Source organism: Streptomyces sp. B5E4, assembly GCF_039871555.1.
Lineage (GTDB): Bacteria > Actinomycetota > Actinomycetes > Streptomycetales > Streptomycetaceae > Streptomyces.
In genome coordinates this window covers 56531-114201 of record NZ_JBDPMI010000017.1, presented here as the reverse complement: position 1 = coordinate 114201, position 57671 = coordinate 56531, and the positions used below count along the sequence as shown (strand labels likewise).

The window sequence follows — 57671 nt, the reverse complement described above, 5'->3', positions numbered from 1 at the left end:
ACAACCTGTTCGAGGAAAAGCACCAACTGGGAAACTTCATCACCGTCGACGGATCCGAAACCCAGCAGTCGCAACACGACCGCATCGACCACAACCACTTCCGCGACATCGGCCCCCGTGCGACGAACGAGATGGAAGCCATCCGGGTCGGCTGGAGCGGGATCTCCCGGTCGAACGGATTCACCGTCGTCGAGTCGAACCTCTTCGAGAACTGCGACGGTGATCCGGAGATCGTTTCCGTGAAGAGCAACGACAACGTCGTCCGCTACAACACGTTCCGCACCTCGCAGGGCGTGCTGTCGCAGCGGCACGGGAACCGCGGCGCCTTCTACGGCAACTTCTTCCTCGGCGAAGGGAAGGCGGGAACCGGGGGAATCCGGATCTACGGCCAGGACCACAAGATCTACAACAACTACTTCGAGGGCCTGACCGGCACCGGCTTCGACGCCGCGCTGCAGATCGACGGCGGCGACGTCGACACCTCGGGCGCCCTGAGCGCGCACTGGCGCGTCTACCGGGCGACCGTCGTGCACAACACCTTCGTGGACAACGTGTCGAACATCGAGGTCGGCGCCAACTACGACCTCGCGCCGGTCGACTCGGTCATCGCCGGCAACGTCGTCACGGGAAGCCGGGGCAAGCTGTTCAACGAGCTGATGGCACCGGTGGACATGACCTACGCCGGCAACATCGCGTGGCCGACCGGATCGGCGACCGTCGGCGTCACCGAGCCCTCCGGCGCCGTCAGGGCGATCGACCCGCTGCTGGCCCCCGACGGGCCGGTGCACCGGATCGGCGCGGGCAGCCCGGCGATCGATGCCGGCGGCGACGACTTCGCGTTCGTGACCGACGACATGGACGGTCAGGCCCGCACCGGCGCCGCCGACGCCGGAGCCGACGAGCGGTCGTCGGCCGCCGGCACGCGAGCCCCCCTCACCGCGGCCGACGTCGGCCCCGGCTCCGCGTAGGACGCGCCACACGACCGGTGGCGGCTCCAGCCGCCACCGGTCGTGCCCGTCGTGCCGGACCCCCGCTCCGGCGCGGCCGGCCGTCCCTTCCCCCGTACTCCGAGGAGACGCACGTGAACGATCTGAACGCCCCGACGGATCACCCGCGCAAAGGCGCGTCGCTGAGACGCCTTCTGACCGCCGCGCTGTGCGCGTGCACGGCGCTCGGCTCGGTGGCCCTGCTCGGCCCGACGGCATCGGCGGCGACACTGCCCATCACCGCGGCGACCGCCAGCTCCCACGACGGCAACGTGCCGGCCAACGCGATCGACGGCGACCTGTCCACCCGGTGGTCCGGGGCCGGTGACGGGGTCTGGATCCGCTTCGACCTCGGCTCGGTCACCACCGTCGACTCGGTAGCGCTGGCCTGGTACGTCGGGGACAGCCGCAGGACGACGTTCGACGTCGAGCTCTCCCAGGACGGCTCGGCCTGGTCGACCGTGCTGTCCCGGGAAACCAGCAGCGGCACCACGCGCAGCCTGGAGACCTACGACTTCGCCGGCGGGCCCGCCCGCTACGTACGGATCGTCGGGCACGGCAACGACTCCTCCGACTCGTCCAAGTGGACGAGCATCACGGAGGCGGCCGTGTCCGGGGAGCCCGGTGGTGAGCCGCAGCCACCCGGGCAGTCCCTCGGCGTCGGCGGGGTGGCGACGCCGCCGGGTGCGGTTCTGGTGCCGGACCAGGATTCCCGGTTCGAGATCGAATCCGGCGGCACCGCCGCCGCGCCCAAGGTCTACGACTGCCAGGGCGACACGATCCGCGGCGGCGTCCTGATCGACGCCGACCACGTGGTGATACAGAACTGCCGGGTGGACGCCGAGCAGCAGTACGGCATCTACTCGGACGACAACACCGACGTGACCATCCAGAACAACGACATCAAGGGCGTCGAGGGCCCCGGCGACCTGAACGCCATCACGTTCTTCGGCAACCGTCACAAGATCCTTTACAACACCGCCGTCAACTTCGTGACCGGCGATCCGGGTGACAGCCACACCGACTTCATCCAGACGTGGGTGTCCAGCTCGCACCCCATCGCGAGCGACGACGTGCAGATCCGCGGCAACAAGGCCGTCGGCCCGGCCAACCCGGACCGGGAGGACAGCATCCCGAGCATCCACCAGTGGCTGATGGTCGAGGACTACGGCCGCGGCGGGAACTCGGGCGGCAACACCGACGGCATGAAGAACTGGATCGTCGCCGACAACGAGATGGGCGACAGCTGGAACCAGGCCGTCAAGCTGGACGGGCCGGACGACATCTCGGTCACCCGCAACGATTTCGTGGGTTCCTCGACCCGGGTCATGGAAGTCACCTCGGCCTCGACCGGCGTGAAGTTCTACAGCGACAACCGGGTCGGCCCCGACTACGGCTCGGTCGGCATGACCGTCACCCCGGGCGAAGGGCCCGCCTGACGGATCACGGCTCACGCGGCGACGCGCCCGTCCGGTCCTCCTCGGCCGCGAGGGCGGTGAGGAGGGCCAGGGGGGCCGCCGCCGACCAGGACTGGGGGGAGCAGGCGTGCGGGAAGGGGACCGGGGTGGGCTGGGCGGCGCGGGGGTAGCCGGCGACGGCTTCCGGGAGCCGGCCCGCGGTGTGGGCGGCCAGGTCGGTGAGGGCCCTCGCCAGCGTGCGGGCCTCCTCGTGGAGGCCGTAACGGGCCAGGCCCAGGGCCAGGAGCGCGTTGTCGTGCGGCCAGACGCTGCCGCGGTGGTACGCCATCGGGTGGTACGCCCCCTGCCCTGCGGCCACGGTCCGTACCCCCCAGCCCGAGAAGAAGTCAGGCTCCAGCAGCCGCCGTCCCACCCGCCTCGCCCGGTCGGGGTCCAGGAGCCCTGACCACAGCAGGTGCCCGGCGTCGGAGGCCAGCGCGTCGGCGGGGCGGCCCGTGCCGTCGAGTGCCAGGGCGGGGAAGTCCGGGCCGGAGAGCCAGAAGTCGGTGAGGAAGCGGGAGCGCAGATCGCCGGCGGCGGCGGTGAGGCGGTCGGCCAACCGCGGGTCGGCCCAGGCGGTGGCGGCGAGGCGGGCGGTGTGGGTGAGGGCCGCGTAGGCGTAGCCCTGGGGTGCGGCGGGCGCGAGGGCGCCGGTGGCGCGGGTGCCGTCGGCGGCGCAGAGGGCGCCGGGGGAGTCGCGCCAGCTCTGGTTCGCCGGGGCGGCGCCGCCGTCGTCGGCGCGGTGGCGCAGATAGCCCGAGTCGCCGAGGCCGCCGTCGCGGAACATCCACTCCACCGCGGCGCGGGCCTGCGGCTCCAGGCGGCGGGCCGGCTTGTCGTCGCCGGTGTGCTCGGTGAGCGCCCCGAGAAGGACGAGGAACAGCGGGGTGGTGTCCACGGCCCCGTAGTAGCGCCCGTACGGCACCTGCCCGAAGTGGGCCAACTCGCCGTGGCGCACCTCGTGCACGATCTTCCCCGGTTCGCCGTCCGCGTCGCCGGCCTGCGTCGCGGCGAGCGCGAGGAGCGTGGCCCGGGCGAGCGCGGGGCGGTGGCGCAGGGCGAACAGCGACGTCACGAGCGCGTGCCGGCCCACTATGGCGAGGAACCACGGCACCCCGGCCGCCGGCACCTCCACCTCCTCACCGCCGGGTCCTGCGGCGGGGATGAGCAGCCCGTCGAGGTCGGCGAGGCCCTGCTCGGCGGCTATGGTGAGGCCGGGCCAGGGGGCGGCTTCCGTGCGGGGCGGGATCGAGCGGGTGCCCGGCCGGTGCGTTGCGGCCGTGGCGGCCGTACGGGCCGCGCGGACCGGCGCGTGTGCGGCCTCCGCTGCCGGGGCCGGGATACCGGCGCCGGTGGCCGCCCGGAGGGCCGGCGGCTGCGCGGCCCCGTCCTTCGCCGCCGTTCCCGCCGTCCCCGTCCTCGTCGTCCCTGCCTCCGCCGCCGGTCCCGCTCCCGGTGCGGCTGCGGCACGGAGTGTCAGTTCCATGGTCTCGTATGGCTCCAGCTTCAGGTGCCACACCAGGCGTCGTGCGCCACTCCCCGTCTCCTCCACCGCGTCCGGCGGCGGGTCCGCGGTGATCGTCGTACGGGCCTGCCAGCCGCCGCGGCGGTAGCGGAACTCCACCCCCGCGGGCAGCACCTCCCGGGCCCGTACCGCGTGCGGTTTGCCGTAGACGCGGTGGTCGGCTCGTAACTCGAACTGGTCCGCGAAGTCCGCGTCCACCGTCAGCGCGAGCCACAGCTTCTCCGGCTCCGCGCGGTTGCAGGTCACGCGCAGGACGTCGACCAGCGCGCCGCCCTCGACGCGCTGCTCGCGGAAGACCGTGTGCGGCGGCGGCTCGTCGCGGCCCGTGGGGGGTACGAGGACGGCCCCGGCCGGCTCGGCGACCAGCAGGGTCGGGACCGCGCCGTCCACCGTCAGCTGCCAGCGGCTCAGGTGCCGGGTGTCCCCCAGGAAGAAGCCGTCCGGCTGCGTTCCCCTGGTGCCGGTGATGTCCCCGGCGTGGGTCACCGCGGCGAACGCTCCGCCGTGGAAGAGAAGCCGGTGTTCCGCCACGCTCATGCGAGCGCCTCCCTCAGCGAGGTCCGCGTCATTACGTCTGGTTGGCACGCAAAACTAGCGCGCTGCTGTCGGGTCGACAAGCAGAACCGGGGGCGCATGCACGCACGTTGCGGGAGCATGGCCCGCCTGCCTCCCGCTCCGCCGGAGGCGTCCCGCGCTTCGAGCCGCCCCGGTGTCCACATCGTGAGATTTCCCGCGCCCGATCGCGTGATTCTCCCCACGTCTGATAAGGCTTTCGCTCAAATGAGCGCTCACATGTGGACGTTATCTCTCGTATGCGCGGCACTGAGTGCCATCCGCATGCCTTCACGCCTCGAAGCCACCACTGCGTCCCGTCACGCGGATGACCCTTCCCGGCTTGCCGATGCCCGCCCGTCCGGGATCGTCGTTAAAAGAAGTGAAGAAGGGGCGCGGCTCCCGGTCGCCTACAGGATCCCAGGTGTGAGGGCCGAACCCCCTCGTGATCGTCAACGCCTCATCCCCGGGAGCCTTCGATCTGGGTATGTTCCTCGCCGTCAGGGCAGCTCCCCGCCAGGGGTCCCACACGAGGAGTCGATCCCGTGCCGGAAACGAAGCCGGATAAGAAGAAGGCAGCGAAGAGGTCCCCGGGGAAAGGGGCCGCCTCCGCCAAGGCCGCGGTCAAGTTCGTCTACGACTTCCACGAGGGCAACAAGGACCTCAAGGACCTCCTCGGCGGCAAAGGCGCCAACCTCGCCGAGATGACCAACCTCGGCCTGCCCGTCCCGCCGGGCTTCACCATCACCACCGACGCCTGCAAGGTCTACCTCGCCGGCGGCGCCGAGCCCCCGGCCCTGCGCGACGAGGTCAGCGCCCACCTCGACGCCCTCGAACGGCGCATGGGCAAGAAGCTCGGCCAGGCCGACGACCCGCTGCTGGTCTCCGTACGCTCTGGCGCCAAGTTCTCCATGCCCGGCATGATGGACACCGTCCTCAACATCGGCCTCTCCGACGCCTGCCTGCCGGGACTCGCCGCCCAGGCCGGCGACGAGCGGTTCGCCTGGGACTCCTACCGCCGTCTCATCCAGATGTTCGGCAACACCGTGCAGGGCATCGACGGCGAGCTGTTCGAGAGCGCCTTCGAGGACGCCCGGCGCGCCAAGGGCGTCGCCACCGACGTCGAGCTGGACGCCGCCGACCTCGAAGCCCTCGTCGGCACGTTCAAGGACATCGTCGCCCGGGAGACCGGCCGGCCCTTCCCGCAGGACCCGCGCGAGCAGATGGACCTGGCCGTACGGGCCGTCTTCGAGAGCTGGAACGGCGAGCGCGCCAAGCTCTACCGCCGCCAGGAGCGCATCGCCGGCGACCTCGGCACCGCCGTCAACATCTGCTCCATGGTCTTCGGCAACCTCGGCCGCGACTCCGGCACCGGCGTCGCCTTCACCCGCGACCCCGCCAGCGGCCAGCAGGGCGTCTACGGCGACTACCTGCAGAACGCGCAGGGCGAGGACGTCGTCGCCGGCATCCGCAACACCGTGCCGCTCGCCAAGCTCCAGGACCTCGACGAGAAGTCCTACGACGAGCTGATGCGGATCATGGAGACGCTGGAGACGCACTACCGCGACCTGTGCGACATCGAGTTCACCATCGAGCGCGGCAAGCTGTGGATGCTGCAGACGCGGGTCGGCAAGCGCACCGCGGCGGCGGCGTTCCGTATCGCCGTGCAGCTCGTCGACCAGGGGCTGATCACCGAGGCCGAGGCGCTGCAGCGCGTCACCGGGGCGCAGTTGGCGCAGCTCATGTTCCCGAGGTTCGACAACGGCCACAAGGGCGACCTGCTCGCCCGCGGCATCGCCGCCTCGCCGGGCGCCGCCGTCGGCAAGGCGGTCTTCGACTCCTACACGGCCGTGAAGTGGTCGCGCTCCGGCGAGAAGGTCATCCTCATCCGCCGCGAGACCAACCCCGACGACCTCGACGGCATGATCGCCGCCGAGGGCATCCTCACCTCCCGCGGCGGCAAGACCTCGCACGCGGCCGTCGTCGCCCGCGGCATGGGCAAGACGTGCGTGTGCGGCGCGGAGGCGCTGGAGGTCGACACCAAGCGGCGGCAACTGACCGCGCCCGGCGGCGAGGTCATCGACGAGGGCGACGTCGTGTCCATCGACGGCTCCAGCGGCAAGGTCTACCGCGGCCGGGTGCCGGTCGTGCCGTCGCCGGTCGTGGAGTACTTCGAGGGCCGCATGCACGCCGGCGCCGAGGACGCCGACGAACTCGTCGTCGCCGTGCACCGCCTCATGTCGTACGCCGACCGCATCCGCCGGCTGCGTGTCCGGGCCAACGCCGACAACTTCGACGACGCCGCCCGCGCCCGCCGCTTCGGCGCGCAGGGCATCGGGCTGTGCCGCACCGAGCACATGTTCCTCGGCGAGCGGCGCGAGCTGGTCGAGCGGCTGATCCTCGCCGACACCGAGGACGAGCGGGACGCGGCGCTGAAGGAGCTGCTGCCGCACCAGCAGCGGGACTTCGTGCAGCTCTTCGAGGTGATGGACGGCCTGCCGGTCACGGTGCGGCTGCTGGACCCGCCGCTGCACGAGTTCCTGCCGGACATCACGGAGCTGTCGGTGCGGGTCGCGCTCGCCGAGTCGCGCAAGGACCACAACGAGAACGACCTGCGGCTGCTCCAGGCCGTCCACCGGCTGCACGAGCAGAACCCGATGCTGGGCCTGCGCGGCGTGCGCCTCGGGCTGGTGATCCCGGGGCTGTTCACGATGCAGGTACGGGCCATCGCGGAGGCGGCGGCGCAGCGTCTGGAGGCCAAGGGCGACCCGCGGGCGGAGATCATGATTCCGCTGGTGGGCACGGTGCAGGAGCTGGAGCTGGTACGCGACGAGGCCGAAGCCGTCATCGCCGAGGTGGAGGCCTCGCGGGGCGTGGAGCTGAAGCTGTCGCTGGGCACGATGATCGAGCTGCCGCGGGCGGCGCTGACGGCGGGCCAGATCGCGGAGTCGGCGGACTTCTTCTCCTTCGGCACCAACGACCTGACGCAGACCGTCTGGGGCTTCTCGCGCGACGACGTGGAGGCGAGCTTCTTCACCGCGTACCTGGAGAAGGGCATCTTCGGCGTCTCCCCGTTCGAGACGATCGACAAGGACGGCGTCGGCGCGCTGGTCCGCGACGCGGCGAAGGCGGGCCGGGCGACGCGTCCCGACCTGAAGCTGGGCGTGTGCGGGGAGCACGGCGGCGACCCGGAGTCGGTGCACTTCTTCCACGACGTGGGTCTTGACTACGTCTCGTGCAGCCCGTTCCGCATCCCGGTGGCCCGGCTGGAGGCGGCGCGGGCGGCGGCGAACGGGGCGGCACAGCACGGGACCTCCCCGAACGGCAAGCCTGCCCGCGGCGCCAAGAGCGGCGGGAAGGCGTAACCGGCCGTCCGAACCCCCGGCCACCGTCGGCGTTGCCCTGACCCTCACCCGACGGCAGACCGGTTCCCAGAGGGGCGGCGCCCGTGCGGGGGCGCCGCCCCTCGCACCGGGCCTTCCGGCGGCCGGTCAGGCGAGCCAGTCGCGGTAGCGGGTCGGGGCGATGCGGGCGTCCGCCGGCGCGAGGAGGGCGTCGCCGGGGGCCAGGGCGAACATGCCGGCGGTCTCGTCGGTGACGACGGCGCGGCCGTCGGGGCGGGCGTCCAGGGTGATCCGGCCCAGCTCGTCGAGGGGGAAGACGTCCGGACCTGCGATGTTCAGCGTGCCGTTCAGGGGAGCGCCCGCGGCGACGCCGGCGACCGCGTCGGAGACGTCCTGGGCGGCGATCGGCTGGACCGGGGTGGCCGGGAGGCGGACGGTGTCGCCCTCGGTGGTCATGCCCAAGGTCGGCTGCACGAACTCCATGAACTGGGTGGCGCGGACGACGGAGTACGGGACCGGGCCGGCCCTGAGGATCTCCTCCTGGAGGGCCTTGGCCCGGTAGTAGCCCAGGTCGGGCACCAGGTCGACGCCGACGATCGACAGGATGACGGCGTGCCCCACCCCGGCGTCCCGGCTCGCGGCCAGGATGTTGTCCATCGAGGTCCGGAAGAACGCCTGGGAGGCGTCGTCGAACGTCGGGGAGTTCGTCAGGTTGACGACGACGTCGGCGCCGGCCAGCGCTTCCGCCAGCCCCTCGCCGGTGATCACGTCCACGCCCGTGGACGGCGCGTGCGGCACGGCCTCGTGTCCGGCGGCGTCGAGCTTCTTCACGACCTGCGACCCGATCAGGCCGGTACCGCCGATGACTGCGATCTTCATGGGCCACCTTCCGTCGACCATGCGACAGCCCGCCCGGAGCGGTCGCGCGCACGGGCCCCGCGGCCCCGCGGCCCCGCGGCCCCGCGAAAAGGACACCCCCGATCACCGTATACGCGGCGGATTCCGCCCGCCTGTCGAGCGGGACGGCGCCGCTCACCGCACGGTCGGCGCCCGTGCGGGGGCGCCGGCCCTCGCCGTTGGTGTCGGGCGCACACGGGTTCGTTACGCTGTCGCTCGCGCTAACGGGGCCGCGGGTGGCGGGTCCGGGACCAGGCGAGGTGGTCGGAAGACCGCCGGGGGGTGAGGGGGACCATGTCCCGACCGGACGAGCCGGCCGTGCCGCGTGCCCGTGCGGGGGAGGCGGGATGGCCCACGGCCGCGCCGCCGCATCTGCCGCTGGGGGCCGGCGACCCCGCCGTGGCCGGTCCCTACCGGCTGGAGGCCGTGCTCGGCGCGGGCGGCATGGGCCGCGTGTATCTGGGGCGTACGCCGGCGGGCAGCGCCGTGGCGGTCAAGCTCGTCCACCGCGAGTACGCGGGCGACGCGGCGTTCCGCACCCGCTTCGCGCAGGAAGTCGCCGCCGCCCGGCGGGTGCAGGGCCTCTACACCGTGCCCGTGGTCGACGCCGACCTCCAGGCGGACGAGCCCTGGCTCGCCACCGCGTACGTGCCCGGGCCCTCCCTCCAGCACGCCGTCGCCGCGAGCGGGCCGCTGCCGGCCGACGCGGCGCTGGCGCTGATCGCCAGGGTGGCCGAGGCGCTGCAGTCCATCCACGCCGCCGACGTCGTCCACCGCGACCTCAAGCCCTCCAACATCCTGCTGACCGCCGACGGGCCCAAGGTCATCGACTTCGGCATCGCGCGGGCCGCGGACGTCACCGCCGTGACCGCCACCGGCGTCCGCACCGGCACGCCCGCCTACATGGCGCCGGAGTACATCCGGGGGCAGACCGTCACCGAGGCCGGCGACATCTTCGCCCTCGGCGGCGTCGCCCACTTCGCCGCCACCGGCGGGCACGCCTTCGGCGGCGGTACGGACCACGGCGTGGTCTACCGGGTCCTGGAGCAGGAGCCCGACCTCGACGGCAGTCCCGAGCCGGTACGGGCCGTCGCCGCGGCCTGTCTGGCGAAGGACCCGGAGCGGCGGCCGACGCCCGCCGAGGTCATCGAGATGTGCCGCCGGGCGGCGGGCGACGGTCAAGGAGACGGAGAGGGGGCCGGTCGCGGGCGTGCGGCGACCGTCGTCGACGTGCCGCACCCCCGTACCGCGCCGAACGCCACCGCGCCCGACGCCACCGTGCCGGGTGCCCCGGACGCGCACGGCCCGGCGCCCGCCGCCCCGGACCCGGACGCCCTGACCCGGACCGCCACCGCGGCCCCGCCCGTGCCCCCGCCCCCGGACCCCGGCACCCGTACCGGCCCCGTGTCCCTGGCCCTGCTGCTCGGCGGGGCCGGCGCCGTCATCCTCATCGTCGTCCTGGTCGCCGTCCTCCTGCCCTCGTCCGGCTCCGACAAGCGGCAGCAGCCGAGTTCGCCGTACAAGACGTACGAGCCCACCGGCAGCCTCGCCTTCCCCGCCCGCGCCCCGGGCCCCGCCGGCATCGACTTCAGCCCCGACGGCAAGACGCTGGTCACCGGGGGTGAGGACGGCAAGATCCGGTTCTGGGACGTCGCCCGCCGCAAGCAGAGCGACGTCGTCACCCAGAAGAACACCGTCAGCAACCTCGTGCCCCCCGTGGCCGGCGTCGAGTTCAGCCCCGACGGCAAGCTGCTCGCCACCGGCACCGGCACCGGCGGGACCGGCCTGTTCGACGTGGCGGGGCGGCGGTGGCTCAACTACCTGCACATGGGCGGCGAGAACGTGGCGTTCTCCCCGGACGGCAAGCTGCTCGCGATCGGCAGCAGGACGGGCTCGGTGTACCTGTTCGACCCCGCCGAGCGCGGTGACGACGTCGCCGCGTACTTCGACCACGAGCACGAGGTCACGGCCATCGCCTTCAGCCCGGACGGCAAGACGCTGGCCTCCGTGGGCGACGACTCCGAGAACCGCGCCGGCCGGAGCGACACGACCCAGCTCTGGGACGTCGCCGGCCGCGATCCGGAGCCGTACGGCCAGGGGGACCCCGCCAGGGTCCTCAAGCAGCCGTGGAATGCGACGGCCGTGGCGTTCGGCGGCCCGGACGGCCAGACCCTCGCCGTCGGCTACCCCGACGGCGAGGTGTGGCTGTGGGACGTGAGCACCGGCCGGAAGAAGGCGACGCTGCGCAACGAGTACCTCACCACCGTCGCCGACCTGGAGTTCAGCCCCGACGGGAAGACGCTCGCCACCACCTCGGAAAGCGGCGGCGGCGTGCTGCTGTGGAACGTCGCCCGCGGCAGGCCGAGCGCGCGGCTGGTGAGCGGCGAGGAGGACGGGAAGGGCAAGGGCCTGATCGAGGAGGTGACGTTCAGCCGGGACGGGAAGCTGATCGCGGGCGCCGATCGCAAGGACCGCGCCGTACGGCTGTGGCAGAACCCCCGGTGACGGGGGCGGGGGCACGCGGGCTCAGGTGCGGAACGGGCCCGTTATCTCGTAGGTGATGCCGCCCGAGGAACTGCCCGTGGTGCCGCGCTGGCTGGAGAAGTACAGGCGCGTGCCGTCCGGGGTGAAGGCAGGGCCCGTGATCTCCGAGCCGCCCTGGCCGTCCACGCGCAGGAACGGGGTGACGACGTCGTCCGGGGTGATGAGGCAGATCTCCATGGTGCCGCCGTCCTCGGCGACGTAGAGGTCGCCGGAGCGGCTGCCGGTGACGTTGTCGACGCCGGTGAGCGGGGCGGTGCCGGAGACGAGGGAGTCGTCGTACGCCAGCTCCAGGGTCTGCGCCGCCGCGTCGTACTGCCACACGCGGCCGTCGCCCTTCGTCGTGAACCAGCAGGTGCCGCTCTCGCTCGCGTAGTGGCAGCCCTCGCCGCCGTCGAACCGCTTGGCGCCCGCCACCTGGTTCCGCGTCGCCGTGGACGCGCCGCTCGGGTCCGGCACCGGCGCCCACGTCACCGGGCCCGAGGTGCCCGAGCCCATCCGCAGCACCTCCAGGGTGCCGGCGGAGAGCGAGCCCCACGTGGTGGGCCGGAAGCGGTAGAAGCAGCCGTCCGAGACGTCCTCCGTCAGATAGACGACCTGCCGCTCGGGGTCCGCGGCGGCCGCCTCGTGCGTGAAGCGGCCCATCGCGTCGCGCCGGACCGCGGCCCTGGCGCCCCGGGGATCGGTCTCGTAGACGTAGCCGCGGTCGACCTCCTCGCACGACAGCCAGGTGTCCCACGGCGTCTTGCCGCCCGCGCAGTTCTGCCGGGTCCCCGACAGGACGCGGTACGCGCCCGCCACCTCGCCGGCGGCGGTGAAGCGGATCGAGCCGGCGCCGCCGGAGGGGGTGACCTCGGAGTTGGAGACGTAGATCCAGCCGTCGCCGTCCGCGAAGCAGGCGCCGCCGTCCGGCGCGGGGTGCCAGGTGTACGACGTACCGGCCACCTGCTGCCCGGAGCGCGCCACGACCCGGCTGGTGAAGCCCTGCGGCAGCCGGATCCCGTTCCCGTCCGCCCCGCCCGGCGCCCCGTAGGGGCCGGCCCCCGGCTGCGCGGGATCGGCCGCGGCGGATCCCCTCCACAGACTGCCGCCGAAGGCCGCCGCCGATCCGCCGACGACCGCTCCGCGCAGGAAAGAACGGCGCTCCACGACCATCCACTCCTTGAGGTGGGGGAGCCCGGGACAGCCGCCCGCGGGCCGCCTGTGCACCATAGAACTGCGAGGTTGACGGAGCGGCAACAGTCCGGTTACGCAGAGCTGACCGCCGGCCGCCATCACCGGGTGCGAGGGAGCGGGAAACGCCGCAAATGCCGCCGGTCGGACGGGCGCCCCCCTCAGCGGCGCGGTCCGCGCCCGGACGTCAGAGCGGGTCAGCCGCCCCCGTCCGTGTCCGTACCGGTGTGCCACAGGCGGAGGGCTTCGGCGTTGCGCAGACCCTCCACGGCCCGGTGGCGTTCGGCGTCGGTGAGGTCGAGGGCGCCCAGCCGGCGGCGCCGTTCGCCGACGCCCTCGGTTTCCTCCAGGGCGGTGGCCAGCTCGATCAGGGTGGCCGGCGTGCGGGCCACGTCCACGGGCGGCGCGCCGGGCCCGTGCCTGCGCAGGGCCGTGGTGAGGACCCGGAGGGCGGTGCGGTCCTCGTTCTTGAACTCGCTGAAGATCCGGGCGTTGTCGAGGGCCCTGGCCGGCCCCGTGAGGCTCAGCGGAGGCCGCGCCTATGGAGCTTTTATCGGGTCTTTATCGCCGCAGGCCGAGGGGGAGATCCGCGTCCGGCACGGTGCGGGCCGGGGTACCGGTCGGGGTGCCGAAGGCGGCGAGTTCCCCGTCGTAGCGGTGGAGGACGAGCCGCGCCAGCGCCGGGTGCGGGCCGAGCGGCGCCGCGACGGGGAGGCCGAGGGCGCGGGCGTCGGCGGCGGTGCGGTGTGCGAAGAGGCCGGGCGCCGTGAAGCAGCAGGCCACGCCGATACGGCGGCAGCCCCGGGCGGCGAGGGCACGGGCCGCCTCCGCGACGGTCGGCGCGGCGGCGGAGGCGTACGCGGGCAGCACGGGCACCCCGAGCCGGTCGGCGAGCAGCGCGGCGGTGGCCGCGGTGTCGGCCGCCGACCGGGCGGCCCGCGACCCGGCGGCGGCGAGCACGACCCCGTCGCCGCCGCGCCACCCGGCTTGCGCCAGGCGCTCGGCGAGGGCGGCGGCGAGCAGGGGATGAGGGCCGAGGGGAGCGGCGACGCGGGCGGCACCGTCGCGTTCCCCCGCCGCCCGCACCGCACCCGGAATGTCGCGCGTCACGTGGTGGCCCCGGCCGAAGAGCAGCGGCACCAGGACCGCGTCGCCCGTCAGCGTCTCCAGGGTGTCCCGCAGCAGCGGTTCGTTCAGTTCCACGTGCCCCAGCCGCACCCGCAGCCCCGGGCGCAGCGCCCGTACCGCCGCCAGCAGCGCCCGTACCGTACGCGCCGCCGCCGGATCCCGGCTCCCGTGCGCCACCGCCACCAGCGTCGGGCGTCCGCGTCCCCGGCCCGCCGCCGCAAGACCCGTGCTCAGCTCGGCGGTGATCCTGCTCATCAGCTCTGCCGCGGTCGTCATGGCGTGAGCCTGACCCACCGCCGTTGCGGCTCCGTTTCGGCATCGCGTCGCCTTGTTGACGGCTGCTCACGCCCCCACGCCCCCGGCGCTGAGGACGGCGAACCCCTCCCGTAATACCCCCGTCCACCGGGGGTGACATCCGTCCCGCACCCTCACTCCATGACCGTCGACACCCACTGCCCCTACTGCTCCCTCCAGTGCGGCATGACGCTCGCACCGGCCGCCGGCGACGGCGGGCTCGACGTACGGGAGCGCCCGGCGTTCGACGTCAACCGCGGTGCCCTGTGCGGCAAGGGCCGTACCGCGCCCGCCGTCCTCGTCTCCGCCGCCCGTCTGACCCGGCCCCTCGTACGGGCGGACCCCGACGACCCCGCCGCACCGCTGCGCCCCGCCTCCTGGCCCGAGGCGCTCGACCGCGTCGCCGCCGGGCTCGCACGGGCCCGGGAGGGGCACGGGGCGGACGCCGTGGGGGTCTTCGGCGGCGGCGGGCTGACCAACGAGAAGGCGTACGCGCTCGGCAAGTTCGCCCGCGTCGTCCTCGGCACCTCCCAGATCGACTACAACGGCCGCTTCTGCATGTCGTCCGCCGCCGCAGCGGGCAACCGCGCCTTCGGGCTCGACCGCGGCCTGCCCTTCCCTCTCGCCGACATCCCCCGCACCGGCTGCGTGATCCTCGTCGGCGCCAACCCCGCCGAGACCATGCCGCCGGCCCTGCGCTACTTCACCGAGCTGCGGGCGGGCGGCGGCACCCTCGTCGTCGTCGACCCGCGCCGCACCCGCACCGCCGAGCAGGCCGACCTGCACCTCGCCCCCCGCCCCGGCACCGACCTCGCGCTCGCCCTCGGGCTGCTGCACCTCGTGATCGCCGAAGGCCGCACCGACGACGCCTACATCGCCGCACGCACCACCGGCTGGCCCGCCGCCCGCGCCGCCGCCATGGCCCACTGGCCGGAGCTGGTCGAGCGGATCACCGGCGTGCCCGTACCGCAACTGCGCCGGGCCGTCGCGCTGTTCTGCGAGCCCGAGGCGGCCATGGTCCTCACCGCCCGCGGCCCCGAGCAGCAGGCCAAGGGCACCGACACGGTCGGCGCGTGGATCGACCTGTGCCTGGCCACCGGCCGCCCCGGCCGCCCCTACTCCGGCTACGGCTGCCTCACCGGCCAGGGCAACGGGCAGGGCGGCCGCGAACACGGCCAGAAGGCCGACCAGCTCCCCGGCTACCGGCTGCTCACCGACCCCGCCGCCCGCGCCCACGTCGCCGCCGTCTGGGGCGTCGACCCCGCCACGCTCCCGGGCCCCGGGCGCAGCGCGTACGAACTGCTCGACGCCCTCGGCGCCCCGGGGCCCGACGGGGTACGGGCGCTGCTGCTCATGGGCTCCAACCCGGTGGTCTCCGCGCCGCACGCCGCGCACGTCGAGCAGCGGCTGCGTTCGCTGGACTTCCTGGCGGTCGCGGACGTGGTGCTGTCGGAGACGGCGGCGCTCGCGGACGTCGTTATGCCCGTGGCGCAGTGGGCCGAGGAGACCGGCACGCTCACGAACCTGGAGGGCCGGGTGCTGCTGCGCCGCCGCGCCGCCGACCCGCCGCCGGGCGTACGCGGCGACCTCGACGTGCTGCGCGGCCTCGCCGAGCGGCTGGCGCCGGCGCGGGCGGCGGGGTTCCCCGTGGCGGCGGAGGAGGTCTTCGCGGAGCTGCGGCGCGCGTCGGCCGGGGGGAAGGCGGACTACTCGGGGATCACCTACGCGCGGATCGAGGCGGAGGGCGGCGTGTTCTGGCCGTGCCCGGAGGGCGGCGAGCCGGCGCCGCGGATGTTCCTCGACCGGTTCGCGACGCCGGACGGCCGGGCGCGGTTCGCGGGGGTGCAGCACCGGCCCGCGGCCGAGGAGACGGACGCGGAATACCCGGTGTGGCTGACGACGGGCCGGGTACTCGCCCAGTACCAGTCGGGCGCCCAGACGCGCCGGGTGAGCGAGCTGAACGCGGCCTCACCGGGGCCGTACGTGCAGATGCACCCGGAGCTGGCCGCCCGCGTGGGCGCCGACGAGGGCGACCCGGTCGCGGTTCTCTCCCGACGCGGCCGGGCCGTGGCGCCGGCGCGGATCACCACGGCGATCAGGCCGGACACGGTGTTCATGCCGTTCCACTGGCCGGGCGCGGGGCGGGTGAACACGGTGACGAACCCGGCCCTGGACCCGGTGTCGCGGATGCCGGAGTTCAAGGTGTGCGCGGTGCGGGTGGAGCGTGCGGGGGAGTAGCGGGGTGCGTCGCGTACGCGGCGTCAGGCCGTCGTCTCCCGCTCCACCCATGTCAGATACCCCGGGCTGCCGTGGGTCACCGGGGTGGCGATGATCTCCGGCTCGTCGTAGTCGTGCGCCTCGCGCAGGTGGGTCTCCAGCTCCGCGTAGCGCGCGGTCGTCGTCTTGAGCAGCACCTGCCACTCCCGGGTCTCCTCGACCGCGCCCTCCCAGCGGTAGATCGACGTGACCGCTGCGCTCACCTGCGCGCACGCCGCCAGCCTCGCCTCCACCGCCCCGCGGGCCAGCGTGTCGGCCTTCTCGCGGGCGTCCGTCGTCGTGAGCACTGTCAGGAAGTCCGTCATGACCACTGATCGTAGGCGAGCTTGGCGACCAGACCGACGACCGTGACGACCAGGACCCCGCGGACGAAGCCGCTGCCCCTCTTCAGCGCCATGTGCGCGCCGAGCCAGCCGCCGCCCAGGTTGAAGACCGCCAGCAGCGCGGCCAGCGACCACAGGACCGTGCCCTGGACCGAGAACATCACCAGGGCGCCGAAGTTGGTGCAGACGTTGACGATCTTGGCGGTGGCGGACGCCTGGACCAGGTTCATCCGGAGCACGGCCGTCAGCGCGAGCACCAGGAACGTGCCCGTACCCGGGCCTATCAGCCCGTCGTAGAAGCCGATGCCCAGCCCCGCGACCGCCACCGCGGCGGCGACCCGGCGCGGTGTCACCGGGCCGGTCGCGGGGGCGTCCGTGCCGAACGACGGGCGCAGCGCGACGAACACGAGCACCGCGAGCAGCACCACCATGATCACCGGCCGCAGGACGTCGCTGCTGACGCCGGCCGCGAAGAACGCCCCCAGCGCGGAGCCGGCGAGCGCCGCCGCCCCGATGCGCACGGCGAGCCGCACGTCCACGGGGGACCTGCGGGCGTACGTCACCGCCGCGGCGGAGGTGCCGACGATGGCCACGGCCTTGTTCGTACCGAGCAGATACGCGGGCTGCAGATGCGGATATCCGACGAGCAGCGCGGGCAGCAACAGCAGCCCGCCGCCGCCGACCACGGCGTCGATCCAGCCCGCGGCGGCGGCGGCGACACACAGCATGACCAGGGTCAACAGGGGTATGTCGGGCATGGTCGGGCGAGCGTAACCCCCGGCGGGGAGGCGTCCGGGAGGCGGGGTGGAACCGGGGCTCCCGGCGGCTTCGTTCACGGGGTGGGAGGGGAGTTCTTCATGGGGATTCTGTGGGGGGACCGGGCGATACGGGTGGCGTCGCGCGTACGGGAGAGGCTTCCGGACGCGTGGGCGCGGCGGTGGGCGGCGCTGCCGGGGCGCGCGGTACGGGGGCGGGGGCTGCGGTCCGCTGTGCGGCCGCGGTGGCCGCGGACCCGGGGCGGGCGGCGGCGGGCGCTGCGCGTCGCGGTGCTGGCGTGCGTCCTGGCCCTGCTGCCCTCGGCGTGGCTGTTCGTCGCCGCCGGCGACCGCGTCGTGGCCGCCGAGCGGGCGCCGCGCGCGCCGGTGGCCCTGGTCTTCGGCGCCGGGCTGTGGGGCGAGGAGCCGTCCCCGTACCTTGCGCACCGGCTCGACACCGCCGCCGAGCTGTACGCACTCGGCAAGGTCGACGCCATCCTGGTCAGCGGCGACAACAGCACTCGCGACTACAACGAGCCCACCGCCATGCGGCGCTACCTCGTCGGCCTCGGTGTCCCCGCCGACGCCGTCGTCCGCGACCACGCCGGCTTCGACACCTGGGACTCCTGCGCCCGCGCCCACCGCGTCTTCGGCGTCGACCGGGCGCTGCTCGTCAGCCAGGGCTTCCACATCCGCCGGGCGCTGGCCCTGTGCCGGGCGGCGGGCATCGACGCGTACGGGGTCGGGGTGGACGAGCCCCGGCGCGGCGCCTGGTACTACGGCGGGCTGCGGGAGATCCCCGGTGCGGTGAAGGCGGCGTACGACGCGGCGTTCACGCCGGACCCCCGCTACCTGGGCCCGCGGGAGCGGGGCGTGGACGAGGCGGTGGCCGCGGCGCGGTAGCCGGCGGGCCCGAGGGGGAGTCGGCGGGGGGATGTGGCGGCGATCGGGCCGGTGCGCGTCGGTCGCTCTCCCTCCGCGCGTGGCCGGCCGGGACGCGGACCGGTCGCGCATCGCCACGCAGGCGCGCCGCCGCGCGTCGGCCGGTCATGTACGTCTGCCGGGAGCGGAGCCCTCCCCGGGCGCCGGCCCCTCGTGACGACCGCGTGCGCGGCGCCCGGCGCTCACAGTGCCGTCCGGGGGGTGCTGAGGGCAGCGTTGCGCGGCGGAAACCGGGGGGATGCGGTGGGGTAACGGCCCCGCCCCAGGGTGGGCGTATGAACCCGTCCGTACCCGCAGCCGCAGGCCCCGCCGAGGGGCGTCGCGTCGTGATCGTCGGCGGCGGCATGGCCGGTACGCGGCTCGCCCGGCAGCTCGCCGGTGCCGGGGCGCGGGTGACGGTCGTCGGGGAGGAGCCGCACGCCCCGTACAACAGGGTGCTGCTCGCCGACGTCCTCGCCGGACACTACGCGCCGGACGTCATCCGCCTCCCCGACCTCCCCCCGGCCCCGGCGGTCGCCGCGCTGCGGGGCGTGCGCGCGGTGCGCGTCGACCGCGCCGCGCGCCGGGTGCAGTGCGACGACGGGCGGGCGGTGCCGTACGACGTACTGGTCCTGGCCACGGGCGCGGCGCCGGTGCTGCCGCCGCTGCGAGGGCTGTTCGACGGTACGGGCGGGCGGCTGCCGGCGGGGGTGCACGCCTTCCGCACGATGGACGACTGCCTCGCGCTGGCCGGCGCGGCGGCGCGCGGCACGGCGGCCGTCGTCGTGGGCGGCGGGCTGCTCGGGGTCTCGGCGGCCCGGGCGCTGGCGCTGCGGGGGGTGCGGGTGGTGCTGGCGCAGCAGGGGGAGCGCCTGATGGAACGGCACCTCGACGCGACCGCGGCCCGGCTGCTGCGGGCGCACCTGGAGGAGCTGGGCGTGGAGGTGCACACGGAGTGCCGGGTACGGGGCGTCCGCACGAGCGCGGTGCCGCCGGACCCGGGTCGTACGCCGCCGACTGCGGTCCGTGGCGCCCGTGGCGACGGCTCCGCCGCGCCCGCGGCAACGGCCCGCGCTGCCGCCGCCCCGGCGTCCGGTGCGGTGAGCCCTCCGGTCCGTTCGGCTCCCGGAGCTCCGAGCGGCACCGTCCGCTCCGTCACCGGGGTCGAACTCGCCGACGGGTACGTCCTCGACGCCCGCCTCGTCGTCCTCGCCTGCGGTGTCCGGCCCCGCGTCGGGCTCGCCAGGGCCGCCGGGCTCGACGTCGGCGCGGGCGTCGTCGTGGACGACGAACTCCGTACCTCCGATCCCGCCGTGCACGCCATCGGCGACTGTGCCGAGCACGCCCGGGTCCTCTACTGCCTCGCCGCCCCCGCTCTCGAACAGGCCGACGTCCTCGCCCGCATCCTCACCGGCGCCGGTACCCCACCACACCGCTACGCCGGCACCCGCGCCCTCACCCGCCTCACCCTCGCCGCCGCCGACACCCCCCTCGACCTCGCCGCCTTCGGCGTGACCGAGCCCGCGCCCGGCGACGACGTCGTGCATCTCGCCGACGCCACCCGCCGCGTCTACCGCAAGGTCGTCGTCCGCGCCGACCGCCTCGTCGGCGGCATCCTCCTCGGCGACCTCGGCGCGGTCGGCACCCTCGCCCGGACCTGGGAGGGCGACGCCCCGCTGCCCGCCGGTGCCCCGCTGCACCACCTGCTCACCGACCACCTCGGAGGCTCCTGACGATGTCGACGACCACCCGCACGCCGCCGGCCCCGCAGCCGCCGCAGGCGCCCCGCACCCTCGTCCTCGTCGGGCACGGCATGGTCGGGCAGCGCTTCCTCGAAGCCCTCGCCGAGCACGGCGTCACCGACACCCACCGCGTCGTCGTCTTCTGCGAAGAGCCCCGCCCCGCCTACGACCGCATGCACCTCACCTCCTACTTCTCCGGCACCACGCCCGACGGGCTCTCCGTCACCCCCGACGGATTCCTGGCCGAGCACGGCATCGAACTCCACGTCGGCGACCCCGCCGTCACCGTCGACCGCGCCGCGCGCACCGTCACCTCCGCCGCAGGACGCACCGTCACGTACGACGTGCTGGTGCTGGCCACCGGCTCGTATCCCTTCGTCCCGCCCGTCCCCGGCAAGGACGCCCGCGGCTGCTTCGTCTACCGCACCATCGAGGACGTCCTGGCCATCGAGGCGTACGCGCAGGGCGCCACCGCCGGCGTCGTCGTCGGCGGCGGGCTGCTCGGCCTCGAAGCGGCGGGGGCGCTGCGCGGGCTGGGGCTGCGGACGCACATCGTGGAGTTCGCGCCGCGGCTCATGCCCGTCCAGGTCGACGACGGCGGCGGCGCCGCGCTGCGCCGCACCATCGGTGACCTGGGGCTCGACGTGCACACCGGGGTCGCGGGGAAGGAGATCCGCACCGACGCCGCGGGCGCGGTGAGCGCGATGGAGCTGTCGGACGGCTCGGCCGTCGCCGCGGACCTCGTGGTCTTCTCCGCGGGCGTACGCCCCCGGGACCGGCTGGCCCGCGAGGCGGGCCTGGACGTCGGCGAGCGCGGCGGCGTCGCCGTGGACGAGCGGTGCCGGACCTCCGACCCCGCGGTCTTCGCCATCGGCGAGTGCGCGCAGGCCGCGGACGGCCGGGTGTACGGGCTGGTGGCACCCGGGTACGAGATGGCCGAGACCGCCGCCGCCGCGATCGCCGCCCGACGGGCGCCCGCCGCCGCCTCCAAGACCTTCACCGGCGCCGACACCTCCACCAAGCTCAAGCTCCTCGGCGTCGGCGTCGCCTCCTTCGGCGACGCCCTCGGTACCGCCGACGACTGCCTCGACGTCGTCTACTCAGACTCCCGCGCCGGCCTCTACAAGAAGCTCGTCGTCGCCCGCGACGGCACCCTCCTCGGCGGCGTCCTCGTCGGCGACACCGACGCGTACGGCATGCTCCGCCCGCTCACCGGCAGCGTGCCGCCCGTGCCGCCCGAGCAGTTGGTGCTGCCGCCGGGCGCCGGCGCCCCCGCCGCCCTCGGGCCCGCCGCGCTCCCCGACGACGCCGTCGTCTGCAACTGCCACAACGTCACCAAGGCGGCCATCCGCGGCGCCGTCGCCGACCACGACTGCACCACCGCGCGCGAGGTGGAGAAGTGCACCCGCGCGGGATCCGGCTGCGGCTCCTGCGAGAAGGTCCTCACCGCACTGGTCAACGACGAGCTGACCGCCCGCGGCGTCGCCGTCGACAAGGGCCTGTGCCGCTGCTTCGCCCACACCAGGACCGAGCTGTACGAGATCGTCCGTGTCAAGCGCATCAGCTCCTACGTCCGCCTCCTCGACGAGCACGGCCGCGAGGAGGCCCGCAGCGGCGACGGCTGCGAGGTGTGCAAGCCGGCCGTCGCGTCGATCTTCGCCTCGCTCGCGCCCGTCATCGGCGCCGCCGGCTACGTCCTCGACGGCGAACAGGGCGCCTTGCAGGACACCAACGACCACTTCCTCGCCAACCTCCAGCGCAACGGCTCGTACTCCGTCGTCCCGCGCGTGCCCGGCGGCGAGATCACCCCCGACAAGCTGATCGTGCTCGGCGAGGTGGCGCGCGACTTCGGGCTCTACACGAAGATCACCGGCGGCCAGCGCATCGACCTCTTCGGCGCCCGCGTCGACCAGCTCCCCGCCATCTGGGCCCGGCTGGTCGACGCCGGGTTCGAGTCCGGGCACGCCTACGGCAAGGCGCTGCGTACGGTCAAGTCCTGCGTGGGATCGACCTGGTGCCGCTACGGCGTGCAGGACAGCGTCCGCATGGCCATCGACCTGGAGCTGCGCTACCGCGGGCTGCGCTCCCCGCACAAGCTGAAGGCCGCGGTCTCCGGCTGCTCGCGCGAGTGCGCGGAGGCGCAGGGCAAGGACTTCGGCGTCATCGCGACCGCAGGCGGCTGGAACCTGTACGTCTGCGGCAACGGCGGCGCCACCCCGCGCCACGCCGACCTGCTCGCCCAGGACCTCTCCGACGACGAGCTGATCCGGCTCGTCGACCGGTTCCTGATGTTCTACATCCGCACCGCCGACCGGCTGGAGCGCACGTCGGTCTGGCTGGAGCGGCTGGAGGGCGGCCTCGGCCACCTGCGGGACGTCGTCGTCGCCGACTCGCTCGGGATCGGCGCCGAGCTGGAGGAGCAGATGGCCGCGCACGTCGCGCACTACCGCGACGAGTGGGCCGCCACCCTGGCCGACCCCGAACGGCTGGCGCGCTTCGTCTCGTTCGTCAACGCGCCGGGCGTGCCGGACCCCACCGTGCGGTTCGTCCCCGAGCGCGACCAGGTCAAGCCCGACCTCACCCTGCTGTCAGGCCCCGCCATCCCGGTGCGCGGGACGCTGGAAGGAGCATCCGCATGACCACGACGGGGTACGCGCCCGCGCCGACCGTGCTGCGCGTCGAGATCCGCACCGCGGCCGGCTGGCACCCGGTGTGCGACCTCGGCCTGCTCACCCACGGCCGCGGCGTCGCGGCGCTGCTGCCGGACGGCACGCAGACCGCGGTCTTCCTCGGCCGCACCGGCGACGTCTACGCGATCGGCAACCGCGACCCGTTCACCGGCGCGTACGTGTTGTCGCGGGGGCTGCTGGGGTCGGCGCCCTCGTCCCGGGGGAGCCGGCCGTTCGTGGCGTCGCCGCTGCTGAAGCAGCGGTTCGACCTGGCGACGGGGCGGTGCCTGGACGACGAGGAGGTGGCGGTGCCGGCTTACGAGGCGCGGATCGCGGAGGTGGCGGCGTAGGGAGGGTGCGGGGGCACGGTCCCGGTACGTATACCGGAGGCCCGGCCCGGTACGTACCGGGGGCGCCATCGGGTACGAACCGGGCGTCCGGCCCGTACCGCCCGAACCCCCGCGCACCGCCCCGGCTACCGTTCCGTCCATGGGGTACACCGACGCCGACCTCGAACGCTGGGCCCCCGAGCCCGACAAGCGCCCCGGCCGCACCGCCTTCCAGCGCGACCGCGCCCGGGTGCTGCACTCCGCCGCGCTGCGCCGGCTCGCGGGCAAGACCCAGGTGGTCACGCCCGGCGCCGGCGGCGACGGGGACGCCGGAGCCCTGACCTTCGCCGACGCCACGCCCCGCACCCGGCTCACGCACTCGCTGGAGTGCGCCCAGGTCGGCCGCGAGCTGGGCGCCGCACTCGGCTGCGACCCCGACCTCGTCGAGACCGCGTGCCTGGCCCACGACCTCGGCCACCCGCCGTTCGGGCACAACGGCGAGCAGGTGCTCGACGAGCTGGCCGCGCCCTGCGGCGGCTTCGAGGGCAACGCGCAGTCGCTGCGGCTGCTCACCCGGCTGGAGCCCAAGCGGTTCACCGACGACGGCCGGTCCGTCGGGCTGAACCTCACCCGGGCGGCCCTGGACGCCGCCACCAAATACCCCTGGCCGCGCGGCGGCCACCCGGCGGGCCCGGACGCGGTGAAGTTCGGCGTGTACCCCGACGACGTGCCCGTCTTCGACTGGCTGCGCGCGGGCGCGCCGGGCGGGCCCGCGGGCCGCACCTGCTTCGAGGCACAGGTCATGGACTGGTCCGACGACGTGGCGTACTCCGTGCACGACGTCGAGGACGGCCTGCACGCCGGCCACTTCGACCCCGCGGTGCTGCTCGCCGGGCCCGAACGCGCCGAGGTCTTCGCCGTCGCCGCCGGGCGGTACGCCCCGGGCACGGACGCCGCGGAACTCGCCGAGGCGCTCGACCGGCTGCTCGCCCAGGAGTGGTGGCCGCACGGCTACGACGGCACCGCCGCCGCGCAGGCCCGCCTCAAGGACGCCACCAGCCAGCTCATCGGCCGCTTCTGCCTCGCCGCCGAGGGCGCCACGCGGGCCGCGTACGGCACCGGGCCGCTGTGGCGCTACGCCGCCGAGCTGATCGTGCCGCCGGCGGAGCGGCTGGAGTGCGCGGTGCTCAAGGCGGTCGCGGACCGGTTCGTGATGCAGCGTCCCGACCAGGCGCGGCTGCGCGCGGACCAGCGGGTGGTGCTGGGGGAGCTGGCCCAGGCGCTGACGGCGGGGGCGCCGGCGGGCCTGGACCCGCAGTTCCGGGCGCTCCACGAAGAGGCGGCGGACGACGCGGGGCGGCTGCGGGCGGTGGTGGACCAGATCGCGGCGCTGACGGATGCGGCGGCGCGGCGGCTGCACGCGCGGCTGACGGGGTAGGGCCGGGGAGCCGTACGGAGACGGCGGCACACGCCGTACGGGAACGGCCGCGCGCGTCCTGCACGCGACGGCCGCGCACGTCGTTGCGGACCGGCGGCGGGCACCGGCGCGCGCCGTACGAAGCAGCAGCCCACCCCCCGTGCCACGACCGCCGCCGGGGTGAACGGCGAGATCCGGCCACCGGCGCGTCGTCGGGCGCGGGGGCGGGCGGGGGGCCGGGAGCGCCCCCGGTCGCGCACCGGGGTCCCGCCCCGCCCCCGTGCCCGCCCATCACCGCCCCCACCAGCCCGTTCTCCCACCACCCGCCCCGGCACCGCCGCTGCCGCGAGAGCGCGGTGCGTCCCGTCCGTCCCCACCCGCACCCCGCCCGGCCACGCAGCCCTGGCGCGCCTCCCCCTTCCGCCCCCACGCCTCGGTGCGGGAGGCTCGCGGTGTCGGCAACGCAGCCGAGGACACGGCAAAATGGATGGTCGGGGCCAGGGAGCTAGGAGGCGTGAAGTGGTCGACGCAGATCAGACGTTCGTCATCGTCGGTGGAGGACTGGCCGGTGCGAAAGCAGCAGAGACGCTGCGATCGGAAGGGTTCACCGGCCGGGTCATCCTCATCGGCGACGAGCGCGACCACCCGTACGAGCGACCGCCGCTGTCCAAGGGCTACCTCCTCGGCAAGGAAGAGCGCGACAGCGTCTTCGCGCAGCCGTCCGGCTGGTACGCGGAGGCGGAGGTCGAGCTGCACCTCGGCCAGACCGTCACCGCGCTGGACCGTGCCGCGAAGACCGTGACCCTCGGCGACGGCACCCGGGTGCACTACGACAAGCTGCTCCTGGCCACCGGCGCCGAGCCGCGCCGGCTCGACATCCCCGGCACCGACCTCGCCGGCGTCCACCACCTGCGCCGCCTCGCCCACGCCGAACTGCTGCGCGGCGTCCTCGCCGCCCTCGGCCGGGACAACGGCCAGCTCGTCATCGCCGGCGCCGGCTGGATCGGCCTGGAGGTCGCCGCGGCGGCGCGCACGTACGGGGCGGAGGTCACCATCGTCGAGCCGTCGCCCACGCCGCTGCACGGGGTGCTCGGCCCGGAGATCGGCCAGGTCTTCGTCGACCTGCACAGCGAGCACGGCGTGAAGTTCCACTTCGGCGCCCGGCTCACGGCGATCACCGGCAAGGACGGCATGGTGCTGGCCGCGCTCACCGACGACGGCGAGGAGCACCCGGCGCACGACGTGCTGGCCGCCATCGGCGCCGCCCCGCGCACCGCGCTCGCCGAGGCCGCCGGGCTCGACGTCGCGCCACGCGAAGAGGGCGGCGGCATCGCCACCGACGCCTCGCTGCGCACCTCCGACCCGGACGTCTACGCCACCGGCGACGTCGCCTCCTTCCCTCACCCCGCCGCTGTCTCCCACGCCGCCGGCGGCGCCCGGCTGCGGGTCGAGCACTGGGCGAACGCGCGGGGCGGCGGCCCGGCCGCGGCCCGCGCCATGCTCGGGCAGGACGTGACGTACGACCGGCTGCCGTACTTCTTCTCCGACCAGTACGACATGGGCCTGGAGTACTCGGGGTACGCGCCGCCCGGGTCGTACGACCAGGTGGTGTGCCGCGGGGACGTGGGACGGCGGGAGTTCATCGCCTTCTGGCTCAAGGAGGGCCGGGTACTCGCGGGCATGAACATGAACGTGTGGGACGTCACCGAGGGCATCCAGAACGTGATCCGCTCCGGCGCGCAGGTCGACGCGGAGCGCCTGGCCGACCCGGCGGTGCCGCTGGGGGACCTGATCGCGTAGGGAGCCGCGCCGGGCCCGCGACCGCCGAGCCGGCGGCCGCGGGCCCTTCGGCGCGTACGGCGGGTCCTTCGCCGTACGGGCAGTCCCCGCCCGGCGCGGGAGCCCGCCGGGCCGGGCCTGTCCTCGGCGCATGGCGATCCGCACCGCCCGGGTCGACGTCGCCGAGATCCCCGCACTGCGCCACTCCGTGCTGCTGCCCCAACGCCCGCCCGCCGAGGCGGAGTTCGCGGAGGACACCGCGCCCGGCGCCTTCCACCTCGCGGCGTACGACGCGCAGGGCGCGCTCGCGGCCTGCGTCTCCTTCTGCCCCGCACTCCTTCCCGGCGACGACACCCCCGCCTACCGCTTCCGCGGCATGGCCAGCGCTCCCGCAGCCCGCGGGCAGGGCTACGGCGTCGCCGTGCTCGCCGCGGGCCTCACCGAGTCGGCGGCCCGCGACGCGCACCTGGTCTGGTGCAACGCCCGTACGTCGGCGGCCGGGTTCTACCTCAGGCACGGCTTCGAGGTGCGCGGCGCGGAGTTCGTCATCGAGGGCGTGGGCGCGCACGTCGTGATGACCGCCAAGCTCACACCCGGCGGCTGACCTGGCCCGGCCGCTACTACCAGCGGCTACTCCCGCGGGAGTAGCGGCCGGGCCGGATCGCCCCGGGCAGTAGCGCCGGTCTCGGTCGCGCGAGCGAGGACACCGGGGCGGGCTGCCGGGACGCTGGATACGTACCAGCACAGGACCAGCAGTCGCCCCGAACGGGTGGGGGAGGTGAACGGAAGCGGCGGCGCGTCCGCCGCCTGTGCGGGCCCGCTCCCCCCGGCCGGGTCCGCGACGGGCGGCGGCCCGCGGCCGTCGCGGTGCTCAACCCACCAGCCTGCGGGCTCCGGTTCCCCCGGCCGGAACCCGCGGTCCCCGCCCCGCCGGGCGGCGCCCCCCAAGGGCCGCCCGGCGGGGCTTCCACCGTCGCCCCGGGCCTCCCCGCGACGACACGACCGGGCCGTCCGGGTGAGGAAGAACCGCATGCCGTCACCGTTTTCGGTACAGAGGCGGTTCGTGATGCCCCTCCGCAGGGACATGGCGCTCGCGGTGGCCGTGGCGGCGATGTCGGCGGGGCTCGCGCTCCTGGCGGACGTCGAGGAGGGCGCCCACCGGCCGGACGCGGTGGGCTGGGTGCTGCTGATCGCCACCTGCGGCGCGCTGGCGTGGCGGCGGCCGGCGCCGATGCAGACCTTCGCGGCGGTGATCGCCCTGCAACTCCCGTACCACGCACTGCAGAACGTCCACCATGCGCCGGTGCCCGCCACCGTCGTCGTCGTCTACTCCCTCGCCTTCGCCGGGCCCCGGCTGCGGACCGCGCTGGTCGTGGGCGGGCTGCTCGCCGCGCTGATGGGGCTGCTGACGACGGTCGACATGAGCCGCGCCATGGACATGCTGCGGATCTCCGGCTGGATCATCGCCGTCGCCCTCTTCGGCGAGGCCGCGCGGGTGCACCGCAACTACCTCTCCGCGATCGTCGAACGGGCCGAACGGGCCGAACGCACCCGGGAGGAGACCGCCGCCAGGCGCGTCGTCGAAGAGCGGCTGCGCATCGCCCGCGACCTGCACGACCTGCTGGCGCACAGCATCACGCTGATCGGCGTGCAGACCTCCGTCGCCGCCCATCTCCTCGTCTCCGACCCGGACCGGCTCGACCGCAAGGCCGTCGCCGAGGCGCTGGACGGGATCGCCGGCACCTGCCGGCACGCCCGCGCGGAGCTGCGTACGACGCTGCAGGTCCTGCGCGCCGGCGACGGCGGCACGGACGCCACCGGGCCGCTGCCGGGGCTCGCGGGACTCGACGGGCTGGCCGAGGCGGCGCAGTCGGCGGGCGCGCAGGTGCAGTTGGTGGTGGCGGCGGAGCGGGAGGTGCCGCAGGCGGTGGGGGCGGCCGCGTACCGGATCGTGCAGCAGTCGCTGACGAACGCCGTACAGCATGCGGGGCCCGGCGTGCGGGTGCTGGTCGAGGTGCGTTACGACGAGGGGGCGGAGGCGCTGTCGGTCTCCGTCACCGACGAAGGACCGGCCCGCCGCAGCACGGAGCCGCTGCCGGCGGCGGGCCCGCAGCGCGAGGGCTACGGCATCGCCGGCATGCGCGAACGCGCCCGCAGCGTGGGCGGGTTGCTGAACGCGGGCGCCCGGCCGCACGCGCCCGGCTTCGCGGTGGCCGCCGTGCTGCCCTGCGGCCGGGAAGCCGGCACGTGAGCTGGCGCCCGGGTGCCGCCGCCCCGGCGTCGAGCCGGCCCCCGTGCCCGTACGCTGAGTCACCACCCCTATGACGTGCTGTCACTCGTACGCTGTGCGGGGCAGTCGGTCCGAGAAGGAGGAGCGGATGGAGAGACAGGAACGAGTCCCGGCTCCGGCCGACTGGGATCTCGCCCCCGGCAGGGCGGTGAGCGGCAGGCAGCAGGCAGCGCTGACCGCGGCACAGGAACTGCTGCTCGACGGCGGCTGGTCGGCGGTGACCCACCTCGCGGTCGCCGGCCGCAGCGGCGTCGGCCGCACCACCCTTTACCGCTACTGGCCGAACTCCGCCATCCTGATCCGCGAGGTGCTCGCCCAGATCTTCGGGGTCGAGCACGCCGTGCCGACCGGGCGGCTCCGGGACGACCTGATCGCGGAGCTGCAGACGGTACGGACCATGCTGCAGGACCCGACGCGCGATCGCGCGCTGCGGCTGCTCATCGACCGGCCGCCCGTCGACCCCGCGTCCGCCAAGGTGCTCGACTCGTGCCGGGAGAAGGGCTCGGAGGTGGTGCGGGAGATCCTCAGCCGGGCGGCCGCCGAGGGGCGGTTCACCGACTCCTTCGACCTGGACGAGGGGGTCGAGCGGCTGCTGGGCCCGGTCATCTTCCGGCGGCTGTACGCAGGGGAGGACTTCCCCGCCGCGGAGGTGCCCGTGCTCGTGGACGCCTACCTGCGGGTGAGCCTCCGCCGATCCGCCGCCGCCTGACGGGGGCCTGCTCTTCCACCGATCCTTCAGCGGTTCTGGATGTGCGGGGCGCACGCTGGTCACGCCATTCGGGGAAAAGAGACGCACCGGAGAGAGGCGACGTTGTTGGTGCTCTCGGGGGACCACCTGATCGACGCTGCCAAGGGGGCAATCTGGTGAGCATTCTCGTGGAACTTACCCGCTGCACGGTACCGGGCGAGTGGTCCGGCGACCTCGATCACGACGGAGCCCCCGCGCTCCACGACACCCTGATCGGCCGGGAGCAGGAGATCGCCGACCTCCGGGCCAGGCTCACGGCCCCGGGCTGCCGGCTGCTCACGGTCACCGGTCTGGCGGGCGTGGGCAAGAGCGCCCTCGTCCGCGCCGCGCTGGCGGACCGTACGGGCACGGACCCCGTCGCCGCGGTGAGCGTGGAACTGGCCGCCGCCGCCGACGCGGACGGCGTCTGGGCCCGGGTCGCGGCGGCACTCGGCCGGCCGTCGGACGGCGACGCCCGGGAGGCGGCCTGGACGGCGCTCGTCGACCGCGCCGCCGACCGCGAGCTGCTGCTCGTCCTCGACAACGGCGACCTGGCCGCCCCCGCCGTCGCGGGGGACATCGCCGCGCTGCTGCGGCGCATCCCCAGGCTGTGCGTGGTGTTCACCAGCCGGGTCGCGCTCGACATCCACGCCGAGCGGATCTTCCCGCTCGGCCCGCTGGCCACCGGCGCGGCCGGCGCGGCAGGCCCGTCCGCGGGCTCCGACGCGGCGCGGCTGTTCGACGCCCGCCTCCAGCCGCACTACCGCTGGGCGGCCACGTCCGCCGCGGACCGCGACAGCATCGCGGAGATCTGCGCGCTCCTGGAGGGCGTGCCGCTGGCGGTGGAGGAGGCCGCGCGCTCGGTCGGCGCCCTCAGCCCGCGCAGCATGCTCCAGCGCCTGCGCGACGGGGAACAGCTCTACAGCAGGCGGCTGGTGGACGTCCCCTCCCGGCACGGCTCGATGAACGCCGCGCTCTCCTGGGGCGACGGGGCGCTCACCGCAGGCGAGCTGCAACTGCTGCGCCGCCTCTCGGTCTGCGAGGCCGCGTTCGACCTGGCCGTGGCCCAGCAGGTCGCGGGCCTCAACTGGGCGGAGACCGTGCGGGGCCTGGACGCGCTCGTCCGCAAGAGCCTGCTGCACAGCGTCAAACGCGAGGGTGCGGAGCCGGAGTTCCGGATGTTCCGCGCCACCCGCCACTACTACCGCGCGCGGCTGGCCGCGGACCCCGCGGACCTGGCGGCCACCCGGGCGCGGCACGCCGCGCACACGCTGGAGTTCGCGCTCCAGGCCCGGCAGGGGCTGCGGATGCCGCAGGAGCGCGGGTACTGGCTGGAACTGGTCGCCGAGCGCACGCCCGACCTGTGCGCGATCGCCCGGCTGAACCAGGAGGCCGGCGACCACTCGTCCGTCGCCCGGATGCTGCTGGCGCTGGAGGAGGCGTGGACCGTACACGACCTCCTCGGCGTCGTCGGCGCGCTGCTCGACGGCTCCCTCCCGGCGCTCAAGGGCGCCGAGGCGGCCGAGGCCACGGAGGCCGCCGCCCGCTGGGCGCTGACGGAAGGCGACTGGGCGCGCGCCGAGGTGTACGTCGAAAGCCTCGGCCGCGGCCGTGACGCCACCGCCCGGGCCGCGGCGCTCCGCGCCGAACTGCTGCTCGGCCGCGGCGACGCCGCCGGCGCCCTCCAGCAGGCCGAGTGCGCCCTCGCCGGCAAGCGCCCCCCGGGCAACGCCGTCACCGCCGCCCGCGCACTGCGCACCCTCGCCGCCGCGCGTACCGCCGTCGGCCGGCGGCAGCCGGAAGAGCCGCTGGTGAAGGCGGCGCGCGGGCTGCTGGACCTCGGCGAGCCGCGGCACGCGGCGCTGACGCTGGCCGCGCTGGCACGGGCGCAGCGCGGCGACGTCCGGGCCCGGGCGGGCGCCGGGGAGGCGGTGGAGCTGCTGCTCGCGCACGCCGCTCCGGTACGGGACGTCCACGCGGTGCTGACCGCCGCGGCCGGGACGGTGCCCGCCGGCGGCGAGGCGCACCGGCGGCTGTGTGCGCTGGCGGACCGGCTCCCGCCGCTGGGCGACGACGTGCCCCCGGGCGCACCGGAGCCGGCCGCCGCCGACCCCAGGGGCGTGCTCCTCACCGCGCGCACCGTCCTGGCGGAAGCCGTGCGGGAGGAGGCCGAGGCCGCCCCCGCGGGCGGACTGGAGCGGCTGACGCACCGCCAGCTCCAGGTGGCCGAGCTGGTGGCCGAGGGGATGACGAACCGGCAGATCGCCCGCGCGCTGGAACTGTCCGAGTGGACGGTGGTCAACCACCTGCGGCAGGTCATGCAACGGCTCGACTGCCCGTCCCGGGTGCATGTGGCGCGCATCGTGCAGGGTCGCGCCGCCGCCCGGCTCCCGGGCTGAACTCCCCACCACCCACCCGCAGGCAGCGGGTCCGTCCGGACCTACCGAGATGCCCCTTCACACCGGACGGGCCCGCCTCACCTCCGCGCCCGGCAGCCCGGGCGTGCCGAGCCGTACGACGCAGACCGCCGGTCCCCGTCCGGGCGACGGGCACCCCCGCGCGGTGGTGGTGCCCGGCGCCCGGGCTCAGCTCCGCCGCGCTTCTTCGGCCCGGCGCTCCCGGTGGTCGTCACGTTCCCGCGGGAGCGGTCCGGCCGGGGCCAGGACGGCGCGGGCGATGGCGTCGGTGTCGGTGAGCGTCGCCGGGCCCGCCGCCGGGCGGATCGCGGCCGCCGTGACCCCGTGCGCGGACTCCCGGGGCACGCCCACGGCGAACCGCCGCGGGTGCGGCACCCCGTCGCCGCCGACGACGTGGAACGGCCGCCCGGTGACGGCGAGTCCGCCCGCGACGTAGCCCGTCCTGCCGGGGCCCAGCTCGTACGGGCGGCACTGCCCGGTCGCGAGCAGGTGCCGCAGCAGCGGGTCCGCGGTGCGGCGCAGGTCGACGCCGGGCAGCCGGCCCTCGATGAGCACGCGGGCGGTCTCGCGCGAGCCGCTCGCCCGCGGCGACTCGCAGGCGAACATGCCCGCGTCCCGGTCGGCGGCCACCTGCATCGCCGGGCCGACGATCCGTACCACGCCCGCGTGGACCAGCGCGATCAGCTCCTCGGTCCGCCGCGCGGGCGGGCCGAGGGAGAGGTAGGTGCCCAGCGGTGTGAACCAGCCGTCGAGGTCGCGGCGGCGCGACTCGCCGTCCAGGCCCGCGTGGTCGGCCGCGAGGCGGACCTCGTCGCGCAGGTCGTGCAGCACGTCGAGGGCGGCCTCGACCGGCCCGCCCCCGGTGCCCGCACGGGCACCGGCGGCCGCGCGGAGCCCCGGCAGCTCCGGTGCCCGCCCGGGCCCCTCGCGCCCGGGGAGCAGCGCGGTGTAGTACGCGGACTCCATCTCCCGGGCGATGAGCGGCCACAGGGACCCGGGGAAGTCGAGCGGCCCGTCGCGCTGCGCGCGCAGCCGGGCGGTCAGCTCCTCGGTGAACACCCGCGGTATCTTTCCGCCGCCGCCGCCGCCGCCGTTGCGGTGCCCGTCGCCCGTCCCGTACGGGACCCCGCGGCGGGCGCCGCACAGGACGCGCGGCTCGCGTCCCGACGGCCGGTAGGTGACCCGGCCGTCCCGGTCGCGGTCGAACCTGCCGCCGCGCCCGGTGGTCAGCAGCGTCAGGTAGTCGAAGAAGTTCAGCCCGAGGCCGCGCAGGACGACCGGCTCGCCGGGGGCGACCGCGCTCAGGTCGGCGTCCGCCGGGTGGGCCGGGGCGAGGTAGACGAGCCCGAACTCGGCGGCGAAGGCGGCGTACCCGCGCTCCTGCGCGGTCGGCCGCACCGGCACCCGGCCCTGCGCGAGCACCACGGCGTCGAGGCCGGTCAGCCGCCGGCCGCCGGCGAGCAGGATCTCCTGGGTGCCGCCGGGCCCGTCGTCGAGCGCCACCGCGCGCGTCGCGTGCACCCGCAGCGCGACGGACTCCGCGGCCGCCACCGCGACCTGCCGGAACACCCAGCGGAAGTAGCCGCCCGCCAGCGCCCGGGTCGGATACGAGTCCGGGCCGAGACCGCGCGCCTCCGCGGCGTCCGCGCCGGTGGCGCCGGACCCGGCCAGCGCCCTCGCCCACTCGTACAGACCGGGCCCGCGGCGCTGCGGCGTGCCCGCCGTCGCGACGCCCTCGCCGGCGAACGCAGTCACCCGCCCGGCCACCGTGTCCAGCAGCAGCGAGCGGTCCTGTCCGGTGCGCCACTCCCGGCCCGCGCCGGCCGGCTCCGGGTCGATCAGATGGACGGTCACCGCGCGTCCCGCGGCGAGCCGCCCGGCGTGCGCGGCGAGCCGCTCGACGACCGCCAGGCCGCGCGGCCCGGCGCCGACGACGCCCACCACGAGTGACTTCTCGCTCATCAAAGGACCTCCCTCTCCGGGGAGTTCATTCCCGGTGCGCGGGGCCGGGGCGTCGCGGGTCTGGCTAGTCATCCTGAATGCGCCCGGCAGACGCGGGACAGCGGCTGATTCTTGCTAGCCCGGCGGGGTACGGCTGCCATGGCCATTGCCATGCCACCGGCGGCTGCGCGCGCGTAGGCTGACGTGTGTGCATTCGGCCGAATCCGCCGAACAAAAGGTGAGTTATTCGACCGGCGCACCGAATTCCGCAGCCCGGTCGTCTTCCTCGACCGTTCTTTTGACAACACACCGGCCGGCGTGACGCCCTTCATCCGGAATCCTTGCCACGTGGCCGCCGGTGCAGCGCCAGGTGCGTGAGAACCCCGGCCAGCAGCCCCCAGAACGCCGCCCCGACGCCGAGGAGTTCGACGCCCGAGGCGGTGACGAGGAACGCGACGAGCGCACTGTCGAGCCGGCTCGCGTCGCGCGTCGCCGCGGCCAGTGCGCCGCCGGTCGCGCCCAGCAGCGCGATCCCCGCGATGGCCGCCACCAGCGCGGCCGGGAGCACGGCGAAGAGGGCGAGGAACGTCGAGCCGAAGACCCCGACGACGAGGTAGCCCACGCCGGCCGCCACCCCGGCCCCGTACCGCCGCTCCGGGTCCGGATGGGCCGAGGGGCCGCTGCAGATGGCCGCGGTGATCGCGGCGAGGTTGAGGGCGTGCGCCCCGAACGGGGCCAGCGCCAGCCAGGCGGCGCCGGTCGAGGTGACCAGGCGGTCCGGGTCCGGCCGGTAGCCCGCGGCGTTGAGCACGGCGAGTCCGGGGGCGTTCTGCGAGGCCATAGTGACCAGGAACAGCGGCAGCGCGATGCCCACCGCGGCGTCCACGGTGAACTCCGGCGCGGTGAACTCCGGTACGGCCACGCTCACCTCGCCCGACCAGGTGCCGAAGCCGCCGGTGGCCGCGGTCCAGGCGCAGCCGGTGAGCAGCGCGAGCGCGGTGGCCCAGGAGCCGGCGAAGCGGCGTCCCGCGAGATACGCGGCGAGCATGAGGACGACCAGCGCCAGGTCGCCCTCCGCGGTACGGAACAGCCGCAGCCCGAACTCCAGCAGGATGCCCGCGAGCGTGGCCGCCGCGATCTCCGGTGGCAGCAGCCGCATCAGCGTGCCGAACAGCCGGCTGAGGCCGAGCAGCACGGTGAGCACCGCGGCGATCACGTACGCGCCCACCGCCTCGGCGAAGGAGTGCGTGGCCAGCGCCGTGACCAGCAGCGCCGCGCCCGGCGTCGACCACGCGGTCAGCACCGGCGCGCGGTGCACCAGACTCAGCAGCACGCACGTCAGGCCGCTGCCCAGGGACAGCGCCCAGAGCCACGACTCCAGTTGGCCCGCGCCGAGGTCCCCGGCCCGCGCGGCCTGCAGCACCACGGCCACCGGGCCGGTGTACGAGACCACCACCACGACGACGCCGGCCACCACCGTCGAGACGGTGAGGGCCGGCCGTCGCTTCGCCGCGGGTGCCGCATCAGGGGTCAAGGAGCGCTCCGGTCAGGCGTGTTCGACGAGCAGGTTGAGGCCGATCAGCACCGGCACGCCCCACCGGTGCAGCCTGATGCCGAGCAGCCTGGCCCGCAGCACCTCACCGCGCGCGAGGCCCGAGCGGGCCTGCACCACGCGCATGGCGTACAGCGGGAGCATCGGGAGCACGAACCACAGGGGCACGGCGCCGACCGCGATGCCCACGGCCACCGTCAGCGGCTCCAGCACGTGCACCGCCACGACGACGCGGCGGTAGCCGGCGGCGGTGGTGAGCGTCGCCAGGTTGCGGCGGCCGGCCAGGCGGTCGCCCTCGACGTCGTTAATGTTGGAGTAGATCGACACCAGCAGGCTCCAGAGCCCCACCAGTATCGTCTCGACCACGATCAGCCCGCTGCCGGAGCCGTCGATGAGCGCGAACGGCAGCAGCACCGCCAGCCCCGGGGTGAGCAGCACCAGTTCCTGCCCGCCGCGGTAGCTCACCTTCAGGCCGTACGAGTACTGGACGTTGCTCAGCAGCACCGCCAGCAGCACGACGGCCGCCCAGAGCGGCGGGTCCGGCGCCGTGGCACAGGTCAGTGTCCACAGGGCGAGGCCCCACAGCGCCGCGGCCCAGCCGAAGCGCTCCGCCTGCCGTACGGTCAGCGCGCCGCTGAGCAGCGGCTTGCGCGAGCGGTCGCGCAGCGCGCCCTGGTCCGGCGAGTAGTTGCGCTCGTCGCTGCCGTCGCGGATGCCGGTGACGTCGTCCAGCGCCACGGTGGCGGCGACGACGCCGACGTAGCCGGCGAAGTACAGCACCAGGGTCACGTAGCTGCCCGGGTCGTCGAGCCGGGACGCGGGCAGCGCGGCGACGACGACGAACGCGGCGAGGTAGTAGTCGTAGAAGGCGAGCTTGCCGAGGACGGTGTACGCCTTCAGCCGGCTCGGCGCGTCCGGACGAGGGGATTCGGCTACGGTCACGTCGCCGCCCCTCAGCGCGGCCGGCGGCCGTAGGTGGAGATGAGGATCTGGCTCAGCCAGCGGTTCGCCGGGTCGGCCATCTCCGCCAGGGCGGCGTCGATGCGCGCGTCGTCGAGGAGCCCGGCGCCGGTGATCCGCGGGCGCATGAACTCCAGCCAGAGCTGGTAGTGCCGGGCCTGCGGCGAGCCGCCCTGCATCATCACCGTCCGGCCCTCCGCGGACACGTCCTCCAGGCCGCACTCCAGCGCCGCCTGGAGGTCGAAGTGGCCGCCGCGGGGCTCGTGCCCCGACTCGCGCATCAGCCCGTAGCCGGCCCGGCGGACGTCCTGGAGGAAGTCCTCGGAGACCACGCTGCGGAAGAGCGGCAGCGAGTCGGTGTCCTCCAGGAACAGCCAGCCGCCGGGCTTGAGGGCGGCGACCATCCTGCGGACCGCGGCGGGGCGGTCGGGCAGGTGCTGGACGAGCATGCGGGAGTGCACCAGGTCGTAGCGCCCGGCGGGCAGGTCGTCGGTCGTGATGTCGACCTGGAGCACCTCGATGCCCTGGTCCTTCAGCCGCGTCAGGCGGCCGGTCTCCAGGTCGGCCGCCGTGACCAGGCCGGTGGGGCCGACGAGTTCGGCGAGCCGCTCCGCGGTGCCGCCGTGACCGGCGCCCACCTCCAGTACGGACCAGCCCTCGGCCACGCCGAGCCGGTCGAGCCGTTCGCTCGTACCGGGATCCCAGATCGCCTCGTTGGTCAGCAGCCGTTCGGTCTCCTGCTCCCACAGCGGATCGAAGACATAACGCTTCGCAGCCTGTACTGAGTTGGACACACGCGCCCCCAGAGATAATCCGGTTTCGCGTTGGGAGCGTAGGAGCGGGAATTGCCGGCGGCCATGGCAACTCCATGTCCCCGCGCGGTACGGGACGGCAGATATCTGCCACCGCCGGGTTCCGCTTCCCGCCGTAGCCTGAGATGCCTCGCTTTCGTACGGGACGGACGAACGTAAGGGATGCGGTGTTGCGTACTTTCATCGTCGGATTGGGACGCTCCGGCCGGGAGCTCCATCTGCCGGTGCTGCTGCGGCTGCGGCGCCGGTTCCCCGAGCTGTTCTCCGCGGCGCCGCCGCTCGGGTACGACCTGCGGCCGGCCGGCGGCGGGGGCGACGACCCGGAGATCGAGACGGTCGGCTCGCCGGCCGCGGCCCGGCTGCGGCTCGACCCGGCGGCGACGCTGGTGCACGTGTGCACCCCGCCCGGCGAGCGGGCCGGCGTGCTGGCCGCCCTCGGCGAGCTGGGGTTCGTCAACGTCCTGGTGGAAAAGCCGCTCGCGGAGACGGCCGGGGCGCTGGCCGAACTGGCGTCGGTCCGGGAGAAGTACGGGCTGCGGATGGCCGTCGTCGCGCCGTGGCTGCACAGCACGCTCACCGAACGGCTCGCGGCCCTCGTCGAGAGCGGCCGCTTCGGCGCGCTGCGGCACATCGGCATCCGGCAGCACAAGCCCCGTATCCACCGCACCCTCCACAGCACCGGTCACCGCACGGCGTTCGACGTGGAGCCGCCGCACGCCCTCGGCGTGGTGCTGCGGCTGGCCGGCGACGCCGACGTCACCGGCGCCGCCCTCACCGACGTGGACGTCGGCGGCCGGCGGGTGCCGGGCATGGGCGGGGCCGAGATGACGCTGCGGCACCACTCCGGGGTGGTGAGCCGGCTGGAGTGCGACCTCACCTCGCCGTGCCGCGAGCGCCGTATCGAGCTGGACTTCGCGTCCGGCCGGGTGGTCGGCCACTACCCCGTGGGCAGCGAGGACCACTACGCCCACCTGAGCGCGGGACCCGTGGACGGCCCCCGGGAGGAGTCGGTGTTCCCGGACCTCGCCCTCGACGCCTGCCTGCTCGACACCTACCGGCACCTCGCCGGTGACGACCGCGACGACACCGTGCTGGACCAGCGGGTGGAGCGTCAGATGCGGGTCGTCCGGCTGCTCGACGCGGCCAAGCACATGTCCGGCTTGAGGACGGAGACACGTGATGCCGGCTGACATCCTCCCGCTCTGCGGTATCGGCGACGAGGCGGGCGCCCCGGCGGCGGTCCAGACCGCCGCCCTGAACGAGCTGGGCTGGCCGCTGATCGAACTGCGGTCCGTGGACGGCATCGCGCTCGCGGACCTCGGCGACGCCGCCTTCGCCGACCTGGCCCGCTCGGTGCACGCCGCCGGGCTGCGCGTGCACTGCGTGGACTCCCGGATCGCCAACTGGGCCCGCCCCGTCACCGGCGACTTCGACGACGACCTGCGCGAGCTGGACGTCCTCGCCGGGCGCTGCGCCACGCTGGGCACCCGGTACGTCCGCGTCATGTCGTACCCCAACGACGGGCTGAGCCCCCGCGCCTGGCGCGCCGTCGTCCTGCGGCGCATGGCGGTCCTCGCCGAGCGCGCCGAGCGCGCCGGGCTCGTGCTGCTGCACGAGAACTGCGCCGGCTGGGCCGGCGCCAGCGCGGAGCGCATGCTCCAGCTCCTGCGGTACGTCGACAGCCCCGCGCTGCGCCTGGTCTTCGACACCGGCAACGGGCCCGCGTACGGCTACCGCGCGTACGACCTGCTGCCCCGGCTCACGCCGTGGATCGAGCACGTCCAGATCAAGGACGCGGTCGTCGAGGGCGACGAGATCCGCTACACGCTGCCGGGACACGGCGAGTGCCGCGTCCTGGACTGCCTGCGGCACCTGATCGACCGCGGCTACACCGGTGCGCTGTCCATCGAGCCGCACGTCAAGGTGCGCCCGCACGAGTCCGCGACCGCCGGCGACGACGAGACCCGCGCCGCCTTCGTCGCCTGCGGCCGGGCGCTGGAGGACCTGCTCGCCCGCATCGGCAAGGTGGCCGTATGACGGCGGCGCCGGTACGGCTGTCGCGGGCGGACCGCGACCTGCTGCTCGACCTGGTCGGGTTACCGACCGCCGGGCCGATGGAGACCGGTCCGGACGCGGAGCCGCCGCGGCTGCGCGAGGCGCAGACGCTGTACGCCAGGGCCGCCGCCGAACTGGGCTTCGAGGTGGCGTACCACGCCGCGCCCGGCCCCGAGTGGCTGGACCGGCCCGACGTGCCCGCGCAGGTGCGCGAGATGGCGCGGCGGGTCGACGGGTTCCTCGACAGCCAGCCGAGCCTGGTGCTGCGGCTCGGCCCCGCGCTGCCGCGGGCGCGCACCCTGATGTTCAACGTGCACCTCGACACGGTCGCCGGCGGCAAGCCGCCGCACCTGGCCGGCGACCGCTTCCACGGCCGCGGGGCCGTCGACGCCAAGGGTCCCGCGGTCGCGCTGCTCGCCGGGCTGCGGGCGGCGATCGCCCGGGTGCCGGCGCTCGGCACCGAGGTGGGCCTGCTCGTCCAGGCGGTGGCCGGCGAAGAGGGCGGCGCCATGGGCGTCTTCGGCACCCGGCCGCTGGTGGAGCAGGGCTGGACGGGGCGCATCAACGTGTTCTGCGAGCCGACCCGCGGGCTGCTCGTGCCCCGCGCCACCGCGGCGGCCACCGCGCGTATCGCCGTCGCCGGCGCCGACTCCATCGACGACCACCCCGAGGCCGGCCACAACGCCTCCGTACTCCTCGGCTTCCTCGCCCAGCACCTGGCCCGCAGGCTGCCCGGCGCGGTGGCCGAGGGCCGGGTCTGCATCGCCGGGCTGCACACCGGCGCCGCGCACAACAAGGTCTACGGCACCGGTGCGCTGCTGCTGAACCTGGCGTACCGCACCGCGGCGGCCGGCCGGGCGCAGGAGGAGGCGCTGGAGCGCGAACTGACCGCCGGCATCGACCAGTTCGCCGCCGTCTTCGGCGGGCTGCCGGACTTCGCCCGCACCGCCCGGGACGCCCGCCGGATCACCCGGCTGGCGTGGCTCAAGCGCGGCCTGCCCGCGCTCGACAGCCGCGACCCCTGGGCGGAGCGGGTGCTGACCGGCGCCGGGCTTGAGTACGCCCCGCCGGACGCACCCGCCTGCACCTGCGACGCCATCTGGGCCCACGCCCTGCCGCACGCGCACACGGTCGTCTACGGCCCCGGAGACCTCGACGCCAACGGCGCCCACGCCGCGGACGAATACGTCGACGTCCCCGACCTGGAGCACTACGCCGACGGCGTCGCGTCCCTGGTGGCCGCCTTCGCCTCCGCTACGAACGGATCGTCATGACCCTGCTGCCGTACCACCAGTTGACCGACTTCACCACCGAGGTCTTCCAGGCCCACGCCGTTCCCGAGGCCAGGGCCCGTACCGCCGCGGAAGCCCTCGTCTACGGCGACCTGGTCGGCATGCGCTCCCACGGTCTCGCCAACCTCACCCGCCTCTACCTGCCGCTCTTCACCTCCGGCCGCATCGCGCCCGCCGCCGAGCCCGACGTGCTCGCCGACCGCGGCGCCACCGTGCTGCTCGACTCCCGGAAGGGCCTGGGCCTGTGGGCCGCCGCGGAGGCCATGGACCTCGCCGCCGAGCGGGCCGGGCAGTACGGGATCGGCATGGTGTCCGTACGCGACGCGACCCACCTGGGCTGCGCCGGCTTCCACGCCACCCGCGCGGTCGAGCACGGCATGATCGGGCTGGTCGCCTCCAACTGCGGCCGGCAGCGCATCGCCCGCCCGCCGGGCGGCCGGGTCGCGATGCTCGGCACCAACCCGCTCGCCGCCGCCGCCCCGGCGGGCCCGGGACAGGCGCCGTTCGTGCTCGACATGAGCACCACCGTCGCCCCCACCGGCAAGGTGCGCGAGGCGGCGCGGGCCGGCCGGGCCATACCCGAGGGCTGGCTGGAGGACGCCGAGGGCCGCTGGGTGACGGACCCGCACGCGCTCGACCGCGGCGAGGGCTTCCCGCTGTTCCTCGGCGGCCACCCGGAGACCGGCGGCTACAAGGGCTACGGCCTCGCGCTGCTGGTCGAAGTGCTGGCCGCGCTGGTGCCCGGCGCCGGGCTCGGCCCCGACCCCGAGGCGTACGCCGGCACCGGCGGCCCGAGCGGCCGGGACGACGACATCGGTTTCTTCGTCCTCGCCGTCGCGCCCGGCGCGCTCCGCCCCGAGGAGGACTTCACCCGCCAGGCGGCCGGGCTCTTCGCCGCCCTCACCGGCAGCCCCACGCTGCCGGGGACCGACAAGGTCGTCTACCCCGGCTGCCGGGAGGCGGACCTGAAGGCCGCGGCGCTGGCCGACGGCGTGCCCGTGGCGGACGCGCTCCTCGGCGAACTGCGCTCCGTCGCCGACGACCTGGGGCTGAAGCTCCCGGAGGGAGACCGCAATGACCGGTGACGACACGACCCCGCCGCTGCGCATCGGGCTGATCGGCCTGGGCGTCATCTCCCGCTTCTACGCCGCGGCGCTGGAGGAGGTGCCCGGGGTCGAACTCGCCGCGGTGTGCGACCTGCGGGACGAGGCGCTGGCCCCGTACCGCGACCGCGTCCCCTGCTTCACCGGCCACGGGGAACTGCTCGCGGCCGGCGGCCTGGACGCCGCCGTCGTCAACGTGCCCAACGACGCGCACGCGTCGGTGTGCGGGGACCTGATCGCCGCCGGGCTGCCGGTGTGCGTGGAAAAGCCGCTGGCCACCAGGCTGTCGGACGGCCGCGCGCTGGTACGCGAAGCCCGCGCCCGCGACGTCGTGCTCTTCACCGCCTTCCACCGGCGCTACAACGGCAACGCGCTGGCGCTGCTGGAGGCCATCCCGCCGGGCGTCGGCATCGAGTGGATGGTCGTGCGCTACCTGGAGAAGATCGAGGAGCACGCCGGCGCCGACGCCTGGTACCTGGACGCCGTCCGCTGCGGCGGCGGCTGTGTGGCGGACAACGGGCCCAACGCCTTCGACACCGTGCGCCAGTTCCTCGGCCCGGTCGAGCTGGAGTCGGCCGAGGTGGTGCGCGACGGGGCCGGCACCGACCGGCAGGCACGGGTGTCGCTGACCGCGGCCTCCGGCGCCCGCGGCCGGGTGGAGCTGGACTGGTCGTACGAGGGCGAGCGCAAGGACGTCACGGTCCGGCTCACCGACGGCTCGCTGCACAGCGCTGACATGCTCGACGGCTACCCGGAGTTCAAGCAGTCGCTGTGGCACGAGTACCGCGGCATCGTCGCGGACTTCGCGCAGGCCGTACGCGCCGGGGAGGACCGCGCCGAGGGCGGGCTCGCGGCGCTGGAACTGGTCGCCGAGATCTACCGCAGGGAAAGCCCGGCCGGCGAGCCGACGACGACGGGGGCGGCCCGGTGAACCCGCAGGAGGACGGCGACAAGGTGGCGGTCCCGGGCCGGCTGGTGAAGATCCTCATCCACCGCCGCGAGGACCGCGGGATGTCCGTGGACGAGTGGGCCAGCCGCTGCGTCCGCCGCGGCGAGGTGCACGAACTCGTCACCACCGACCAGCACGACACCACGACGGGCGCGCGCGTGGACCGGGTCGGGTTCCTCGGCTTCGTGGAGATCGCCGGCGCCGGCGTCCTCGACCGGGGCGACCCGGTGCTGATCGACGGCAAGCGGGTCGGCTCCGTGCTCGGCTTCGACTCCTGCCACTTCCCGAACCACTACAACATCCTCATCGCGGTCGACGCGACCGTCACCGGCAGCGAACTCGGTCTGAAGCCGGACATGGAGGTGTCCTTCGGACCATTGCCGTGATGACGAAAGGCCGCCTTTTCGATGCGCGCCGTGCGGCCGCGGCCTGTATATGACCGCGTGCTGAAGTACGCCTTGCGTGCAGCTTGAGAACCGAATGCGGGCGACTTGGCACCGAGTTGTGCTCCCGAACCCGGCGTCACTGAGCAGCGGACCCGGTAACGCGGACGGCTTGTGACACCGCTTGTGCCGAAGCGTGCGTTCGGTTACGCTCCCGTCAGGTCTCAGAGGGATATCACGGGGGAGTGATCACCGATCGAGCCTCCGCATACATGCACGAGTTATCGGAAGGGTTCGAGAGCGCGATGGAATTTTCATTACTCGGTCCACTGCGCATGCACGAACAGGGGCGTTCCTATACCCCGACGGCGCCCAAGCAACGACAACTTCTTTCTTTGCTCCTGCTCAACGCCAACCAGGTCGTCTCGACGCGTACGTGCATCGAGGAGCTCTGGGAGAACACCCCGCCCAACACCGCGCTCTCGACCGTGCAGTCCTACATCCTGCAGCTCAGGCGCATCCTGCGCCGGGTGCCGCGGGTGGGCAGTCTCCAGGCGGCCCGGCGGATCCTGGAGACGCGCGACGGCGGCTATCTCCTCACGGTGCGCGGTGACGAGCTGGACACGTACACGTTCGCCACGCTCGTCGCCCGCGGTCGGGCGAAGCTGTACGTCGACGACGTGGCGGCGGCCGATCTGCTGGGCCGGGCGCTGGCGTTGTGGCAGGGTTCCGTCCTGGCGGACGTCCAGGTCGGACCGGTGGTGCGGGCGTACGCGGTGGGTCTGGAAGAGGACCGTATGAGCGTCCAGGAGCAGCGCATCGACGCCGACCTGCGGCTCGGCCGGCACCGGGAGGTGCTCGGCGAGCTGAGTTCGCTGACCACCAAGCTGCCGACGCGGGAGAGCCTGCAGGCCCGGCTGATCCTGGCGATGTACCGGTCCGGCCGGCGCAGTCAGGCCCTGGAGGCCGTCCACCGGTTGCGCACGACCCTCCGTGAGGAACTCGGCCTGGAACCCTCGCCGATGATCCGGGATCTCCAGCAGGCGGTGCTGACCTGCGACCCGGAATTGGACGATCTCTCGCGCGGCCCCGATCTGACAAAAGCGGTCCCCGCGGCCCACCTCGATCTCCTCCCGTCGACCCGTCTTGAGCAGCATGCGCTGGCATCCGCCGCTTTCGGCAGAGAGGGTTAGCGGAGCCCGGAATCCGCGTGTCGGTGAAAAGCACCTTCGGAGTCGGGCCGAGGGTGCTTTTTTCATGTTCACGGCAAGCCGGGGGCGGCATTCGGAACCGCGGTATTCGATTCCGGAAATTCGCCCCACGGGAACATTTCCGGGGGCGAATCCGCTCTTCCGGCACCGTCTGCCCACTCCGATCGACCGCATCCCGCGGGAGAGTTCAGAGGGATTCCACATGGGCGGCGGCCGGCACCCGGTGCCGGCAGTCGAAGACATAGCCGGCCGTCTCGACGAGATGCGCGTAGTCGAAGGCGTCGTGGTCCGTGGCGATCAGCACGACGTGCGCCGCGTCGACCTCCTCGTCCGACAGCTCCACCCGCACCAGCCCCGCAAGCTCCGGGTCCTCCGAGACCAGCGGGTCCGCGACCCGTACGTGGGCGCCCTCGGCGAGCAGCTTCTCGGCGAGGCGGACCGCGGGCGACTCCCGTACGTCGCCGGTGTTCGGCTTGTACGCCAGCCCCAGCATCAGCACGCGGGCGCCGTGGAGCGTCTGGCCGCGCCTGCCGAGGCCCCGGGTGAGCCGGCGGACCACGTACTCGGGCATCTGGGTGTTCAACTCGTCGGCCAGCGCGACCATCCGGAACGGCCGGCTCAGATCCTGCTCGACCTTCCAGGACAGATACAGCGGGTCGACGGGCAGGCAGTGGCCGCCGACCCCGGGGCCCGGGGTGAAGCGCATGAAGCCGAACGGCTTGGTGGCGGCGATGTCCAGCGCGTCCCAGACGTCGACGCCGAGCGCCTCTGCGTGCATGGCCAGCTCGTTGACCAGGGCGATGTTGACGTGCCTGAAGGTGTTCTCCAGCACCTTCGCCATCTCGGCCACGCGGATCGTGGGGGCGGGGACGACCTCGTCGACGATCGAGCCGTAGAAGTCGGTCAGCCGCCGGCGCGAGCGCTCGTCCACCCCGGCCACGACCTTCGGCGTGGTGGTGAACGTCCAGCGGGTGTTGCCGGGATCGATGCGCTCCGGGCTGTAGCCGAGGTGGAAGTCCGTGCCGGCGGCCAGCCCGGACAGCCGCTCCAGCAGCGGGGCGAGGACGTCGCCCGTGGTGCCGGGGTAGCTCGTCGACTCCAGCGAGACCGCCGCCCCCGGCCGCAGCCAGCGGGCCAGGGTGGTGCCGGCGGCCTCGATGTACGACAGGTCGGGCAGGCCGTCGCGCATCGGGGTGGGCACGGTGATCACCGCGAGGTCGAAGCCCGCGAGGTCGTCCGGCTCCATCGTGGGCCGGTACGCCCCGCTGTCCAGCAGCGCCGCCAGCCGCGCCGAGTCCACGTCGCCGACGTACGACTCGCCCACCGCGAGCTTCTTGACCCGGTCCTCGTCGACCTCGAAGCCGACGACCTCGTACCCGCGCTCCGCGGCGGCGACGGCCAGCGGCAGGCCCACGTAGCCCTGCCCCATGACGACGACCTTCTCGGCCATGCCCGTACCCCCTAGTCGAAGAATTCGCACACTGAGTCCGCGATGAACTCCACCTGGAAGTCCGTGAGATGCGGCCAGATCGGGATGGCCAGGTTGCGCGCGCTGACCTGCCGGGCCCGCGGCCAGTCCGCCCCCTCGGGGGCGTACGTCGCGAACGCCGGCTGGAGCGGCAGCGGCACCGGGTAGTAGATGTGCGTGCCGATCTGCTTCTCGGTCAGCCAGGCGCGCAGGTCCTCGCGCCGCTCGACCAGCAGCGAGTACACGTAGTAGCAGCGGCCGTTGCGGCCGCCCGGCGGCGCGAGCAGGCCGCGGTCGGCGAGCGGGGCGAAGCGCTCCGTGTAGTAGTCGGCGATCCGGGCCCGGCGCTCCAGCCGGTCCGCGAAGCCGGCCATCCGGTGGAGCTGGAAGGCCGCCAGGATCTCGTCGAAGCGGCTGTTCTGGCCGATGGCGTGGTGCAGGAACCGGTTGACGCCGTCCTGGCCGTGGTTGCGGAGCATCCGTACCGTACGGGCCAGCTCCTCGTCGTCCGTGACGACCATGCCGCCCTCGCCGGCCGTGCCGAACGCCTTGACCTGGAAATAGGAGAACACCCCGAGGTCGCCCCAGGCGCCGGACGGGGTGCCGTCGAGCACCGCGCCCTGCGCGACCGCGGCGTCCTCGATCACCTTCAGTCCGTGCGCCCGGCCGATCTTGTTCATGGCCGGCATGTCGGCCATGATCGAGAAGACGTGGGCGGGCATCAGAGCCCGGGTGCGCTCGGTGATCAGCTCCTCGGTGCTCGCCGGGTCCATCACCATGGTGTGCGGGTCGACGTCGGCGAAGACCGGGGTGGCGCCGAGGTTCGCCACCGAACTGGCCACCGGCTGGCAGCAGAAGGCCGGGACGATCACCTCGTCGCCGGGGCCCACGCCCACGGCCTGCACGGCGAGGTTGAGCCCGCCGGTCCCGCTGGAGCAGGCGACGGCGTGCTCGACGCCCGCCGCGGCGGCGGTCTCGCGTTCGAGCTGCGCGGTGCGCCGGCCGAGGATGAACTTCTGCTCGTCGTCCGTGCCGACCTCGTAGAGCAGGTCGAGAAACGCCTGCCGGTCCTGCTCGAAGAGGTCGTCGGGGAAGAACGGGATGGTCACCGGTCGGCACCTCCGGCGTAGAAGTCGGCGACGGCCCGGCAGACGACGTCCACCTGGTCCTCGGTGAGGTCCGGGTAGAAGGGCAGGGCCAGGGTGCGCTTGCAGGTCCGCTCCGCGACCGGCAGCGAGCCCTCGGGGTGCTCGGGCCCGGCGTAGCAGGGCTGCAGGTGGAGCGGGCGGGGGTAGTACGTCTCGGTGCCGATGCCGCGGGCCGCCAGGTACTCGACGAGCGCGTCCCGGCGCTCGACCTCGACGAGGTAGACGTAGAAGACGGGGTCCGACGGCGCCGACCGGGGCACGAGCCGGGGCAGGGTGTGGATGCCCTCCTGCCCGCGCAGCCGCTCGTCGTACGCGGCCGCCAGCTCCCGGCGCCGGGCGATGTCGGCGTCCAGCCGGGTCAGCTTGGCCAGCAGCACCGCGGCCTGGACGTCGTCCATCTTGCTGTTGGTGCCGGAGACGCCGGAGAGGTTGGAGATGCCGGCGATGTGGTCCAGCGTCTTGCCCATCCGCCCGTGGTGGCGCAGGATCGCGGCCCGCTGGGCGATGTCGTCGTCGTCCGTCAGGATCATCCCGGCGTCGCCGAGGGCCCCGAGGGTCTTGGTGGGGAAGAAGCTGAGCACGCCGCCGGCGCCGAGCAGCCCGGCGTGCACGCCGTCCCAGCGCATGCCGATGCCCTCCGCGCTGTCCTCCAGCAGCGTGAGGTCGTGGCGCCGCGCCAGCTCCGTGAGCCGGTCCATCGGGGCGAGTTGGTGGAAGAGGTGCACCGGCATCACGGCCCGGGTGCGCTCGGTGACGAGGGACTCGGCGGAGTCCGCGTCCATCGCGTAGTCGCCGTCCGCCGTGATGTCGGCGAAGACGGGACGGGCGCCGGCCATCGAGACGGCGGACGCGGAGGCGAAGAAGGTGAACGCGGGCACGATCACCTCGTCCCCGGGGCCGATGCCGGCGGCCCGGAGCAGGAGCACGAGGGCGTCGGTGCCGCTGTTCACGCCGAGGGCGTGCCGGGCGCCGGTGTATGCGGCGACGGCGCGCTCCAGTTGCCCGACCTGGCGGCCGTGGGAGTACTTGCCCCGGTCGAAGACGGCGTTGACGTGGTCACTGATCTGCGGCCACAGCTCGGTGAAACTCCGTGCCTGGGAGAAGAACGGCACAGGTGGGGCCGCAGATTCGGAGTGGGTGAGCACCATGCGGGTCAGCGTAGGGAGCGCTTTCTGGGGCGGCCATGGACAAGTTGTTGCCTGCGCATGACGCCCCGGGGTGACAGTCCCCTGCCGTACGGAGCCGGACGCACAACGGAAACCGGCCCGTGCAACCACGCCGGGGGAACGCGGTCGCACGGGCCGGGGTCTGGTGGGGCGTCAGCCGGCGGGCTCCTTGACCGGCGCGGCGCGAAGACCGGGCCGGGGGCGCACGGATGACTCCTTCGCCGAGCGGATCAGGACACGGGGGTCGGGGCAAGTTGTCCCGCAGGTACGGGGCAGTATGCACCGTCGATTGTTGTGGTGCAATCTGTTTCGCGCAAGTCCCTGGTCAACGCCCCTCGGAAGAAGTCTACTTGGACTCTTCGACGGCCGCCCGCGCGTGCCGCAGGGTCTCGCGGCTGGTGGTCCCCAGCGCCTTGCGGACGTACGCGCGGGCCTCCGCGAGCGAGGCGCCGGCCCCCAGGAAGTCCGGCACCGCCTCCGGCCGCAGCACCACGGTGTGCCGGTGCACGGCCCGTACGCCGTCCTGCGTCCCGGTCAGCGTCCACTGGGCGAGGTGCGCGGACATCAGCGCCGGCATCCGCAGCCGCTTGGAGACGATCCGCCCGGGCCCCGGGCTCACCCGCACCGACCGCGTGGTGTGCGTGCTCCCGTCGAGGGTCACCGTGTCCAGCTCCAGGAGCTGCGCCCGGGGGGAGACGTCGGTGAGCACCGCCCGGGAGACGTGCGGGACCTTCCCCGCCCAGGCACCGGCGCGCCAGAGGAAGTCGTGGACGGCCGCCGGCCCGGCCGCGATCTCCAGCCCGTCGGCGAAGGTGAGCAGCACGTCGCCGATACGGTCGGCCTGTTCCGCGGCGTGCTTCAGGCTCTCCAGCCCCGACTTGCCGCCGGCCTCGGCCGCCGCTCGGAGCCAGGCCAGTTGCTCCCGGTCGTCGTCGACCGCCGCGTACGCCTGGTCGAGCACCACCTCGCAGCCGGCGCCGGCCGGGCGGACCCGCCAGGTCCCGCTCGTGGCGGCGACCGGGGGGCGCGGGTCGATGTACCGGAAGCCGACGGTCAGGGCGTCCGGGTCCGGTGTGAGACGTACGCGCACGTCGTCGACCCCGCCGTCCGCGGTCGTCCAGAGCCGCAGCGTGCCCTCGCCGGGTCCCGCCGGTTCCGCGTGCACGACGGAGGGGAACAGCCGGGACCAGCCCGGCGCGTCGGCGAGGAGCCCGTACACGACGGTGGCGGGCGCCGCGACGGTGCCGGTGTGCCTGACGTGGTGGGAGTGCGCCATGGTGGATCGTCTCCTTCTCTGCCGGAGGCAGGCCGTGGCCTCGATCCTGGAGAGCGGCATTGAGGGTTCGATCCTCTCTTGCTGGTGGCTCGACGGTGCCTGCCTCCACTCACCATCGCGGCACCAGGTCGGGGGAGGACCATCGGGGACGCGTCCGTCCGTCGCCCGCAGGAGGTCACGTGCCCGTACCGCCGCAACGAGACATCGACGTCACCGGCCGCCGCCTCGCGCGGTGGCTCGCCGACCGGCTGCCGGAGGCCGACGCCCCCGAGGTCGGGGTGGAGGCGCCGCGCGGGCGGGGCTTCGGCACCGAGACCCTGACGGCCGTCGCCGTGTGGCAACGGGCAGCAACGCGCCGGGACTTCGTCGTGCGGGTGGCGTCCCGGCGGTACGAGGTGCTGCCCGAGTCCCGGCTCGTCGACGAGTACCGGGTGCTGCGCGCGCTGGCGCCCACGCCGGTGCCGGTGCCCGCCGTGCTGGGGTACGAGGCGGACCCCGACGTGCTCGGGGCGCCGTTCTACGTCGCCGAGCGCGTCCACGGGTGGTCGCCGGCGGAGCGGCCCCCGTACCGCTCGGCCTGCGGGCTCGCCGCGCGCGACGAGGACGGCCGGGCGGAGGTGTGGTGGGCGGGCCTCGGCGTGCTCCGGCACCTGCACGGCCTGGACGCCGACCGGCTCAACGTCGCCTTCCTGGAGCACGCCACCGGCGGCCCGGACGGCCTCGACGGCCAGCTCGCCTACTACGAGCGGCACTTGGACCACTTCGCCGCCGACCGCTCCGGCGTCGTCCTCGCGGCCCTGGACTGGCTGCGCGAGAACCTCCCGGAGCCGGCCGGTCCGCCCCGGCTGCTGTGGGGCGACGCCCGGCTCGGCAACATCGTCTTCCGCGGCGCCCGCCCCGCGGCCGTACTCGGCTGGGAGACCGCCTTCCTCGGCCCGCCGGAGGCCGACCTCGCCTGGTTCCTCCACGTCGACCGCCACCTCGCAGGCGACGGCCCCCGCCTCGCGGGCCTGCCCGGCCGGCAGGCCACGATCGACCGCTACGAAGAGTGGCTGGGCCGGCCGATCGCCGGACGGTTGCCCTGGCACGAGGTGTTCGCCGGCTTCCGCTTCGCCCTCCTCGCCGCCCGCACCGGCCGGCTGCTGGCCGAACAGGGCCTGGCCGACGCGGCGTCGGAGACCCCCTCCCTGCGCGCCGCGGAGCGCCTGCTTGCCGCGACCCTCGCGCCCCTCGACGCCGTCGCCGTCTGAGACCCGCAGGGCCGCGCGGCCCTCGGTCCGCCCCGGTGGGGCCCGCAGCGGGCCCCCTCTGCCATCAAGGCCGGCGGTACACTGCCGACTTTGGGACAAGGCGTACGGATACCTCCGAGCGAGGCCGTACGTGATCGTCAGCCAGCCCCGGCCCTCGGGGACACGCGGGATGGAGTCGTGTTGTCGCCTCACACCGACACGAGATACTCGGGCCTGGAGCGCGGACCCGATCCGAGAGCCGTACGCAGCCGCGCCGCCGCCCTCGACGCCGCGCGTGCGGTGCTGGTCGAGCAGGGCTGGGCCGCCGTCACGCATGTGTCGGTGGCCGCCCGCAGCGGTGTCGGCCGCACCACCCTCTACCGCCACTGGCCGGACCCCGCGGAGATGCTCCGTGACGCCATCACCGAGGGCCTGGCGATCGCGCACGTCCGCCGCACCGGGGAGCTGCGGCGCGACCTGCTGGGCGAGCTGAACGTGGTCCGGCGCTGGCTGCACGACCCCACCGCGGAGCGCGCGCTGCGGGCCGTCATCGAGCGCGCCAGCGTCGACCCGGCGTACGGCGAGCTGAAGGCGTCCCTGTACACCGCGGGCTCCGAGGGGCTGCGCGCCATCGTCGACACCGCCAAGCGGCGCGGCGAGCTGCCCGCCGGGCTCGACACCGACCTGGCGGTCGACCAGCTCTCCGGCCCGCTGATGTTCCGCCGGCTGGTGGCCGAGCGGAGCTTCGACGCCAGGTTCGTGGAGTCCGTCGTCGAGTTCTTCCTCAGCGCGTACGGCGACGTCTCCTCCTGAGGGGCGCCGCCGCGGCGGCGGGGCGCGGGGCTGTCGGCGCCCGGCCGTAGACTGCACTCGTGGCAGGCAGGATCAACGACGACGACGTGCGGACGGTCAGGAACGCGGTTCCGATCGACGCCGTCGTCTCCGAGTACCTGCAGCTCCGCCCCGGCGGCGGAGGCAACCTCAAGGGCTTGTGTCCCTTTCATGATGAGAAGTCCCCTTCCTTCCATGTGAGTCCGGCCAAGGGCCTGTACCACTGCTTCGGCTGCCAGGAAGGCGGGGACACGGTCGACTTCGTCATGAAGGTCGAGCACCTGTCCTTCTCCGAGACCATCGAGCGCCTGGCCGCCCAGGCCGGCATCACCCTGCGGTACGAGGAGGGGGGCTACACCCCCGGCCGCCAGCAGGGCGAGCGCACCCGGCTGCTGGAGGCGCACAAGGTCGCCGCGCAGTACTACGCCGAGCAGCTCGGCTCCGCCGAGGCCGGGATCGGGCGCGGGTTCCTCGCCGAGCGCGGCTTCGACCAGGCGGCGGCGGAGCGCTTCGGCGTGGGGTACGCCCCGGCGGGCTGGGACCACCTGACCCGCTTCCTGCGCGGCAGGGGCTTCACCGACAAGGAGCTGACGCTCTCCGGCCTCTCGCAGGACGGCCGCCGCGGGCCCATCGACCGGTTCCGGGGGCGGCTGATGTGGCCGATCCGGGACATCACGGGCGAGGTCGTCGGCTTCGGCGCCCGGCGGCTGCGCGAGGACGACAACGGGCCGAAGTACCTGAACACGCCGGAGACCCCGATCTACCGCAAGTCCCAGGTGCTGTACGGGATCGACCTCGCCAAGAGGGACATCGGCAAGCAGGGCCGGGCGGTGGTCGTCGAGGGATACACCGACGTGATGGCCTGCCACCTGTCCGGGGTGACGACGGCCATCGCGACCTGCGGCACGGCGTTCGGCGGCGAGCACGTGAAGATCCTCCGCCGGGTGCTGACGGACAACTCCCGCTCCGAGGTGGTGTTCACCTTCGACGGCGACGCGGCGGGGCAGAAGGCGGCGCTGCGCGCGTTCGAGGACGACCAGAAGTTCGCGGCCCGTACGTCGATCGCGGTGAGCCCGGGCGGCATGGACCCCTGCGACCTGCGGCTGGCCAAGGGCGACGAGGCGGTGCGGCAGCTCATCGAGGAGCGTTCGCCGCTGTTCGAGTTCGCGATTCGCTCGTTCGTCAAGCAGCACAATCTGGATACGGCGGAGGGCCGTTCGGCCGCGCTGGAGCAGGCGGCGCCGGTGGTGGCGCGGATCAAGGACGTCTCGATCCAGCACGACTACGCGGTGCGGCTGGGGGGGATGCTGGGGATCCTGGACGAGCGCTTCGTCACCAACCGGGTGCGGCAGCTCGCGCGGTACGCGGCGCAGGGCGGCGCGGGCCGGGGCCGGGGACCGGGGCCGGGGCAGCCGCCGGGTCAGGTCCGCGGCGCGGGTACGCCGCAGGCGGCGCCCGGACCCACGGGCCCCGCGGGCGGCCCCGCACTGTATATGCGGACCCCGGCGCTGCACCGCGAGCGGGAACTGCTGAAGCTGGCGCTCCAGCACCCCAAGCTGGTCGCCCCCGCCTTCGACGCCTACCTCGCCGACGAGTTCACCGCCGCCCCGTACGCGACGGTCCGCGCCGCCATCGAAGCGGCCGGCGGCGTCGCCACCGCGGGCGACGGCGCCGCCTACCTGGCCCGCGTCCGCGACGCCGCCCCCGACGACGGGGTCCGCTCCCTGATCACGGAGCTGGCGGTGGAACCTCCCCGCAGCCGCCGCGACCCGGACGCGATCTACGCGGGCGAACAACTCGCCGGCGTCCGCCTGGCCGCGGTCGACCGCCGCATCGACGACGTCCGCAGCACGGTCCACCGCCTGGGCGCCCAGGGCCCCCCGGACCAGTTCGAGTCGGCCCAGCGCGAACTGTGGACGCTCCAGCAGTACCGCGAATCCCTCCGCGCCCGCGGCGCGGCAGCACTCTGACGCGGACGCGGAGGGCGGGGCGGCGCCGGGTCAGCCGCCGTCGGCGGCCGTCTCCGGCGGGGTGATGCCGAGGTGCTCCATGATGGCCACCTGCCCGGACACCAGCACACCGAGCACCTTGCTGTGCTCCAGGAGTGTCTTGCCGTGCGCCTCAAGGACCTTGCCCTGTTCGAGCTGCGTCTGCCGCAGGGCCTGAAGAAGCTGTATGTCGGCACGCCGCTGCTCCTGCAGAGCGGCGACATCGCGATCCGAATTGACCGCCAGGTGCCGGGCGTCCAAACGTCGACGAAATTCGTCGATCTCACCCATGAGCAGCGGTTCCTTTCGTGCCGAGGGCCCAAGTCTGGCCGCCGCGATGCATGGCGGTCAAATCATCAGTGTGACTGTAAGGTCACGCTGTGCGAACAGCTGCGCTGCCCTGAGCGTGCGCATTCGTCCCTTGCGTAACCGTCCGGTCACGGCACGGGCACAAAATGTGGTCGCACGCCCCTACTGCCCGGCGTGTGTCGTACCCCACACTGGGGGCGGTGCCTGAGTCCTCGGAGCGTGGCGGGGTTGCCCGGAACGGGCGACAAGCCGCCAGGGATCCGCTATCCACGATCGGGACGGAAGGCGGCGAGTCCGCCGCTGCCGTTCCGCTGCCCCACGTCCCCGAACCGGCAGTGACCACCCTGGAGGTCGCCCCCGTGCAGACCCAGACCCTCAACACTTCCGTACGGGCCGGGCGCGAGGGCGCGCCCGACGTCCTGACCCTGCCGAACGGGGCTCCGGCGGGGCTCGACGAGCCCGGCGCCGCGCCCGCGCCGCCGCCGGCGTCCGCCGTGCGGCCCGACCGCGGCGGGCCCACGTCCGATCTGTTCCGGCAGTATCTGCGTGAGATCGGCCGGATTCCGCTGCTCAGCGCCGCCGAGGAGGTGGAGCTGGCGCGGCGGGTCGAGGCCGGGCTCTTCGCCGAGGAGAAGCTGGCGAGCGAGCCGGACCTGATCACGCCGCTCGCGCTCGACCTGGACAAGCTCGTCGTGCTGGGCCGGATGGCCAAGCGCCGGCTGATCGAGGCGAACCTGCGGCTCGTCGTCTCCGTCGCCAAGCGGTACGTGGGCCGCGGGCTGACGATGCTCGACCTGGTGCAGGAGGGCAATCTCGGGCTGATCCGCGCGGTGGAGAAGTTCGACTACGCCCGCGGCTACAAGTTCTCCACGTACGCGACCTGGTGGATCCGTCAGGCCATGTCCCGCGCCCTCGCCGACCAGGCACGGACGATACGCGTCCCGGTGCACGTCGTCGAGCTGATCAACCGGGTCGTACGCGTCCAGCGCCGCATGCTCCAGGAGCGCGGCTACGAGCCGACGCCCGAGGAGGTCGGCACCCATCTCGGGCTCCCCGAGGAGCGGGTGAGCGAGGTGCTGCGGCTGGCGCAGGAGCCCGTGTCGCTGCACGCGCCGGTCGGCGAGGAGGAGGACGTCGCGCTCGGCGACCTCATCGAGGACGGCGACGCGGCCTCCCCGGTGGAGTCGGCGGCGTTCCTGCTGCTGCGCGAGCACCTGGAGGCGGTGCTGTCCACGCTGGGCGAACGGGAGCGCAAGGTCGTGCAGTTGCGGTACGGGCTGATCGACGGCCGGCCGCGGACGCTGGAGGAGATAGGCCGCATCTTCGGGGTGACCCGCGAGCGGATCCGGCAGATCGAGTCCAAGACCCTCAACAAGCTGCGCGACCACGCCTTCGCCGACCAGCTCCGCGGCTACCTGGACTGATCCGCGAGGCCGTACGACACCGGCACGGGCTCCGGCCGTCAAGCGCCGGAGCCCGCTTCGGGATGGGTGGAACCGGTCCGGCCGAGCGGGCGCGTGGGGCCTGTGAAGGACCCCCGCCCGGCCGGACCGGGGTCGGGGGACGGCGGTGGTCCGTGGCGGGCCGCGTGCGAGAAGTTAACACCGCCGGGCCGGAGTTGAAAGACTTTGCAAGCAACTTTCCGACGGGTCGGCCGTGGTCTCGCACGCCTCTGCGGTCGTTCAGGCATGCGGAACCCGGATCGCTCTGCAAGGAGTTGCGAGGGTCACGCCTCCGCCGCGGGCGCCGAGGCCGTCGAGCCGCGGACCACCAGCTCCGGGTGGAAGACGAACTCGCTGTGCGGGGCCGGGGTGCCGCCGATCTCCTCCAGCAGGGCCCGCACCGCGGCCTGGCCCATCGCCGTCACCGGCTGGCGGACCGTCGTCAGCGGCGGGTCGGTGAAGGCGATCAGCGGGGAGTCGTCGTAGCCGACGACCGACACCTGCCGCGGTACCGCGAGGCCGCGCTGCCGGGCCGCGCGGATCGCGCCGAGCGCCATCATGTCGCTGGCGCACACGATCGCCGTGCAGCCGCGGTCCAGCAGCGCCGCGGCCGCGGCCTGCCCGCCCTCCAGTGAGTACAGCGAGTGCTCGATGTCGGCCCGCGCGTCCGCCTCCGGCACGGACAGCACCTCGCGCATCGAGTCGAGGAACCCCTCGACCTTCCGCTGTACGGGCACGAAGCGGCCCGGGCCGAGCGCGAGCCCGATGCGGCGGTGGCCCAGGGAGGCCAGGTGGGTCACCGACAGCCGCATCGCGTCCCGGTCGTCGGGGGAGATGAACGTGCCCTGGAACTTCTCCGAGTAGCCGTTGATCATCACGAACGGCACGCCCTTGCCGCGCAGTCGCGTGTAGCGCTCCATGTCGGCGGTGGTGTCGGCGTGCAGCCCGGAGACGAAGACGATGCCGTCCACGCCGCGCTCCACCAGCATCTCGGTCAGCTCGTCCTCCGTCGAGCCGCCGGGCGTCTGCGCGGCCAGCACCGGGGTGTAGCCCTGCCGGGTCAGCGCCTGGCCGATGACCTGGGCGAAGCCGGGGAAGATCGGGTTGTCCAGCTCCGGGATGAGCAGCCCGATCAGGCCCGCGCTGCGCCGGCGCAGCTTCACCGGCCGCTCGTAGCCGAGCACGTCGAGCGCGGCCAGCACGGCCTGCCGGGTGGTGTCCGCCACGCCCGGCTTGCCGTTCAGCACCCGGCTGACCGTCGCCTCGCTCACCCCGGCCTGGGCCGCGATGTCGGCGAGCCGCGCGGTCGCGGGACCTGACTGTTCCTGGCGCACGTCGTGCCTCCCTTGTCCTCGCTGAGACCGTAACTCCTTGCAGAAATTACTTGCAAGCTCTTTCGGTCGCATGTCAATCCTGTTAGCTTCCTCGGCGTCCGGCGCCGCGCTGTGCGGTCGCGGTTCCCTGCCTGAAGGAGAGTTCACTATGCGACGTGGCATAGCCGCCACCGCCCTGGCCGCATCACTTGCGCTGGTGGCGACGGCCTGCGGTGACGACGGCGACGGTGGCGACGGCGGCGGGAGCGCGGGCGGGCAGGTGACGATCACCTGGTGGGACACCTCCAACGCCACCAACGAGGCGCCGACGTACAAGGCGTTGATCAAGGAGTTCGAGAAGGCGCACCCGGACATCAAGGTCGAGTACGTCAACGTCCCCTTCGACCAGGCACAGAACAAGTTCACCACCGCCGCCGGCACCAAGGGCGCCCCCGACGTCATCCGCACCGAGGTCGGCTGGACCGCCTCCTGGGCCAAGTCGCAGTTCCTCGCCCCGCTCGACGGCACCGCGGCGCTGGCGCAGCAGGACGACTTCACGCCGTCGCTGCTGAAGCAGGCGCAGTACGAGGGCACCACCTACGGCGCCCCGATCGTCACCGACACCCTCGCGCTGATGTGGAACAAGGACCTGCTGAAGAAGGCCGGCCACGACGCGCCGCCCGCCGACTGGGACCAGCTCATGGACGTCGCCGCCGACGTCGAGGACAAGACCGGCGCCGACGGCTTCTGGCTCAACAAGGACCCGTACTACACGCTGCCGTTCCTCTTCGGCGAGGGCACCGACATGGTCGACGCCGCGGCGCAGAAGATCACCGTCAACTCGCCCGGGGCCGTCGCCGGCGTGGAGAAGGCCAAGGAGATCGTCGACGCTCCCGGCACCGCCGACCTCGACGTCACCGCCGACGCCTACGCCCACATGCAGGACGCCTTCGTCAACGGCAAGGTCGCCATGATCATCCAGGGTCCCTGGGAGCTGACCAACGTCTACGCCGGATCCGCGTTCAAGGACAAGGCCGACCTCGGCATCGCGCCCGTCCCGGCCGGCTCCACCGGCAAGGCCGGCGCCCCCACCGGCGGCCACAACCTCTCCGTCTACAACGGCTCCGACGAGGCGCACAAGGAAGCCGCGATCGAGTTCGTCGGCTGGATGACCTCCGCGAAGACCCAGTCGAAGACCGCCCTGAAGAACGGCACCCTGCCCACCCGCACCTCCGCCTACACCGACGAGGTCAAGGCCGCTCCGGGCGTCGCCGACTACCAGCAGGCGCTGGCCGGCACCGCCCAGCCGCGCCCCGCGCTGCCCGAGTACAGCACGCTGCTCGGCGACGACTTCGCGCAGAACCTCGCCGCCGTCCTCAAGGGCGACACCGGCGTGAAGGACGGACTCGACGCCACCGCCGAGAAGTTCGGCGAGCTGGTCCCCGACTTCTCGTAGCGCGGCAGCGGTCCTGAAGGGCACCGAATGATCAGCAGCCTGAAGCAGTCGTACAGCCGCCACTGGTACGCCTATGCCATGGTCGCCCCGGTCGTCGCCGTCCTCGGCGTGCTCGTGGCGTACCCGCTGGGCCGCGGCCTCTACCTGTCGCTGACCGACGCCACGAGCGACAACGTCGGCCGCACCATCGGCGTCAACGAGATCCCGGACAGCTTCTCCTTCGTCGGCTTCGACCACTACGTCG

45 protein-coding genes (2 of these 45 running past the window's edge) are annotated in these 57671 nt (G+C 74.2%); 28 read left to right on the top strand and 17 right to left on the bottom strand.

Annotated features, from left to right (window positions below):
* Window positions 1-968, top strand: partial view of a chondroitinase-B domain-containing protein gene (locus tag ABGA99_RS21925; protein WP_347577904.1) — the final stretch only. 2608 nt of this gene lie to the left of the window's left edge; only the last 968 of its 3576 coding nucleotides appear in the window; its start codon lies off the left edge, out of view; the stop codon is at window positions 966-968.
* 113 nt (window positions 969-1081) lie between these two features.
* On the top strand, window positions 1082-2425 hold the full coding sequence (locus ABGA99_RS21920) for a discoidin domain-containing protein (RefSeq protein WP_347583258.1): 1344 nt from the start codon (window positions 1082-1084) through the stop codon (window positions 2423-2425).
* A 4-nt stretch (window positions 2426-2429) separates the two neighbouring features.
* Here the strand turns inward: ABGA99_RS21920 and ABGA99_RS21915 are convergent, their stop codons facing one another.
* Window positions 2430-4505 (bottom strand): glycogen debranching N-terminal domain-containing protein, encoded by a 2076-nt coding sequence (locus tag ABGA99_RS21915; protein ID WP_347583257.1) that lies wholly within the window; start codon window positions 4503-4505, stop codon window positions 2430-2432.
* A 560-nt stretch (window positions 4506-5065) separates the two neighbouring features.
* Here ABGA99_RS21915 and ppdK point away from each other — a divergent pair.
* Window positions 5066-7885: a pyruvate, phosphate dikinase gene (ppdK, locus tag ABGA99_RS21910; protein ID WP_347583256.1), complete on the top strand. Its 2820-nt coding sequence runs from the start codon at window positions 5066-5068 to the stop codon at window positions 7883-7885.
* Window positions 7886-8011: 126 nt separating this feature from the next.
* Here the strand turns inward: ppdK and ABGA99_RS21905 are convergent, their stop codons facing one another.
* Window positions 8012-8743, bottom strand: coding sequence for an NAD(P)H-binding protein (locus ABGA99_RS21905; RefSeq protein WP_347583255.1), 732 nt, complete (start codon window positions 8741-8743; stop codon window positions 8012-8014).
* A 312-nt stretch (window positions 8744-9055) separates the two neighbouring features.
* Between ABGA99_RS21905 and ABGA99_RS21900 the strand changes: the two genes are divergently transcribed.
* On the top strand, window positions 9056-11266 hold the full coding sequence (locus ABGA99_RS21900) for a serine/threonine-protein kinase (protein ID WP_347583254.1): 2211 nt from the start codon (window positions 9056-9058) through the stop codon (window positions 11264-11266).
* Window positions 11267-11287: 21 nt separating this feature from the next.
* Here the strand turns inward: ABGA99_RS21900 and ABGA99_RS21895 are convergent, their stop codons facing one another.
* From ABGA99_RS21895 to ABGA99_RS21885, 3 genes are all read right to left on the bottom strand, one after another.
* A complete protein-coding gene (locus ABGA99_RS21895) occupies window positions 11288-12451 on the bottom strand; it encodes an alkaline phosphatase PhoX (RefSeq protein ID WP_347583253.1) in 1164 nt (387 codons plus the stop codon).
* Window positions 12452-12672: 221 nt separating this feature from the next.
* On the bottom strand, window positions 12673-12867 hold the full coding sequence (locus ABGA99_RS21890) for a hypothetical protein (protein WP_347577897.1): 195 nt from the start codon (window positions 12865-12867) through the stop codon (window positions 12673-12675).
* A gap of 169 nt (window positions 12868-13036) precedes the next feature.
* On the bottom strand, window positions 13037-13879 hold the full coding sequence (locus tag ABGA99_RS21885; RefSeq protein WP_347583252.1) for a CbiX/SirB N-terminal domain-containing protein: 843 nt from the start codon (window positions 13877-13879) through the stop codon (window positions 13037-13039).
* Window positions 13880-14038: 159 nt separating this feature from the next.
* Between ABGA99_RS21885 and ABGA99_RS21880 the strand changes: the two genes are divergently transcribed.
* Complete coding sequence (locus ABGA99_RS21880; RefSeq protein WP_347583251.1) at window positions 14039-16135, top strand: molybdopterin oxidoreductase family protein; 2097 nt, start codon at window positions 14039-14041, stop codon at window positions 16133-16135.
* 23 nt (window positions 16136-16158) lie between these two features.
* On the opposite strand, the gene cutA is transcribed toward ABGA99_RS21880, so the two are convergent.
* Together cutA and ABGA99_RS21870 are read right to left on the bottom strand one after the other, a co-directional pair.
* Window positions 16159-16479 (bottom strand): divalent-cation tolerance protein CutA, encoded by a 321-nt coding sequence (cutA, locus tag ABGA99_RS21875; RefSeq protein ID WP_347577894.1) that lies wholly within the window; start codon window positions 16477-16479, stop codon window positions 16159-16161.
* Complete coding sequence (locus ABGA99_RS21870; protein ID WP_347577893.1) at window positions 16476-17255, bottom strand: TSUP family transporter; 780 nt, start codon at window positions 17253-17255, stop codon at window positions 16476-16478. Before ABGA99_RS21870 ends, cutA begins: the two co-directional genes overlap by 4 nt.
* 99 nt (window positions 17256-17354) lie before the next feature.
* Between ABGA99_RS21870 and ABGA99_RS21865 the strand changes: the two genes are divergently transcribed.
* From ABGA99_RS21865 to ABGA99_RS21820, 10 genes are all read left to right on the top strand, one after another.
* The gene (locus ABGA99_RS21865) at window positions 17355-18155 is read left to right on the top strand and encodes an ElyC/SanA/YdcF family protein (protein ID WP_347577892.1); all 801 of its coding nucleotides are present in this window, start codon (window positions 17355-17357) and stop codon (window positions 18153-18155) included.
* A gap of 314 nt (window positions 18156-18469) precedes the next feature.
* A complete protein-coding gene (locus ABGA99_RS21860; protein WP_347583250.1) occupies window positions 18470-19906 on the top strand; it encodes an FAD-dependent oxidoreductase in 1437 nt (478 codons plus the stop codon).
* A gap of 2 nt (window positions 19907-19908) precedes the next feature.
* A complete protein-coding gene (nirB, locus tag ABGA99_RS21855) occupies window positions 19909-22554 on the top strand; it encodes a nitrite reductase large subunit NirB (protein WP_347583249.1) in 2646 nt (881 codons plus the stop codon).
* The gene (gene nirD, locus ABGA99_RS21850) at window positions 22551-22934 is read left to right on the top strand and encodes a nitrite reductase small subunit NirD (protein WP_347577889.1); all 384 of its coding nucleotides are present in this window, start codon (window positions 22551-22553) and stop codon (window positions 22932-22934) included. The genes nirB and nirD overlap by 4 nt, the downstream gene beginning before the upstream one ends.
* A 139-nt stretch (window positions 22935-23073) precedes the next feature.
* Entirely contained in the window at window positions 23074-24351 is a 1278-nt protein-coding gene (locus ABGA99_RS21845; RefSeq protein WP_347583248.1) for a deoxyguanosinetriphosphate triphosphohydrolase, read from the top strand.
* Window positions 24352-24849: 498 nt separating this feature from the next.
* Window positions 24850-26130 (top strand): FAD-dependent oxidoreductase, encoded by a 1281-nt coding sequence (locus ABGA99_RS21840; RefSeq protein WP_347583247.1) that lies wholly within the window; start codon window positions 24850-24852, stop codon window positions 26128-26130.
* A gap of 130 nt (window positions 26131-26260) precedes the next feature.
* Window positions 26261-26713 (top strand): GNAT family N-acetyltransferase, encoded by a 453-nt coding sequence (locus tag ABGA99_RS21835; RefSeq protein ID WP_347583246.1) that lies wholly within the window; start codon window positions 26261-26263, stop codon window positions 26711-26713.
* Between the two features lie 426 nt (window positions 26714-27139).
* Window positions 27140-28360, top strand: a complete 1221-nt coding sequence (locus ABGA99_RS21830) for a histidine kinase (RefSeq protein WP_347583245.1) — start codon at window positions 27140-27142, stop codon at window positions 28358-28360.
* 127 nt (window positions 28361-28487) lie between these two features.
* On the top strand, window positions 28488-29108 hold the full coding sequence (locus tag ABGA99_RS21825) for a TetR/AcrR family transcriptional regulator (RefSeq protein WP_347583244.1): 621 nt from the start codon (window positions 28488-28490) through the stop codon (window positions 29106-29108).
* 155 nt (window positions 29109-29263) lie between these two features.
* Entirely contained in the window at window positions 29264-31525 is a 2262-nt protein-coding gene (locus tag ABGA99_RS21820) for a LuxR C-terminal-related transcriptional regulator (protein WP_347583243.1), read from the top strand.
* Window positions 31526-31711: 186 nt separating this feature from the next.
* Here ABGA99_RS21820 and ABGA99_RS21815 read toward each other — a convergent pair whose 3' ends face one another.
* From ABGA99_RS21815 to ABGA99_RS21800, 4 genes are all read right to left on the bottom strand, one after another.
* Complete coding sequence (locus ABGA99_RS21815; protein WP_347583242.1) at window positions 31712-33505, bottom strand: FAD/NAD(P)-binding protein; 1794 nt, start codon at window positions 33503-33505, stop codon at window positions 31712-31714.
* Between the two features lie 307 nt (window positions 33506-33812).
* Window positions 33813-35018, bottom strand: coding sequence for a benzoate/H(+) symporter BenE family transporter (locus ABGA99_RS21810; protein ID WP_347577881.1), 1206 nt, complete (start codon window positions 35016-35018; stop codon window positions 33813-33815).
* Between the two features lie 12 nt (window positions 35019-35030).
* A complete protein-coding gene (locus ABGA99_RS21805) occupies window positions 35031-35978 on the bottom strand; it encodes a UbiA family prenyltransferase (protein ID WP_347577880.1) in 948 nt (315 codons plus the stop codon).
* 11 nt (window positions 35979-35989) lie between these two features.
* Window positions 35990-36790 (bottom strand): methyltransferase domain-containing protein, encoded by an 801-nt coding sequence (locus ABGA99_RS21800; protein ID WP_347577879.1) that lies wholly within the window; start codon window positions 36788-36790, stop codon window positions 35990-35992.
* Between the two features lie 143 nt (window positions 36791-36933).
* Here ABGA99_RS21800 and ABGA99_RS21795 point away from each other — a divergent pair, with 143 nt between their 5' ends.
* The 7 genes from ABGA99_RS21795 to ABGA99_RS21765 all read left to right on the top strand — a co-directional run bounded on the left by ABGA99_RS21795 (window position 36934) and on the right by ABGA99_RS21765 (window position 43783).
* On the top strand, window positions 36934-37998 hold the full coding sequence (locus tag ABGA99_RS21795) for a Gfo/Idh/MocA family oxidoreductase (protein WP_347577878.1): 1065 nt from the start codon (window positions 36934-36936) through the stop codon (window positions 37996-37998).
* The gene (locus ABGA99_RS21790) at window positions 37988-38845 is read left to right on the top strand and encodes a sugar phosphate isomerase/epimerase family protein (protein ID WP_347577877.1); all 858 of its coding nucleotides are present in this window, start codon (window positions 37988-37990) and stop codon (window positions 38843-38845) included. Before ABGA99_RS21795 ends, ABGA99_RS21790 begins: the two co-directional genes overlap by 11 nt.
* Window positions 38842-40137 (top strand): M20/M25/M40 family metallo-hydrolase, encoded by a 1296-nt coding sequence (locus ABGA99_RS21785; RefSeq protein ID WP_347577876.1) that lies wholly within the window; start codon window positions 38842-38844, stop codon window positions 40135-40137. The genes ABGA99_RS21790 and ABGA99_RS21785 overlap by 4 nt, the downstream gene beginning before the upstream one ends.
* Window positions 40134-41240 carry an Ldh family oxidoreductase gene (locus ABGA99_RS21780; RefSeq protein WP_347577875.1) on the top strand — a complete coding sequence of 369 codons (1107 nt, stop codon included), beginning with the start codon at window positions 40134-40136 and terminating at the stop codon, window positions 41238-41240. Before ABGA99_RS21785 ends, ABGA99_RS21780 begins: the two co-directional genes overlap by 4 nt.
* Window positions 41230-42189, top strand: a complete 960-nt coding sequence (locus ABGA99_RS21775; RefSeq protein WP_347577874.1) for a Gfo/Idh/MocA family oxidoreductase — start codon at window positions 41230-41232, stop codon at window positions 42187-42189. The genes ABGA99_RS21780 and ABGA99_RS21775 overlap by 11 nt, the downstream gene beginning before the upstream one ends.
* A complete protein-coding gene (locus ABGA99_RS21770) occupies window positions 42186-42593 on the top strand; it encodes a hypothetical protein (protein ID WP_347577873.1) in 408 nt (135 codons plus the stop codon). The genes ABGA99_RS21775 and ABGA99_RS21770 overlap by 4 nt, the downstream gene beginning before the upstream one ends.
* A 269-nt stretch (window positions 42594-42862) precedes the next feature.
* The gene (locus tag ABGA99_RS21765) at window positions 42863-43783 is read left to right on the top strand and encodes an AfsR/SARP family transcriptional regulator (RefSeq protein WP_347577872.1); all 921 of its coding nucleotides are present in this window, start codon (window positions 42863-42865) and stop codon (window positions 43781-43783) included.
* Between the two features lie 205 nt (window positions 43784-43988).
* Here the strand turns inward: ABGA99_RS21765 and ABGA99_RS21760 are convergent, their stop codons facing one another.
* From ABGA99_RS21760 to ABGA99_RS21745, 4 genes are all read right to left on the bottom strand, one after another.
* Window positions 43989-45251: a nucleotide sugar dehydrogenase gene (locus tag ABGA99_RS21760; RefSeq protein WP_347577871.1), complete on the bottom strand. Its 1263-nt coding sequence runs from the start codon at window positions 45249-45251 to the stop codon at window positions 43989-43991.
* 11 nt (window positions 45252-45262) lie between these two features.
* Window positions 45263-46378, bottom strand: coding sequence for a DegT/DnrJ/EryC1/StrS family aminotransferase (locus ABGA99_RS21755; protein WP_347577870.1), 1116 nt, complete (start codon window positions 46376-46378; stop codon window positions 45263-45265).
* Complete coding sequence (locus tag ABGA99_RS21750; protein ID WP_347577869.1) at window positions 46375-47565, bottom strand: DegT/DnrJ/EryC1/StrS family aminotransferase; 1191 nt, start codon at window positions 47563-47565, stop codon at window positions 46375-46377. The genes ABGA99_RS21755 and ABGA99_RS21750 overlap by 4 nt, the downstream gene beginning before the upstream one ends.
* A 364-nt stretch (window positions 47566-47929) precedes the next feature.
* A complete protein-coding gene (locus ABGA99_RS21745) occupies window positions 47930-48859 on the bottom strand; it encodes an SRPBCC family protein (protein ID WP_347577868.1) in 930 nt (309 codons plus the stop codon).
* A 179-nt stretch (window positions 48860-49038) separates the two neighbouring features.
* On the opposite strand from ABGA99_RS21745, the gene ABGA99_RS21740 reads away from it, so the two are divergent.
* The 3 genes from ABGA99_RS21740 (at window position 49039) to dnaG (ending at window position 52889) form a co-directional block, all read left to right on the top strand.
* Window positions 49039-50109, top strand: a complete 1071-nt coding sequence (locus ABGA99_RS21740) for a phosphotransferase family protein (RefSeq protein ID WP_347577867.1) — start codon at window positions 49039-49041, stop codon at window positions 50107-50109.
* Between the two features lie 180 nt (window positions 50110-50289).
* A complete protein-coding gene (locus ABGA99_RS21735) occupies window positions 50290-50901 on the top strand; it encodes a TetR/AcrR family transcriptional regulator C-terminal ligand-binding domain-containing protein (RefSeq protein WP_347577866.1) in 612 nt (203 codons plus the stop codon).
* 59 nt (window positions 50902-50960) lie between these two features.
* Window positions 50961-52889 (top strand): DNA primase, encoded by a 1929-nt coding sequence (gene dnaG / locus ABGA99_RS21730; RefSeq protein ID WP_347577865.1) that lies wholly within the window; start codon window positions 50961-50963, stop codon window positions 52887-52889.
* 30 nt (window positions 52890-52919) lie between these two features.
* Here the strand turns inward: dnaG and ABGA99_RS21725 are convergent, their stop codons facing one another.
* Window positions 52920-53198, bottom strand: a complete 279-nt coding sequence (locus ABGA99_RS21725; RefSeq protein ID WP_347577864.1) for a hypothetical protein — start codon at window positions 53196-53198, stop codon at window positions 52920-52922.
* Window positions 53199-53551: 353 nt separating this feature from the next.
* Here ABGA99_RS21725 and ABGA99_RS21720 point away from each other — a divergent pair, with 353 nt between their 5' ends.
* Entirely contained in the window at window positions 53552-54640 is a 1089-nt protein-coding gene (locus ABGA99_RS21720) for an RNA polymerase sigma factor (protein ID WP_347577863.1), read from the top strand.
* A gap of 302 nt (window positions 54641-54942) precedes the next feature.
* Here the strand turns inward: ABGA99_RS21720 and ABGA99_RS21715 are convergent, their stop codons facing one another.
* Window positions 54943-55992, bottom strand: a complete 1050-nt coding sequence (locus ABGA99_RS21715; RefSeq protein ID WP_347577862.1) for a LacI family DNA-binding transcriptional regulator — start codon at window positions 55990-55992, stop codon at window positions 54943-54945.
* A gap of 148 nt (window positions 55993-56140) precedes the next feature.
* Here ABGA99_RS21715 and ABGA99_RS21710 point away from each other — a divergent pair, with 148 nt between their 5' ends.
* Both ABGA99_RS21710 and ABGA99_RS21705 read left to right on the top strand, forming a co-directional pair.
* Window positions 56141-57427: an extracellular solute-binding protein gene (locus tag ABGA99_RS21710; RefSeq protein WP_347577861.1), complete on the top strand. Its 1287-nt coding sequence runs from the start codon at window positions 56141-56143 to the stop codon at window positions 57425-57427.
* A gap of 27 nt (window positions 57428-57454) precedes the next feature.
* Window positions 57455-57671: the start of a sugar ABC transporter permease gene (locus tag ABGA99_RS21705; RefSeq protein WP_347577860.1), read on the top strand. The gene runs 722 nt beyond the window's last position; only the first 217 of its 939 coding nucleotides appear in the window; its start codon is at window positions 57455-57457; its stop codon lies off the right edge, out of view.

Excerpts from the sequence above, each read along its gene's own strand:
- ABGA99_RS21915 (WP_347583257.1), bottom strand. The coding sequence starts at position 4,505 with ATGAGCGTGGCGGAACACCGGCTTCTCTTCCACGGCGGAGCGTTCGCC.
- ABGA99_RS21905 (WP_347583255.1), bottom strand. The coding sequence starts at position 8,743 with ATGAAGATCGCAGTCATCGGCGGTACCGGCCTGATCGGGTCGCAGGTC.
- ABGA99_RS21900 (WP_347583254.1), top strand. The coding sequence starts at position 9,056 with ATGTCCCGACCGGACGAGCCGGCCGTGCCGCGTGCCCGTGCGGGGGAG.
- ABGA99_RS21885 (WP_347583252.1), bottom strand. The coding sequence starts at position 13,879 with ATGACGACCGCGGCAGAGCTGATGAGCAGGATCACCGCCGAGCTGAGC.
- ABGA99_RS21880 (WP_347583251.1), top strand. The coding sequence starts at position 14,039 with ATGACCGTCGACACCCACTGCCCCTACTGCTCCCTCCAGTGCGGCATG.
- cutA (WP_347577894.1), bottom strand. The coding sequence starts at position 16,479 with ATGACGGACTTCCTGACAGTGCTCACGACGACGGACGCCCGCGAGAAG.
- ABGA99_RS21870 (WP_347577893.1), bottom strand. The coding sequence starts at position 17,255 with ATGCCCGACATACCCCTGTTGACCCTGGTCATGCTGTGTGTCGCCGCC.
- ABGA99_RS21865 (WP_347577892.1), top strand. The coding sequence starts at position 17,355 with ATGGGGATTCTGTGGGGGGACCGGGCGATACGGGTGGCGTCGCGCGTA.
- ABGA99_RS21860 (WP_347583250.1), top strand. The coding sequence starts at position 18,470 with ATGAACCCGTCCGTACCCGCAGCCGCAGGCCCCGCCGAGGGGCGTCGC.
- nirB (WP_347583249.1), top strand. The coding sequence starts at position 19,909 with ATGTCGACGACCACCCGCACGCCGCCGGCCCCGCAGCCGCCGCAGGCG.
- nirD (WP_347577889.1), top strand. The coding sequence starts at position 22,551 with ATGACCACGACGGGGTACGCGCCCGCGCCGACCGTGCTGCGCGTCGAG.
- ABGA99_RS21845 (WP_347583248.1), top strand. The coding sequence starts at position 23,074 with ATGGGGTACACCGACGCCGACCTCGAACGCTGGGCCCCCGAGCCCGAC.
- ABGA99_RS21835 (WP_347583246.1), top strand. The coding sequence starts at position 26,261 with ATGGCGATCCGCACCGCCCGGGTCGACGTCGCCGAGATCCCCGCACTG.
- ABGA99_RS21830 (WP_347583245.1), top strand. The coding sequence starts at position 27,140 with ATGCCGTCACCGTTTTCGGTACAGAGGCGGTTCGTGATGCCCCTCCGC.
- ABGA99_RS21825 (WP_347583244.1), top strand. The coding sequence starts at position 28,488 with ATGGAGAGACAGGAACGAGTCCCGGCTCCGGCCGACTGGGATCTCGCC.
- ABGA99_RS21815 (WP_347583242.1), bottom strand. The coding sequence starts at position 33,505 with ATGAGCGAGAAGTCACTCGTGGTGGGCGTCGTCGGCGCCGGGCCGCGC.
- ABGA99_RS21795 (WP_347577878.1), top strand. The coding sequence starts at position 36,934 with ATGCCTCGCTTTCGTACGGGACGGACGAACGTAAGGGATGCGGTGTTG.
- ABGA99_RS21790 (WP_347577877.1), top strand. The coding sequence starts at position 37,988 with ATGCCGGCTGACATCCTCCCGCTCTGCGGTATCGGCGACGAGGCGGGC.
- ABGA99_RS21785 (WP_347577876.1), top strand. The coding sequence starts at position 38,842 with ATGACGGCGGCGCCGGTACGGCTGTCGCGGGCGGACCGCGACCTGCTG.
- ABGA99_RS21780 (WP_347577875.1), top strand. The coding sequence starts at position 40,134 with ATGACCCTGCTGCCGTACCACCAGTTGACCGACTTCACCACCGAGGTC.
- ABGA99_RS21775 (WP_347577874.1), top strand. The coding sequence starts at position 41,230 with ATGACCGGTGACGACACGACCCCGCCGCTGCGCATCGGGCTGATCGGC.
- ABGA99_RS21765 (WP_347577872.1), top strand. The coding sequence starts at position 42,863 with ATGCACGAGTTATCGGAAGGGTTCGAGAGCGCGATGGAATTTTCATTA.
- ABGA99_RS21760 (WP_347577871.1), bottom strand. The coding sequence starts at position 45,251 with ATGGCCGAGAAGGTCGTCGTCATGGGGCAGGGCTACGTGGGCCTGCCG.
- ABGA99_RS21750 (WP_347577869.1), bottom strand. The coding sequence starts at position 47,565 with ATGGTGCTCACCCACTCCGAATCTGCGGCCCCACCTGTGCCGTTCTTC.
- ABGA99_RS21745 (WP_347577868.1), bottom strand. The coding sequence starts at position 48,859 with ATGGCGCACTCCCACCACGTCAGGCACACCGGCACCGTCGCGGCGCCC.
- ABGA99_RS21725 (WP_347577864.1), bottom strand. The coding sequence starts at position 53,198 with ATGGGTGAGATCGACGAATTTCGTCGACGTTTGGACGCCCGGCACCTG.
- ABGA99_RS21710 (WP_347577861.1), top strand. The coding sequence starts at position 56,141 with ATGCGACGTGGCATAGCCGCCACCGCCCTGGCCGCATCACTTGCGCTG.